A 57671-nucleotide genomic window follows, 5' to 3' on the forward strand; every position below is an offset into this window, starting at 1 on the left:
ACGCCGCCCCGGCCCCCCCACCCCGTCCCCGGTTAGGTCGCGGGGGGTTTGTGGGGGATAACACCCTTTTTATTTGTGGTGGGGGGACACGGGTGGGGGGGGGGGGGGGGCGGGGGGGCCCCCCCCCCCCACCCCCCACCCCCCACCGCTGTCCTCGGTCCTCGGTCCTCGGTCCTCGTGGAGATCACGCCCAGCGGTTCCGGTGACCCCTTACCCCGGTCGAGGTGTCCGCGTACGGACGACCGGCACCACCGGGTGGTCGGCTCACGCCACGGCCGACCTCTGACCGCTCCCCCAGCAAGACCACCCGTCCAGCGGCACCCCACCCGGCCCCCCACAAAAGGCGACACTCCGTCAGCGACTGCACGATGCGAGAGAGGACCGCCGCCCGGCGGAGCCCCACGGTCTGCGCTCTCGGGAGGATCTGCCATGACCGACAGTCTGGAGCAGTTGCGCCGCTGCCACTTCGCCGTCGATCTGGGCGCGGCGAGGACCCGTGTGTATGTGAAGGGCGCGGGGCTGGTCGTCGACCAGCCGAGTGTCGCCGCGATCAACACGAAGACGGGCGCGCTGATCGCGGTCGGCGAGTTCGCGGAGAAGATGACGGGACGTACGCCCGACTACATCCGTGTCGTACGGCCGGTGTCCGGCGGCACGGTCGTCGACATCGAGATGGCGCAGCGGATGCTGCGTCAGCTGCTCGGCGACAAGGTCCGCCGCACACTGCGCCGCAAGCCCCGGCTGCGGGCAGCGGCCTGCACCCCGCACGACGCGGACCCGCTGGCCCAGCGTGCCGCGATCGAGACGCTCGTGGGTCTGGGCGCGCGCCGGGTCGAGCTCGTCGACACGCTGATCGCCGCCGCTGTCGGCTGCGGGCTGCCCGTGGAGCGGCCCGAGGCCACCATGATCATGGTGTGCGGGGCCGCCGCGACCCAGCTCGCCGTGTTGTCACTGGGCTCGATCGTCACCGCCGAGCGCATCCCGGTGGGCGGTGAGGCCGTCGACCACGCGATCGTGCAGCACCTGCGCCACCAGCACGAGCTGATGCTGCCGAGTCAGGCCGTACGACCCCTACAGCTCGCCCTCTCCGGGAACGGGCTCACCCCGCACGGCCCGGCGTCGACGGAGATCCACGGGCGGGACGTGGCGACCGGCCTCGCGCGTTCCGTGCAGGTCGACACCGCCGCCGTACGCGATGCCATCCAGACCCCGCTGACCGCTGTACTCGACGGCATCGGCAAGGTGCTGCGCGCCTGCCCGCCCGATCTGGTGGCCGACCTCGCCGACCGCGGGATCATGATGGTCGGCGGCAGCGCCCTGCTCCCCGGGCTCGACCAGATGCTGCGGCAGGCGACGGGCATGCCGGTGCACATCGCGGAACGCCCCGACGTCTGTGCCGTCCAGGGCCTCGGCTACATGCTGGAGGGCAGGATCGAGCCCCTGGTCCTGGACCCGCTGGCGGACTGACGGCCCGGCGCCGGAGGGGCCTTCGCCGAAGGCCCTGCACGGCCGATCCGGCACGGCCGATCCCGTGCTGCCGATCCCGTACTACCCGATCCCGTGCCGCCCGATCCCGTGCCGCCGGCACCCAAGGGCCCCGCATGAGCGATCCCGCCCCCGCCGTCCAAGGCCCCAAGGCCCCGAGGCCCCGAGGCCCCCGTATGACCGCTCCCACCCCCCGCCTCCCACCCCTCCTGGAAGCCGTCCTGGGCGTCGGCACCGACCTCGAACTGCGGGTCACGCTGCAGCACATCGTGGACGGTGCCGCCGAGCTGACGGGCGCCCGGTACGCGGTCCTTGACATGGCCGGCCCGGGGCACGACGGACTCGTGGAGATCCGTGCGGCCGGCCGGTCCACCGGCGGGCCGGGGCGGTCCGACACCTCTCTCGGCGTACCCATCCGCGTCGACGACGAAGTGTTCGGGACTCTCCGTGTCGCCGACAAGGAGAGCGGGCCGTTCACCGCCGAGGACGAGCAACTGCTGCGTCTGCTGGCCACCCAGGCCGGCATCGCGATCGGCAACTCCCGGCTGTACGAGACGGCCCGGCAGCGCGAGCGCTGGATCGAGGGCGCGGCGGCCGTCACGACCGCGCTACTCACGGGGGAGAGTGCCGCCGAGGCGCTGATGACCGTCGCCGAGCGGGCCCGGGTCCTCGCCGACGCGGCCGCGGGTGTCATCCTCCAGGCCACACCGGAGGGCGGTATGGAGATCGTGACCGCGTCCACCCTCGACGACCCGGGGGACATCGTCGGTACGGTCATCGAGCCGGGCAGCCCCGTCCTCGTACAACTCCTCGGCGGGGAGCCGGTGTTCATCGACGACTCGGCGACCGACCCGAGGATGACCACGCATGTACGGTCCCGGTTCGGGCCGAGCATGATGCTCCCCCTCCAGGCCGACGGCCGCCTCATCGGCACGCTCGCCCTCCCCCGCCGGCGCGGCGACCGACCGTACACCCCGGTGGAACAACGGCTGGCCACGCAGTTCGCCTCGCAGGCCGCGCTGGCGCTGCTCCTCGCGGACGCCCAGCACCGCCGCGAGCGGCTCGCGGTCTACGAGGACCGCGACCGGATCGCCCGCGACCTGCACGACCTGGTCGTCCAGCGGCTCTTCGCCACCGGCATGATGCTGGAGTCCACCCAGCGCCGCAGCACCGGCGGCGCGGCCGACGAGGGCGCCGATGTGCACGCCATCCTCGGCCGCGCGGTGGACGAACTTCAGTCCACCATCCAGGAGGTCCGCACCGCGATCTTCGCCCTCCAGCAGCCGCCCGCCGACGCCCCCACCACCTTCCGCGGCAAGGTGCTGCGCGAGACGGCGGGCACGGCGGCCGCCCTGGGCTTCCAGCCGTCCGTCCACTTCACCGGCCCCGTGGAGAACCGCGTCACCGAGCCCGTCGCCGGTCACCTGCTCACCGCCCTGCACCGCAAGCTGACCGCCGCCGCACACCGCGCCGGGGTCTCCCGCATCGAGGTCACGGTGGACGCGACGGCCACCCTGCCGGACGGGCGCTCCGGCCTCCGCCTGACGGTGTACGACGACGGCACCAGGGATGACGGGGAGGGCACCGGTACGACAGTCACCTGGCGGTCACCGCTGTGAGCGAGTGGCACCCTGCGAACTCACGTCTCCCCGACCGGGCCGCCGTACGGGGCGTAAGAAGGCGCGGGAAGGCAAGGCGCAGGAAGGCGCGGGAAACGTATTCAGCCTGTTGGCGGCGCTCCGCTGGCGAATGCCCCGAAACAGGCCAAACCTGAATTCCAGGAAGTGGCAACCCCTGCATAGATCAACTGCTAGTCTCGGCTTCCTCTGAGCTTCCCCACCAACGAAAGCCATCAAATGAACCTCTCGGTGACGCCGGCGGCGCAGCACTCCGCCGCCCCTCGGTCCCTGCGCCGGTCGCACACTCCCCTGTCGGCCATCGACCCGCTGGGGACCGCCGCCGTGAGGTCTGCCGGACGAGTGACGGACATCCCCGGACGACGTCCGGTCGGGTCGAACACTTTCAACTCGGCGCTCTAGGGCACACAGAATTCGACACAGGCGCATCCGGCGGTTCACGAACCCGCCCGGTGCGCCTTTGTCACGCGCCGGAGCCTTCAACGACCTTGAGCTGTAGCGGAGTTCATGGTACGCACCACCCCGCTGCGCCACTATCGTTCCCCGGGTGAAGCTGCAGCAACTCGTCCTCAAGATCCATAGCAGATGCGACCTCGCCTGCGATCACTGCTATGTGTACGAGCATGCCGATCAGAGCTGGCAAGGGCGCCCCACCGTCATTTCCGAGGAAACGCTCGGGAAAGTCGCCCAGCGATTCGCGGCATATGCCGAATCACATGAACTGCCTTCTGTTTCCGTGATCCTTCACGGTGGTGAACCCCTTCTCGTGGGTCCCGTCCGTATGAGAAGCATCTGCGCGGAACTCACCCGCGTCATCACCCCGGTCACCCGGCTGAATCTTCATATCCACACCAATGCGGTACAGCTCAACACCCGCCATCTCGAAGTGTTCAAGGAATTCGGCGTCAAGGTCAGCGTCTCGCTCGACGGCGACCGCGTCGCCAACGACCGGCACCGACGCGACCGCAGGCGGCGCAGCAGCTACGACCGGGTGGTGCGCGGGGTCAACCTGTTGCGCACCCCCGAGTACCGGCACCTCTACAGCGGACTGCTGTGCACGGTGGACGTGGCCAACGATCCCGTCGCGGTGCACGACGCCCTCGTGTCCCTGCGTCCGCCTCGCATCGACTATCTGCTTCCGCACTCCACCTGGGACAGCCCACCACCGAGGCCCGCCGACTCACCCGCCGCGTACGCGGACTGGTTGCTCAAGATCTTCGACCGGTGGGACCGGCAGGGCCGTACCGTCTCGGTGCGGACCTTCGAGTCGGTCCTGAGCACCCTGCGGGGCGGACCGAGCCTGACGGAGGCGATGGGGCTCGCGCCGAGCGATCTCGCGGTCGTGGAGACCGACGGCACCTTCGAGCAGGCCGACTCGCTGAAGACGGCGTACGACGGAGCACCCGCGACCGGTTACGACGCCTTCCGGCACAGCTTCGAGGAGTTCGGGCAGCATCCCGGCGTACGCGCACGCCAGTTGGGCCTCGCGGGGGTCAGCGAGACCTGCCGCAGCTGCCCGGTGATCGAGTCGTGCGGTGGAGGGCTCTACGCGCACCGGTACAGCGGTGGCCACGGCTTCGACAATCCGTCCGTCTTCTGCTCGGACCTGCGGGCCTTCGTCGACGGCGTCGCCGAGCGGATCACCGAGCACGCGCTCAGCCCGGCCGTGCACAGTGACGAGGAACTCCGGTTCGCCCAGGGCGAGTCGGTCCGCCGCCTGCTCGTCCGCGTCGCGGCCCGGCATGCGGGCGAGCCGGACTGGGACGAGGTGTGGCGGGCCTTCCTGGACCTGGACGGCATGGCGGATGTCACGCCGTACGTCGACGAGATCCTCGCCCATCCCTACCTGTACACCACGCTGAAGAACTGTCTGCACGACCGCGTCACCACCCCGGCGCCGCTCGGCTCGGCGATCACCGCGGTCGCCGTCCGCGCGGGGGCCGACGTCAAGCTCGCCTGGGACCAGACCGACCCCGCACTGCACCTCCCGACCCTGGGGACCCTGACGCTTCCGAGGCCCGGCCGGGTCGAGGTAACGGTCAACTCGGGCCGTCTGCACGTGCGTACCGAGGACGGCACGGAGTACTCGCCCGAGGAGGCCCCGGCCACCTGGCGCCCGCTGCGATCCGTGCACCTCGGTGCCGACGCTCCCCTGCTCCTCGACGACGCCGACCCCCTCCGCGACTGCTACCCCGTCCCCGTCGCCGCTCCGCTGAGCCCCGGCGCTCTCGCCCGGTTCTGCGAACGACTGGGGACGGCACACGAGTTGATGGACGCGCGTCAGCCCGGCTGGCGCGATGACATCAACGCTCTTCTCATCACCACGGTCACCCCGCTCGCGGCAGGCTCGGGGGTGCGGCTCGGCGCCCATGGCCTGGGCGCACTGGGGGTCGCCGTCGACTTCGAGCCCGAGGAGTTCGTCCGTGAACTGCCGCGCACCGGGCGGCTGGCCAGGCTCACCGCGCTGCGCGAGACGGCCGATCTGAACGTGCCGGGCAACCAGGCCGGGCGGCTGCTCGACGAGGCGAGCCATGGGCTCGGCGACGCCACCTGTCACCAGGGCGAGCCGGCGGCGCGGGACGCCGCGCTGGCACGGGCGGGCCGCGCCCTGGATCGGCTGGCCACCCTCCCCGAGCGTGAACTCACCGAAACCGGCCGGGTGTTGGCGGACGAGCTGCGGGCCGAGTGGGCCGGGCAGGCCGTGCGCCGAAGCTGATCGGAGCCCCGCTGCCGCGTGATCTCACGACGGAACGGGAAATGGCGGGGAAAGCGGTGCTGCACTTCGGGACACGGGGGACACGGTCGACCGGGCAATGGTCCAGATGTCTGGATATCGCCAGGGATTGACGTGAAAGAGTCGACCCGTACAGGCCGACGGTCGGGAAGATTATGGGCTCCGGTCGGCCGACGTCCCGTAGAGCCGCCCGTCCACAGTCAGGGGGGCGCGTGGAGATACCTGATCGGGACCTGGGACGGGAACGGGTTTCGGACAACAGGCCCTATTTCTTCCTGAGTTACGCCCACACACCGCCCTGGGGACCGGGCGGCGGCGACCCCGATCACTGGGTGCAGGTGCTCTACACGGATCTCTGCGACCACATCATGGCGCTCACGGACCTTCCGGCCGGCGCGCCCGCCGGATTCATGGACCGGGAGATGCGCTCGGGGGACGGATGGCCGGAAAAACTCAGTGAGAATCTCGCGAACTGCCGGGTGTTCGTACCGCTGTTCTCGCCGCGCTACTTCACGAGCGAGAGTTGCGGACGGGAATGGTTCGCGTTCAACGAACGGATTCTGCGGGCGCGGGCCACCGGTTCCGGTGCCCTCCCCACCATCGTGCCCGCGCTGTGGACGTATATCGACTACGCCCAACTCCCGGATTCCGTACGGCATATACATGTGGATCACACCCAGTTCGGAGACCGGTACGCGGCCAACGGGATCTACGGGCTGATCAAGCTCAACCGGCTGCGCGACGAGTACGAGGAGACCGTGCTGGGGCTGGCCCAGCGGATCGTGCGGGTCGCCCACGAGTCCCCCTTGCCACCCAGCAGGCCCCGCCCCTACGAGCGGACGCCGAGCGCGTTCAAACCGCGCGGCGAGGGGCCCCGGCACATCCATCTGACCGTGGCGGCGCCCACCCGGCACAGCATCCCCGAGCACCGCGACACCCGCCCGTACGGCGAGGACGCCCAGGACTGGAACCCGTACCACTCGGAGTCGACCCGGCCGCTGCCCGCGCTCGCCGAGGAGCTGATCCGCTCGCTCGACTACCGGATCACGGTGTCGTCCTTCGACGACGAGGACCCCGGCGAGGACCCGGTGGCGAGCGACCCCGACAAGACGGCGCCGAGCCACCCCGGGATCCTGCTCATCGATCGCTGGGCGCTCAGCGACGAGGAACGGCGGCGCAGGCTCAAGGCGTTCGACGCGACCGCCCGCCCCTGGGTCAGCGTGATCGTCCCCTGGAACCGGGCCGACATCCAGTGCCACGGCGAGGAGGGCCGGCAGCTGGCGGAGGAGCTGGAGCGGACGCTGCCGGTGATCCTGGACCGGGGCCGGCGCACCGACTCCCGGATTGCCGTCAACGGCGTACCGACGCTCAAGTCCTTCACCGACGTGCTGCCGGCCGTCGTCGCGCACGCGACCCGGCAGTACCTCAAACACGCCGAGGCCCATCCGCCGCCGGGCCCGCCGCTCCGCAGGCCCCGCCTGACGGGCCCCACCCACCCGCTGCGGTTCGACAGCGGATCCGATCACGGAGGAGAAGCATGACGGCCGTGCAGGACGGACGCATCATCACCTTCTACTCGTACAAGGGGGGCACGGGCCGCACGATGGCCCTGGCCAACACCGCGTGGATCCTCGCCGCCAACGGCAAACGCGTCCTGACCGTCGACTGGGACCTGGAGGCTCCGGGGCTGCACCGCTTCTTCCACCCCTTCCTCCCCAACGCGCTCGCGGCGACCACCGGCGTCATCGACATCATCAGTGAGTACGCCTGGGCCGCGACCACCCGGACCCAGCGCACCGGCCCCTGGCACCTGGACTACGCACACGTGGAACAGCACGCCATCTCGCTGACCCCCGAGCGGCTCGGGCTGCGCTTCCCGGACGGCGGCTCGCTCGACTTCCTCTCCGCCGGACGCCAGGACCGCTCGTACTCCGCGACGGTGTCGTCCTTCGAGTGGGACAACTTCTACGAGCGCCTCGGCGGCGGACTTTTCTTCGACGCGCTGCGCGACGACATGAAGGCGTCGTACGACTATGTCCTGATCGACTCGCGTACCGGCCTTTCCGACAGCGCCGACATCTGCACCATCCAGATGCCGGACGTGCTCGTGGACTGCTTCACGCTCAGCGACCAGTCGCTGGACGGTGCGGCGGCCGTGGCCCGCAGCGTCGAGGCCGGCTACGGCAAGCGCAGGATCCGGGTGCTGCCCGTGCCGATGCGCATCGACGAGGGCGAGAAGGAGAAGGTCGACGCCGGACGGGCCCTCGCCCGGCTGAAGTTCGACGGCCTGCCCAAGGGACGCGGCGGCGACGAGCTCGACTCCGAGGACCTGACCGCGTACTGGGGCAACGTCGAGATCCCCTACCGCCCGTACTACGCGTACGAGGAGACCCTCGCCACCGTCGGCGACGAGAGCGGGCTCGCCAACTCGCTGCTGTCCGCCTTCGAACGGCTCACCGCGGTCATCTCGGACGGCGAGGTCACGTCACTGCCGCCGGTGCCGGAGCCGGTGCGGCTGCGCTGCCGTGACGCGTTCCTGCGGCGGCGGCCGCTGACGACGGCCACCGATGTCGTCATCGCGTACGCCGCGGAGAACCGTATGTGGGCCGACTGGGTCGAGTCGCTCCTGGTGCGCGCCGGCTGCCATGTCACCCCGCACGACATCGCCGCCGGGCCCGTCGAGCGCCTGGACACGGCCACGCGCACCCTCGTGCTGCTGTCGAACGCCTTCAGGAAGTCCCGGTACGCCGACACCGTCTGGCGCGCGCTCATAGAGTCCGGCGGAGGCGCCCCCGGGGTGCCGGGAGCCCAGCTGGTCCCGCTGCGGGTCGACGAGATCCGGCTGCCCGAGACCTACCTCGACCACAACCCGGTCGACCTGCACCGACTCGACGAGGCCCAGTGCGTCAGCGCGCTGCTGAGCGCCCTGGAACTGCCGGGTCTGCTCACCGACGACGGCGAGTCGGGACCCCGCTTCCCGGGTATCGCCCCGGCGATCTGGAACGCACCCCAGCGCAACAACACCTTCACCGGCCGCAACGCCATCCTGGACCGGGTCCGCGACCAGATCGGCGGCGGCATGTCCATCGTGCTGCCGCAGCCGCAGGCCCTGTTCGGGCTCGGCGGCGTCGGCAAGACGCAGGTGGCGCTGGAGTACGTCCACCGGTTCATGGCCGACTACGACCTGGTGTGGTGGATCTCCGCCGAGGACACCGGCAACGTCGTCGCCTCGCTCGCCGACCTCGGGGCCCGCATCGGCGCACCCAGCCGCGACGACATCAACCTGGCCGGCCAGGAAGCCGTCCAGATGCTGGCGCGCGGGGCTCCCACCAAGCGCTGGATCCTGGTCTTCGACAACGCCGACGACCCGTCGGAGCTCACCCGCTATTTCCCCAAGGGAGGCGGCGGCCACATCCTGGTCACCTCGCGCAACCAGGCCTGGGCGCAACAAGGGGTGTCGCTGCCCGTCGACGTGTTCCTGCGCGAGGAGAGCGTGGAGCACCTCACCGGACGCGCCTCGGGGCTCAGCGCCGAGGAGGCCGACCAGGTGGCGAGCGCGGTCGGCGATCTGCCGCTCGCGGTGGAGCAGGCGGCGGCGTGGCTGGCCGAGACGGCGACACCCATCAAGGACTATCTGCGGCAGCTCGCCGAGCAGACCACCGAGGTACTGGACCTCAACCAGCCCCCGGACTACCCCGAGACGGTGGCCGCGACCTGGAACATCTCCATAGCGCGGCTGAAGGAACGTTCCCCGGCCTCCGTACGACTGCTGCAGTTGTGCGCGTTCCTGGCCGCCGAGCCGATCTCCTCGACCCTGCTCTACAGCAAGGAGATGATCGACGCCCTCAGGCCGTACGACCCCGCCCTCCAGGAGAGTCTGCTGCTCGGCCGGGTGATCCGGGAGATCGGCCGGTTCGCGCTCGCCAAGGTCGACCAGGTCAGCAACAGCATCCAGGTCCACCGCCTGGTGCAGGCCGTGATCCGCTCGCAGCTGACCGAGGAGGAACAGCGGGAGGCCAGGCACGTGGTGCACACGGTGCTCGCGGGTTGCCGGCCGGACGGCGACGAGCCCATCGACGACCCGGAGAACTGGCCGAGGTTCGCGGTCATCTGGCCGCACCTGACGGCCTCCGACGCCCGCAACTGCACGGATGCCGGCACCCGGCGCCTCCTCATCGACCGCGTCCGCTACTTCTGGAAGCGCGGCGATTTCCCCGGTGCCCAGCAGCGCGCCGAGGCGCTCCTCGCGGACTGGAAGCCGATCCTCGGCGAGGACGACGTGCAGTACCTGTATCTGCGCTCCCAGCTCGGCAACGTCCTGCGCTCCCAGGGGCTTTACGTCGAGTCCCGCGAGATCAACACCGAACTCCTCGATCGCCAGCAGCGGGTGCTCGGACGCTCGCACCCGCACACCTACGTCACCATGTCCAGCCTCGCCAGCGACCTGGCGGCACTCGGCGTGTACGGGTCGGCCGTGGAGTTCGCCCGCGAGGCACACCAGGGTTTCAGTCAGATCTTCCACGAGTCCCATCGCCGAACGCTGAGCGCGGCCAACAACCTCGCGCTCGCGCTGCGCATGGTGGGCCGCTACAGCGAGGCACGCGTCCTCGACCAGGAGACCTTCGACCGGCGTACGGAGGTCCTGGGCAGCGACCATCCGTACACACTGTCCTCGGCGGGGCACCTGGGCCGCGACCTGCGGGAGGTCGGCCGGTACACGGAGTCCGTGTCACTCCTGTCACGCGCGTACGAGTCCCACAAGCGCATCCTCGGCAAGGAGTTTCCCGGCACGCTGAGCTGCGCCAAGTCCCTCGCGGTGTCGCTGCGCAGGGCGGGCCAGTTCGAGGACGCCCGTCGGCTCACGACGGCGACGCGCGCGCAGTACCGGGCCCAGTACGACGCGCACACACCCGACTCCCTCGCCTGCGACCTGAACATGGCCGCCGATCTGTTCGCCGCCGATGAGCGGGAGGCCGCTCGCGAGGTGGCCAAGGAGGCGCTCGCCGAGTACATGAAGGTCCCGGGCGAGGCCCACCCGTACACCCAGGCCGCGCTCAACAACCTCGGGATCTTCCACTGGGGCTGCGGAGACGCGGAGGAGGCGGAAGCGGTCTTCCGTCAGGTCCTGCGCCGCATGGGTGAGGTACTCGGCGAGCAGCACCCGCACACCCTCTTCACGGGCATCAACTACGCCAACGTCCTCGCCGACCAGGGGCGCTTCGAGGAGGCCCGGGAGCTGGAGCAGAAGGCGGTGGACATCCTCGGTTCCGTTCTCGGCACGCATCACCCCGAGACCCTGGCCATCGTCACCAACTCCGCCCTGACACTCGCCGCGCTGGGCCGCAAGGACGAGGCGCGCCGTCTGGGCGAGGAGGCACTCGGCGAACTGCGCACGCTTCTGGGCGACGAGAACGGGATGACGCGGATCGCGACCGCCGGACGACGCATCTACCGGGATCTGGAGCCGTTGGCGGTGTGACGGCGGAGCCACGTGCGGTGTGACGGCCGGTTCTCAGCCCCTCAGTGGGGGCTTGTCGGCTGAGGAGCTGTGCCTCCGGTGGCGGCTTCGCTCAGTCGGGCGGGTCCGCGAGCAGCCAGCGAAACACCTTCGGCAGGGCCCGCAGCGCGGCGAAGTGGGCGGCGGTCGGTTCGAGAACCGCCGTCGCCCGGGGAATCCGCGCGGCCAGCCAGGACGCGTGGGACGCCGGTGAGAAGACGTCCTTCGCCCCGTGCCACAGCATCACCGGCACCTCGATGTCCGCCGGATCGAACCCCCAGTCCCCGGTCAGCGCGAGCGCGTCGTCGATCCACCCGTACGGCGACTGTCGCAACGCCTCGATGTAGTTGCGCAGCAGCATCGACCGGATGGTGTTGTCCGAGACGATCCGCCGGTCGTCGTCGGTGAGCTCCCGCCGCAGCTCCTCAAGGAGCCACGCCGGATCATTCCGGATCGCCGCGGATCGCGGAATCAGCCGGGCCACGAACCGCTCGGGATCGGTGAACGCGGTCTTGAACTCGTTCACGTTCGACGGCGCCATCCCGGCGAACCAGTCCAGCCCCTCCGCGTCCCGCGGCGCCAGTCCGACCAGCGCGGCGGCCCGGGTCACCCGCTCCGGCATCAGAGCGGCGCAGGCCAAGGCGTGCGGAGCACCCCCGGAGCGGCCGGCCACCGCGAACCGGTCGAGGCCGAGCGCGTCGGCGACGGTGGCCACGTCCTGTGCGACATCGACGACGCGACGCCCCGGCTTGCGGTCGGAACCGCCGTATCCGGGACGGTCGTAGCTGATCAGCCGCGTGCCGCACTGGTAGAGGAACATGGACCGCGGCCGGGGTCCGACCCGGCTGCCGGGCATGCCATGCAGCAGGAACACCGGGCGCCCACGCGGATCGCCCGAGATCTCGACCCGCAGAAGCCGGCCGTCCGGCGTCCGCACATGGTCATGCACCGCGCTCCCCCCTCCCTCGGTCCTGACGGACCGGGACAAACGCTGCCCGAACCCTGCCCGCGCGCCCGCGGCACGAAACGATTCCGCAGGTCAACAGCGCCTCATATCAAGCCACTTGGAGCCCTCCCGCAACAGCCGCACCGCTTCGGGCTCACCCCTTCGGGCTCACCGGCGAGCGGGACCTCCACGGCGGAACCGGCGGCACCCGTTCCCACCCCGTGGGCCACGTCGGCCACGTCGGCCACATCGAGCGAATCCGCACCGGGCCGCTGGATCGCCCCGCTCTTCTCCGAGCCCGTCAGCTCCGGAACCGCCGCCCGGGACACGCGCCTCGCCGAGGTCAGGAAGTCCGTACCGGAAGCGGTCCACCTGCGCAGCGACGGCACTACGTCTCGCTGAACGCCGGCTACCGGGTGATCTGCGCGCCGGGCCCCTTCACCGACGGCGGGGCCGCCCTGTCGTACTGCGGCGAGCACGGCAGAACCGCCGCGAACACCTGCAACGGCCGCCACCTGAGCACGAGTTCGGCCGCCCACGACCTCCAGCGCCATCCACCGGCCGGCGCACCGACGGGCCGCTGCACCCGCTCCTGGGCAGCAGGCGGACCGGGTGGCAGGGTGGACCTGTCGCCACCTGGAAGAGGGCTGCTGCCACCACTGACCGGGCCGCGCCCGCCGCCTAGCTTCGAGGCATGGACACCTCACGACGTCAGTTCCTGACCCGTACGGCCGTCGGCGCCGCAGTGGTCGCCGGTGGCTCCTTCGCCGCCGGCCCGGCCTCCGCACTGGTCGATGCCCCGTCCGGGGCCGCCACCGGGACCACCCGGACCACCGCCCTCACCAACGTCACCGTGATCGATGTCGCGACCGGCCGCCGGAACAGCCGGCAGACGGTACTGATCAGCGGTGACCGGATCATCGCCGTCGGCCGGAACCTGCCGGTCCCCCGCGGCGCGACCACCATCGACCTGACCGGCAAGTTCGTCATCCCGGGCCTGGCCGACATGCATGTGCACGCCCTCGACACCGACGAGGTCGACCCGCCACTGCACCTGGCGAACGGCGTCACCACCGTCCGGGTCATGTCCGGCGACCCGATGACCTACGACTGGCGTGACCGGATCGACGCCGGCACCCTGCTCGGACCGCGGATGGTCGTCGCCAGTCAGATCATCGACGGCGACCCGACCCTGTGGGACCCGAACCTGCTGTCCGTCCTGGTGGTGCGGGACGAGGCCACCGCCCGGGCCGCCGTACGGCAGGTCAAGGCCGAGGGCGCCGACTTCGTGAAGGTCTACTCGCGCCTCGGCCCGACGGCGTACGAGGCGATCCTCGACGAGGCGCGGCGGCAGGGGCTGACGGTCGCCGGGCACGCGCCCGACCAGGTTTCGATCCCTGCCGTCGCCGCGGGCGGGCAGCGCAGTATCGAGCACGTCCATGCCGTCGCCCTGTCCGTGTCCAGCCAGGAGGCAGAGGTCCGCCGTCAGCTGCGGGCCATCAGCCTCAGGACGGGCGACTACAACGGCTGGCTCCGGCAACTGCATCCGATCGAATGGCTCGCGGCCGGCACCTTCAGCAGCGCCCGCGCGGCCGACGTCCTGGGTCGGCTGAGGCACCGGAACACCCGGGTCACGCCCACTCTGGCGATGCACCGCGTGCTGGACATGCCTGACTACACCGCGCCGGATCCGGCGACGCTGAAGTACCTCAGGGAGGACTCGCTCGACATCTACGACTACGTGGTGGAAAACCTCTGCAAGGCCAACCGTCCGGCGGAGGAGATCGCCCGCCAGCACCAGATGTGGGAGTACCGGCAGCGCTTCGTCCGTGAACTGTTCGCCCATGACGTGCCGATCCTGGCCGGAACCGACACCGGTACGCCGTACTCCGTGCAGGGGTTCGCCCTGCACGACGAGTTGGAGCTGCTCGTCGGAGCCGGCGCGACGCCCCAGCAGGCCCTGAAGGCGGCGACCGTGGAACCCGCACGATTCCTCGGCCTCGGCGAGGTCCTGGGCTCGGTCGAACCAGGCAGGATCGCCGATCTGGTGGTCCTGGACGCCGACCCGCTGAACGACATCCGCAACACCCGGCGGATCCATTCGGTCGTCACCCGCGGCCGGGTGATCTCCCCGCAGGCGCGGCAGAGGATGCTGGCGGACGTCGAGGCAGCGGTCAGGAACCCGGTCTCCGGGGCAGCTATTGCTTCCGGTGGATGCTGCGGAAGGGGAGTTTGAGAAACCTCCAGGACAGCTGTCACCCGCCGGTTGCCGCCCGTCCTCTCCAGAAAGCCGATGCCATGGCCGTCGATGTCACCGCTCTACGCGACCACTTCCCGTCTCTCACCCACGGTCTGGCCCACTTCGACGGCCCGGGCGGTACGCAGACGCCGCGCCCCGTCGCCGAGGCCATGGTCGCGACGCTGACCGGCCCGCTGTCCAACCGGGGCAGCAGCACGGTGTCCGAACTGAACGCCGAGAAGGCGGTCACGGACTTCCGCGCCGCCTACGCCGACCTGCTCAACGTGTCCGCGCGCGGCGTCGTCCACGGCCGCAGCGCCACGCAGCTCACCTACGACTTCTCACGTCACCTGGCCAAGACCTGGAGGGCGGGCGACGAGATCATCCTCAGCCGCCTGGATCACGACTCCAACGTCCGTCCCTGGATCCAGGCGGCCCGGCGCTGCGGAGTGACGGTCCGCTGGATCGACATCGACGACGAGACCTCGGAACTGGACCTCGGCTCGTTCGAGCGGGCCCTCTCGCCGCGGACGCGGCTGGTCGCGGTCACGGCCGCGTCGAACGTACTCGGCACCAGGCCGCCCGTCCGTCACCTCGCGGACCGGGCGCACCGCGTCGGCGCCCTGGTGTACGTGGACGGAGTGCACTACACCGCGCACTCCCTGGTGGACGTGCCCGCGCTGGGGGCGGACCTGTTCGTCTGCTCGCCGTACAAGTTCCTCGGACCGCACTGCGGCGTGCTCGCCGGAGCACCCGAGCTGCTCGAATCCCTCGATCCGGACAAGCTGCTGCCGTCTCCCGACACCGTCCCGGAGCGCTTCGAATTCGGAACGCTGCCCTACGAGATCCTGGCGGGCGCCACCGCCGCGGTGGACTTCCTCGCCGGGATCGACCCCGGGACAGGGGGCTCACGGAGGGAGCGGCTGACGCACTCGCTGCACTCCGTTCACGACCACGAGAGTGCCTTGCGCGGCAGGATGGAAGAGGGGCTGCGCGCACTGGGCGACGCCGTCACCGTCCACTCGAAAGCGAACGACCGGACCCCGACTCTGCTGTTGACCCTCGTCGGCCGGGACGCGCGCGAGGCGCAGACGCATCTGGCCGCCCTGGACGTCGTCGCCCCTGCGGGGTCGTTCTACGCCTACGAGGCCTTCGCCGCACTGAAGTTGGCCGAGCCCGCTCTTCGGGTCGGCCTCGCGCCCTACAACAACACCGACGACGTGGACAGACTTCTCAAGGGCCTCGCCACGTTCCTCTGACGGCCAACACGCCCATGGCTCACGCCACTTCACACGCCGGCAGTGCGAACTCGTGCGCGACAGCCACCGGACGCCTCCGTCCGACGGCCGTCGCGCACGAGTACGCGACGACCGGATGCGTACGCGTACGACCGGATGCGTCACGCCTTCGCGCCGCGCGCCTTGAGCAAGTCGGCCATGAGCTGTATCTCGGCCTGTTGGCCCGCCACCATGCTCCGGGCCAGTCGCCGCACCTCCGCGGTCCTCGCCCTCTCGACCGCCGCCTCGGACATCGCGATGCCGCCCTTGTGGTGCGCGGTGAGCAGTTGGAGGTAGCGGATCTCCGCGGCCCTGCCCTTAGCCTGGCGCAGTTGGTCCATCTGCCGGTCGGTGGCCATGCCGGGCATCAGGGAACCGTCATGCGCTTCGTAGTCCACGCCCTTCATACCGTCCATGCCCTCCATGCCGCTCATGTCGTGGTCCATCCAGGACATGTACGGCTGCTGCGAGGACTTCGGCAGCCCCCACACGTCCAGCCGACCCAGCAGCATCCCGCGCTGGTTGGCCTGGGTGTTGATGACGTCGTACCCGAGCCGCCGTACCTCCTCGTCATCGGTGCGGTCGCGCACGATGAACGACAGCTCCACCGCCTGCTGGTGATGCACCGCCATGTCCCGTGCGAAGCCCGCGTCCACCGAGTCGTTGCGTGGTACGGCCGCGGCGCTGCCGCTCGTCGGCCACGCCAGCACCGCGAACACCGTGACGGCCGCGAGCACGGCGGCGAGCGACCCGCCGGTCAACAGCCGCGACAGCCTCCTGACATGCCGGTCACCGGTGTCCTCCGCGTACTCCCGCGTCCCGTCGTCACTCACGAGGACTTCCCACCTGTGCAGGTGGCACCCGGCTCCGGGGTCTGCGCGCCCTGCACGTACTTCTCGAGGAACTCGGCGACCCGCGCGTCGGACTCCTTCGTCACGTTCAGCTGGTGGCCCCAGGCCGTCAGCGAGATCGGCGAGGACTGCGCCTTGTAGGGGCTCATCAGCGTGTACGGCGTTCTGTCCACCTTGGCGGCGAGCGCCTCGACGTCGGCGTCGGCGGCCTTGTCGTTGTAGGTGACCCAGACGGCGCCGTGCTCCAGGGAGTGCACGGCGTTCTCGTCGCGCAGTTCGCCGGTGTAGACGTCGCCGTTGCAGTTCTGCCAGACAGGGTCGTGGTCGCCGCCGACGGGCGGTGTCATGGGGTAGGTCACGTCCTTGTCGACGTGGTTGCGGGTCAGCTTCGACCAGGTCTTCTCGCCGGAGACTGGCGTGGCCTTGACCTGCTCCTTCTCGTTGGCGGCGTCGACCAGGTACCAGCCACCGCCCAGCAGGCCGACGAGGATGGCTGTGGAGGCGACGATCGTGATGATCCGGTTGCGGCGCTCGCGGGCTCTTTCGGCGCGGCGCTGTTCTTCTATTCGGGCGCGGCGGTCGGCAGCCTTGGTCCGGGAGTTGGCGGAACCCATGGTGAAGTCCTTTTCTTGCAGCGGAAGTTGACGGATGCCGGTGAATGGGGTGGAACGGGCATCCGGTCTAGGTCCGCAGGACTTGAAGGACGTGCAGGTTCGGCGGGCGCGGGGCGGCCCCGTACACCGTGGTCCGTGCCGGGACGCGGGCCGGCCCGACGCCCACCTGGACGGGCAGGCTTTGAGGCTGCGGGTGCGGGCCGGGGCCGGTCGTGGGGGTGTCCAGCATCCACTGGGCGCCGCACCGGTCCTGGGCAGGGGCTGCGCAGACGTGCTCGGGGTCGTCGTCGCCCGGCCCCTGGTACGCGGCCGACATGGCGGCGACGGGCTGCACGGCGGGCCCGTGCGTACACAGGCACGCCACACCCAACACCGTGGCCAGGGCCACCAACAGGCCCAGCACCACGGAGCCGGTACGGCGCCGCGCGGTCATCGTCAGTCGCCTGCTTCTTCCGGTCAGTTGAAGAAACGTCTGGGGTCACCGTCACCCTGCCCCGCACGTACGGCTCGGAGTCTACGAAGTGGTCGCCGGATGAGCGGAGGCGGCTCCGCCCCTCGGCGAACCAACGCCGTGCGGCACGGGAACGGGCGGGTTGGAGTCATCGTCGGTGGATGCACCAAAGATTGGGTGGATCGGCCGCCCATCACGGCGATAGCCTGCAGCCTCCAACTGGGTTGGGGAGTGAGAGGCGTGTCATGCCTGAACCATCCACAGGTCTCCAGCGCCCCCGCGCCGAAATTCGGTCGAGCGATCAGCCAGAGACGACCGATGCCAAAACTGCAGAGCGTGGCGGTGGCCCGGGCCAGCCACTCGGGACGGTGTTCCGGAGCGAGGACCTGCCAGTGGAAGACAGGTTCGATCACTGGCGCGAGCTGATCGGCCGGATGCACGCGCCCAGTGACATGACCAGTGCGTACGCCACCGAGTTCTGGGCCGAGCAGCGGTTACTTGAGCTGGGGCCGGTGACCGTGTGGCCGGCTTCGTTCCGGCCGGCACGGTTCCGGCGGAGCGCACGGATGGTGCGGCAATCCGACCCGGAGCTGTACCACTTGTCGCTGGTGCTCGGCGGCGGCTTGGGTGTCGACCACGCCGGGCAGAGCGCCATGCACGGCCCGCAGGATCTGTATGTGGTCGACACCTCGCTGCCCTACGACGCGCGGCCACCGGACGATCCGGACTGCCGCATGATCACGGGGGTAGGTGTGGACTTCCCCAAGGTACTGCTGCCCTTGCCGCCGAACCGGGTACGGGAACTGTTGGGAGTGCGGCTGTCGGGAAGGGAAGGAACGGGCGCCCTGCTGACCGGGTTCCTCACCGGCCTGGACCGGCAGTCCAACTCACTCCGGCCGTCCGACGGGCCACGCCTGGGCACGGTCCTACTGGACCTGCTGTCGGCCTGGTTCGCCCAGGTACTCGACGCCGAGGCCGCCCTGCCACCGGAGCCCCGCCACCGGGCCATGACCGAGCACATACGGGCGTTCATCCGCCAGAACCTGCACGACCCCGAGCTGACACCACCCACCATCGCCGCCGCGCACCACATCTCCCTCAGCTACCTGCACCGCCTCTTCCAGGAAGAGGTACGGGGCGAAACGGTCGCGGCCTGGATCCGCAGCCTGCGACTGGAGGGCGCCCGCCGCGACTTGACGAACCCCGCGCTGCACGCCACCCCGATCCAGACCATCGCCACCCGCTGGGGCCTCCGCCCCTCCGACTTCAGCCGCGCCTTCCGCGCCTCCTATGGGCTCCCGCCCAAGGACTTCCGGCTCCAGGCCCTGGCTGTACGGGAGTAGACGCAACGCCGAGTGTCTGTGGGCTCAGTGCGGATGACAGCCTCCGCCGTCACCTCGCATCCGGCGGGATGCGCCCGATAGCCGGTCAGCAGAAGCTGAAACTGGGCGAGTCGACCGTCAGCCAGGTCCACGGTGAGCCTGATCACCGTGGACAACGGAGGCTTCTCGTCTGAGCAGCGGCTGAACTCCTCGCCGGGGGTCATCGAGCCACCCGCGAGGAGGCCACCCGCGGCCGCATCGAGGCAGGCCCCAATGCGGCAACACGGCCGACTGTGGAACGCGCTATCCGCAGCAGCCCCCTTCGCGCAGCTGCCGGCTGACCTCCTGCCAGTGGTCCTGGTCCCGCGCGGCGAGTCGCGTACCGGCAGCCTCCCCGTCGAAGGCGTGGATCAGGTCGGACTGGTCGAAGGGCACGCCGCCGCGCAGGACGGAGTCGGTACGGACGAGGGTGTCGAAGTCGGTGAAGGGGTCGCCGTCCACGATCACCGCGTCCGCGAGCTTGCCCTCGGTGAGGGTGCCGAGGTCGTCGGCGCCGAAGACGCGGGCGGGCAGGACTGTTGCCAGGCGGAGGGTGTCGGCCACCGACAGGCCCGAGCGGTGGAGGGCGCGCAGGGCGATGTGGAGTTGGAGGCCGGTGACGGTGACCGGTTGGTCGGTGCCGAGGACGACCAGGCCGCCGGCGTCGAGGATGCGGCGGTAGACCGCCGTTTCCCGGTCCAGGGCGCCCAGTTGGTCGGCGGTGGGCGGCTTCGCGGCCAACTCCTGGACGGTGGCGATATCCCATGGAGGCATGAGGGTGGTGACGCGCGGATCGTCCGCGAGGGAGGGCTCCTCGCCGACGAGCGGCTCCGAGGTGAACGGGGTGGCGATCATGTGGAAGTCCGCCCCGGCGGCGGTGTAGAGCTCGACGACATCCTGGTAGGCGCGGCCGGTGGCCGAGGTCACGTGGCCGAACTCCAGGCGCTGGGTGGCCTGGAGATGGCTGGTCAGGTCCTGGCCGACGTGGATGCCCGGGACGCACAGATGACCACCGCTGCGGACGCCCAGGCGCTCCCGGGCGAAGGCCGCGGCCTCCCGCATGATCCAACTGGGGGCGCGGACGTAGGTCTTGACGAAGTCCCAGTCCAGCGCCTCGCCGCGAGCCAGCGAACGCCGCAGACCCTCCTGGGTGCTGTGGGTGCGGTTGGCGGTGTAATAGGCGCGGGAGCCGTCGAGGAGTTCCCCGGAGCTGAGGATGCGGGGGCCGGCGAGGTTGCCGGAGGCGATGGACTCGCGGACGCCCGCCTGTTCGTAGGCGAAGTTGCCCATGGACACGGCGGTGGTGATGCCGTAAGCGAGATAGAGGGCGCTCTGGCGTCCGCCGTACCTGGTGGTGAAGTGCGTGTGGCAGTCCCACAGCCCCGGAATCACGGTCTTGTCGGCGGCGTCGATACGGCGGGCGGCCGGGCGGCCCGCGCGGTGGGGTTCGACGGCGGTGACGCGGCCGTCGCGGATGAGGATGTCGACGTCGTCGCGGACGGTGTCACCGGTGCCGTCCCAGAGCTGCCCGGCGTGGAGCACGGTGTCCTGCGCGCGGGGGCGGCGGTAGCCGAGGGAGACCGGCACGGTGCGGGGCCGGCCGCCGTCGACCGCGATCGTACGGAGGGTGCCGGCGGAGAGGTAGAGGATCGTGCGGGAGTCGCCGGACCAGCTGGGGTGGTCGGCCGCTTCCGTGGTGAGTTGGCGCGCCTCGCCGGTGGGGGTGCCGTCGGCGGCGACCGGCAGGAGCCACAGGGCGGAGTCGGCGACGATGGCGAGCCATTGCCCGTCGGGGGACCAGACCGGGCCGGAGGCATAGCGGTCGGACAGGGAGCTCTGCGGGGCCGGCGGGTGGAGGGTGGCGGCGCCGGTGTCGGTGTTGACGATGCTGATGAGGTTGTAGCCCTCGCGGAAGCGCCAGTTGAGGCGGTTGGAGTCGCAGAAGGCGAGGTAGCGGCCGTCCGGTGACCAGCTCGGCGCGCCGGGCACGCCGGCGCCGTAGGGCTCGACGAGGGTGCGTTCCGCTCCGGTGGACAGGGTGGTGACCAGGAGGTTGCCCGACACGTCGAAGGTGGCGAGCCGTTCGCCGTCCGGTGACAGAGCGGGGCACATTCGGCCGCCCGTGGCCAGCAGCGACTCCAGGCCCGTGCTGAGGTCGTGGCGGTAGACCGCGAAGAGGCCGTCGCGGTCGTGGGCGTAGAGCAGGGCGCGGCCGTCGTGGGTCCAGGCGGGGGCGGTGAGGAGGCGGTGCGGGGCGGCCTGGACGATCTTGCGCGGGGCGGCGCCGCCGGAAACGGGCGCGGTCCACAGGGCGTTGAGCGCGAGGAACGCGACCTGACGGCCGTCCGGGGAGAGCGCCGGCTGCTGCACGCTGCGGATGTCGTGGTGCTCGCCGTCGGTCAGGTCGACGTCGTAGCGCTTGATGCGGTAGCTGGGGCGGTCGACAGTGAGCGTGGCGGTGAACGGGATGGCGGTGGCGTCACCGGGCGCCTCGGGGCGCAGCAGGCGGAACTGGCCGCCGGCGTTGATGAGGAGTTCGTCGGGGCCGGTCCAGCGCGGGGGGACGGGGGCCACGTCCTGCTGGACGTCCACCGGTGAGCCGTCCACGACCAGGGTGCAGGAGGAGGCGGGCGAAGCGGTGGTCCGCAGGTAGGCCAGGCGGCCGGTGGGTGAGACCGCCGGGGTCATGAGTTTGGCGGCGGCCGGGCCGTCGTCGGTGTGCTCGGTGACGACCGCGCCGGAGCCGTCGGCCGGTACGGCGGCGATGGTGCGGACCTGGAGGGAGCCGGTGCTGTTGGCGTTGAAGATGCCGCGGGCGAAGTACAGGCGCTGGCCGTCCGGGGACCAGGCGGGGTCGAAGTCCTCCCACGCGCCGCCCTGGAGCGGACCGTCCTGACCGGGCCGACCGGTGAGCTGGGTCAACTCCCCGGAGCCCACGTCCACCGTCCATATGCGGTACGGGCTGCCGGCGACCGCGGCGGTCGGGTCGCCGCCGCGTTCGGAGGCGAAGGCGATCCGGGTGCCGTCCGGCGACCAGGCCGGGCCGCGGTCGTCGAACGGCCCGTCGGTGAGCTGCCGCAGGCCCGAGCCGTCCGGGCGCAGGGTCCAGATGTGGAACCCGCCGTCGCGGTAGGCGCATACGGCCAGGGTGCGGCCGTCCGGGGAGAACACCGGGCGGGTGGGTTCCAGGTCGGGCGCCGTGAGCGCGGTGGCCTCGCCGCCCCCGCGGGGGATGGACCACAGGACGCTCTGCACCTCGGCGACCAGCACGTCCCCGGCCGGGGCCAGGGTGGCGGAGCCGTTGGTGGCGGCGGTGAAAGTGAGGGAGGCCGTGCGAGAGGCGGCATCTGTGGAGGCGGCGGCATCGGCCGAGGCGGACGCGGACGCGGGGAGTTCGATGGCGGCGGCCGCGGCCGTGGCTGCCGCGGCTTGGAGGAGCCTTCGGCGGGAGAGGTCGGTGGTCATGAGCGGTTTCTCCGGATCCGGACGGGGGTGTGGGGGCGTGTGGCGGGCAGATGGGGGCGGAACCGGCCGCAGGACACCGACTGCTCTGTTTCCCTACGGTGCCTGCCGTACCTACCTCAACTGAGTTCGTCGTATGCCTGGGGAAGCCAGGCGCCTTGGCTCAGCAGTTCGGCACGTACCGGGCCGGTGCCGGTGTCGCCGTCGCGGGCGGTGAGCGCGGCCGCGACTCCGGCGGCGTGACCGGTCGCGAGGGCCGTGCCCATGACGCGCAGGGAGCCGCCCGCGCCGCGGTCGCCGTCGACCGTGCGGCCCGCGGCGAACAGGTTCGCCGTGTCGCAGCTACGCAGCACGTCAAGGGGAATGCCGTAGTACCCGGGGCGGCCGATGAACTTCCATTCGGACGGGACGCCCGGGCCTGGGTGGTACTCGATCGGCCAGGCCCCAACCGCCACCGCGTCGCCGATCGGCCCTGGCGAGAGCACCTCCTTCTCGGTGAGTTGGTAGCGTCCGACGACATGCCGGGACTCACGCGTGCCCAGTTCGGGACCTGTGCTCACGATGTAGGCGTCACCGCAGCCCGGCAGCGTGCGGAACACCCGCAGGTGCTCCTGCGCCTGCCGGCGGGCGCCGGCCTCCGCGCGGCTGGTGTCGGCGGCGTCCCGCGCGTCGTAGCCCTCATCGGCGAGGTAGGTGATCAGGTCGCCGGAGATGGGCATCCGCGCGGTGAGTCCGGTCTCCGAGGTCAGGTGTTCCACCCCGGCCCGCTTGGCCGCCCGCACCGCGGACTTCAGATCCTTGCTGCTGATCTCCACTCCGGCGGGGATACCGCCCAGGCGGACGCCGAGTGTGCCGTTCTGTACCCAGCCGTCGTTCCCGTAGCGGACCTCGGAGCCGGCGTGGTGGGCGAGATCGGCCTCGCCGGTGGCGTCGACGAACGCCTTCGCGGTGACCTCGTGGATGCCGGAGTGGTCGGCGAGGCGGATGGTCGTCAGCCGGTCGTCGACGCGGGTCGCGCCGAGTACGGAGCTGTGCAACAGGACGTCCGCCCCGGCGCGGGCGCACATCTCGTCGGCGGCGCGCTTCACGCTCTCCGGGTCGAACACGACGGCGACGGCGGTGAACCGCGCGGGCTCGCTCACCGCGCCCATCCCCCGCAGCTCGGCGAGCAGTTCCTCAGCAACGCCGAACACCACCTGGGTGGCGTCGTCACGTGTGTAGAGGCCGTCGCAGATCGACGTCGCAGTGGACGAAAACGCGTTGACCGACGTGATCGTCTACCTGGGCAGTGGTTGCCACCTCGTGCAATACCCGCTGCGCCGAGGCGAGATGCTCAACACCGTCGCGGTGTTCGAGTCACCGGCCTACCACCGCGGCGAGGAGAACTGGGGTGGTCCGGAGGAACTGGAGGAGGTCTTCGCGGGCTGCTGCCCGGAGGTCCGGCGCGGTCTCGCCTCGCTGTGGCGTAACAGGCGCTGGCCGATGTACGACCGACTCCCGATCCCGAACTGGGTCAACGGCCGACTGGCCCTCACCGGCGATGCCGCTCATCCGATGCTGCAATACCTCGCCCAGGGCGCCTGCCAGGCGATCGAGGACGCCTATTGCCTCGCGGGCGAGGCGACCGCGCGGCCCCATCCCGGAGCGGCGGACTGGGAGACCGCACTCAAAGAGTACGAGAGGACCCGAACCGACCGCACCGCACGCGTACAGTCCTCCGCCCGGTTCTGGGGCGACCTCTGGCACGTGGACGGTCTCGCGCGACTCATCCGCAACGAACTGTTCCGAGACCGACAGCCAAACGACTTCAAACACCTCGACTGGCTCTACCAGGCCTGAATCCGCATCCCGCCGGGAAGCAGACGTGATCCCGGATGCCCGTACGACAACGCTGCACGACCCGGCGACGCCGCGCTGCGCGTTCAGTCCCTGCGAGCCGAGGCTGAGGATCCAGGAAGGAAGATCCTCAGCCTCGGGCCTGTCACCACACACCGGCACGGATTCTGGTCGGCTGCCTCGGCTGCCGCCGAAGGCGATACTCAGCCCGCCTGTCCCTGCTCCGTGCCGGTCGTCGGCGGAACCACTCGGAGGCTCGCCATGGGCTGCACCCAGGACAGGTCAACGCCCTCGAGTTCGACGACGGCGCTCCAGCCGGGGGTCAGTTCGGTGAACTCCCCGAAGGGCTGTCGGTGTATGCGAAGCACCCGGGCCGGATAAGTCCGGCCATCCGGTGAGCTGCTGTCCTCCGGGAGCACCGAATCGCCGGGGAAAACGCTCCTCTCCGCACTGATGCAGCGAGCGTGACAGACCACCTTGTGCGCCGAGGGCTGCTCGTACACGATCACCACTCGCAGGAGTCCCACAGGCTCGGTACCACTCATACTGAGGACGCCTCCGTCCACGGTCAGAACCAATCCATGAACTTGTCGGCCGCCTCGGACGCCACACCGCTCCCGATGATGCCCACGACGCTACCCGCTCCAGGAAGGGCCGAACGGATGGCCGCCTCGGCTCCCGTACCCACAAGCAGCGGATCCAGCCCGTCCAGGCAAAGTTGACGCCCCGACACCCAGAAAAAGAACTCTTCCGCAGGCTCAGAATCCTGCACAGGTGGGGCGGGTGGGACTCGAACCCACGGCCGACGGATTATGAGTCCGCTGCTCTAACCGGCTGAGCTACCGCCCCATCTACGGCGCGTCGCGCACATTTGTGCGCGCCGTCTGCCGCAGCATAGCCGCTCATACGATCTCCTGCTTCGGATGGTCGGCAACGCATGACCATGAGGACTTCGGCGCGCTGCGCGCGGTTCCGGCGGACATGAAAAAGGACCCCTGAGGGGTCCTTTTCCGCTGCTCTCCCGACTGGACTCGAACCAGTAACCTGCCGGTTAACAGCCGGCTGCTCTGCCAATTGAGCTACAGGAGATCGAGCTCCCCCGACTGGACTCGAACCAGTAACCTGCCGGTTAACAGCCGGCTGCTCTGCCAATTGAGCTACAGGGGATCGCTTCGTTGCATCGAACGCACCTACCTGGGTATTCGCCAGGCAGCGTGCGCTCGCTGCGACACATACATTAGCGCAAGCAGGGGGGTGCTCCGCCAATCGGTTCCGCCCCCACACCGATGCCGACGCAAGGGAAGGGTGGCCGTCATGCGCTACCGGCTCACATTCGTCGCCGGACTGGCTCTGGGTTACGTGCTGGGCACACGCGCCGGGCGCGAACGCTACGAGCAGTTGAAGAAGTCCGCCCGTCAGATCTCGCAGAACGCGGCGGTGCGCAACACCGCCGAGACCGCCGCCCAGCAGGGCCGCGTGTTCGCCGGCAAGGCGTACCACACGGTGAGCGAGAAGGTGGGCGACCGTGTCCCCACCTCCGTCACCGACCGTGTCCGCTCCCTGCGCGAGCGGAACACGAACGGCCGCGGCGAGGACGACTGGGGCAGCTCCAACACATAGCGATCGGGTACGGACGTAGCCGGTCCGGCGCGCTCTTCTCTCGTAGTACGGCAGAATTTGCGCCATGGGGATAGTCGCCGGGTTGGACAGTTCGCCCGATTTCACTCGTATCGTCGTCTGTGACGCGGATACGGGCACCGTGCTCAAACAGGGCTATGCGCCGCATCCGGTCGAGCCGGCCGAGGGTGGCGGGCGTCCTTCCGATGTCGATCCACAGGCCTGGCTGCTGTCCCTGGGAGAGGCGGCCGGCGGCGGGCTGCTCGAAGGTGTGCAGGCCATCGGCGTGTCCGCGCAGCAGAACGGACTCGTTCCGCTGGACGCACAGGGGAACACGGTGCGGCCGGCGCTCGTCGGCAGTGACAAGCGGGCGCAGGTCGCGGCCGCCGACATCGTCGACGCGCTCGGCGGGCGCGAGGCCTGGGCCCAGGCCGTGGGCTGTGTGCCGCAGGCCGGCCAGCCGGTGACCAAGCTCCGCTGGCTGAACAGGACCGAACCCGACGCCGCGCGCCGCACCGCGTTCCTGATGCAGGCGCACGACTGGCTGGTGTGGCAGCTGCTCGGGCGGCCGGCCCGCAGGACCACCGACCGGGGCGGCGCCTCCGGAACCGGGTACTGGTCGGCGGCTACCGGCGGCTACCGGCCGGATCTCGTCGAACTGGCGCTCGGGCACCAGGTCGGGCTGCCCGAGGTGCTCGGCCCGTCCGACGCGGCGGGTACCACCCCGGAGGGGCTCCTCATCTCCGCCGGGACCGGAGAGACCATGGCGGCGGCGTTCGGGCTCGGCGTCGGGCTCGGCGACGCGGTCGTGTCACTGGGAGCCTCCGGGTCCGTGATGGCCGTACACCGCGAGGCGCTGATCGACTCCTCCGGCATGATCACCTCGCTGGCCGACGCGACCGGGATGCATCTGCCGGTCGTCAGCACGCTCAATGCCGTACGGGCCCTGCGCGGCGCCGCCGAACTCCTCGGGCTGCCCGATCTGGAGAGCCTGTCCGACCTGGCGATGAAGTCGACGCCCGGTTCCCACGGGCTCGTGATGCTGCCCTATCTGGAGGGCGAGCGGACGCCGAACCTGCCGCACACGGCGGGGATGCTGGCCGGGCTGCGGCGGGAGTCGATGCGGCCCGAGCATCTGGCGCGGGCCGCGTTCGAGGGCATGCTGTGCGGGCTCGCGGACGCGCTCGACGTGCTGCGCGGCCGGGGTGTCGACGTACGCCGGATCTTCCTGCTGGGAAAGGCCGCCGAGCTGACCGCCGTACAGGCCGTGGCGCCCGCGCTGTTCGGCGTGCAGGTCGTGGTGCCGCAGCCCGCGGACTACGCGGCCTTCGGCGCGGCCCGGCAGGCGGCCTGGGCGCTCGGCGTCTCGCAGGGCACCCTCGACCCGCGCACTCCGCCCGCCTGGCAGGGCCCGGTCGCGCAGGTGCGGGAGCCCGGCGAGGAACTGGCCATGGGGCAGGCCGTACGACAGCAGTACGTGGCCGTACGGGAACAGGCGCATCCGGGGGCGTTCCGGGGCTAGGGCCTGTCTGACAACCGGCTGATGCGGCACGGACGTAGGTCCGGAGTCCGAGGCAGGGTCGGTTTTTGGCCTGCACTTGGGTTAATCGGTTGAGGTAACACGGGGGGAGTGTTCGACGATAGGGGGTGGGGCACCACCGCCCGTCCTTTTGGTCACCCACCGATCCTTTTGGTCACCCACCGACCGCGCACTGGTCACCCACCGACCGCCCAGCGGTAGCCCCACCAACCGCCCGCCGATCCTCCTGCCGCCGACGACCCGAGAGACCCGCGTGCTCATACGACTGCTTCGGACGTACCTCCGTCCGTACAAGAAACCCATCGCCCTGCTGGTGCTGCTGCAGTTCCTGCAGACCTGCGCCACGCTCTACCTGCCCACCCTCAACGCGCACATCATCGACAACGGTGTCGTGAAGGGCGACACGGGCTACATCCTGTCCCTCGGTGCCGTGATGATCGCCATCTCGCTGGCACAGGTCGTCTGCAACATCGGGGCCGTCTACTACGGAGCCCGTACGGCGTCCGCGGTCGGCCGGGACATCCGGGCCGCCGTCTTCGACCGCGTCCAGTCCTTCTCGGCGCGCGAGGTCGGCCACTTCGGGGCGCCCTCGCTGATCACCCGCACCACCAATGACGTCCAACAGGTGCAGATGCTCACCCTGATGACGTTCACCATGCTGGTGTCGGCGCCGATCATGTGTGTGGGCGGCATCATCCTGGCCCTCGGCCTGGACGTGCCGCTGTCCGGGGTGCTGGTCGCCGTGGTGCCGGTCCTCGGCATCTCCGTGACGCTGATCATCCGGCGGCTGCGGCCGCTGTTCCGCACCATGCAGGTCCGCCTGGACACCGTGAACCGGGTGCTGCGCGAGCAGATCACCGGCAACCGGGTGATCCGCGCCTTCGTACGGGACGACTACGAGAAGGAGCGCTTCCAGAAGGCGAACGCCGATCTGACCGAGGTGTCGCTGGGCACCGGACGGCTGCTGGCGCTGATGTTCCCGATCGTCATGACCGTGGTGAACCTGTCGTCGATCGCCGTGGTGTGGTTCGGCGCGCACCGGATCGACAGCGGCGGCATGCAGATCGGTGATCTGACCGCGTTCCTCGCCTACCTCATGCAGATCGTGATGTCCGTGATGATGGCCACCTTCATGTTCATGATGGTGCCGCGCGCGGAGGTCTGCGCCGAGCGCATCGAGGAGGTACTGGACACCGCGAGCAGTGTGGTGCCGCCGACCGCGCCCGTCGTGGAGCTGCGGCGCCACGGCCATCTGGAGATCCGTGGCGGCGGGTTCCACTACCCGGGTGCCGAGGAGCCGGTGTTGAGATCCGTCGACCTGGTGGCACAGCCGGGCGAGACGACCGCCGTGATCGGGTCGACGGGCAGCGGCAAGTCGACGCTTCTCGGTCTCGTCCCCCGGCTGTTCGACGCCACCGACGGCGAGGTCCTCGTCGACGGCGTGGACGTGGCGACCATCGAGCCGAAGCTGCTGGCCAAGACGGTCGGCCTCGTGCCGCAGAAGCCGTACCTCTTCGCGGGCACGGTGGCGACGAACCTGCGGTACGGCAATCCGGACGCGACCGACGAGGAGCTGTGGCACGCGCTGGAGGTGGCGCAGGCCAAGGGCTTCGTGGAGGGTCTGGAGAACGGGCTCGACTCCCCCATCGCGCAGGGCGGCACGAATGTGTCGGGTGGTCAGCGGCAGCGCCTGGCGATCGCCCGCACCCTCGTACAGCGGCCGGAGATCTACCTCTTCGACGACTCGTTCTCGGCGCTCGACTACAAGACCGACGCCATGCTGCGCGCGGCGCTCGCCCACGAGACCGCCGAGGCGACCGTGGTGATCGTCGCCCAACGGGTGTCGACCATCCGGGACGCCGACCGGATCGTGGTCCTCGACGAGGGCCGGGTCGTCGGCACCGGGCGGCATCATGAACTGATGGCAGGCAACGAGACCTACCGGGAGATCGTCCTCTCCCAGCTCACGGAAGCGGAGGCTGCCTGATGGCCGGGCCTATGGGGCGGATGATGGCCGGGGGCGGCCCCGATCAGCGCTCGATGGATTTCAAGGGGTCGGGCAAACGGCTCCTGGCACAGTTCAAGCCCGAGCGCACCACCATGTACGGGATGCTCGTCGCCGTGGTGCTGAGCGTGGGCTTCTCGGTGGTGGGCCCGAAGATCCTGGGCCGGGCCACCGACCTGGTCTTCTCCGGCATCATCGGGCGGGAGTTCCCGGCCGGCGAGACGAAGGCCGAGGTGCTCGCGGCCATGCGGGCGCGCGGCGACGGCGGTACGGCCGACATGCTCTCGGGGACCGATTTCACCCCCGGCAAGGGCATCGACTTCAACGCGGTCGGCGAGGTGCTCGGGCTCGCGCTCGCGGTGTTCCTGCTGGCGGGCGTGCTGATGGCGGTGGCGACGCGGCTGGTCAACCGGTCGGTCAACCGGACCGTGTACCGGATGCGCGAGGACCTTCAGGCGAAACTGTCGCGGCTTCCGCTGTCGTACTTCGACAAGCGGCAGCGCGGTGAGGTGCTCAGCCGGGCGACCAACGACCTCGACAACCTCGGGCAGACGCTCCAACAGTCGATGGGGCAGCTCATCAACTCGCTGCTGACCATCATCGGTGTGCTGGCGATGATGTTCTGGGTCTCGCCGCTGCTGGCCCTGGTGGCGCTGGTCACGGTGCCGCTGTCCTTCTTCATCGCCACGCGCGTCGGCAAGCGCTCGCAGCCGCACTTCGTCCAGCAGTGGCGGACCACCGGCAAGCTCAACGCGCACGTCGAGGAGATGTACACCGGGCACAACCTGGTGAAGGTGTTCGGTCGGCAGGAGGAGTCGGCGGCGCAGTTCGCCGAGCAGAACGAGAAGCTGTACGAGGCCGGGTTCAAGGCGCAGTTCAACAGCGGGATCATGCAGCCGCTGATGATGTTCGTGTCGAACCTGAACTATGTGCTGGTGGCCGTGGTCGGCGGTCTGCGGGTCGCTTCCGGCTCGCTGTCCATCGGTGACGTGCAGGCCTTCATCCAGTACTCGCGGCAGTTCTCGATGCCGCTGACCCAGGTCGCCTCGATGGCCAACCTGGTGCAGTCCGGCGTCGCCTCCGCCGAGCGGATCTTCGAACTGCTCGACGCGGAGGAGCAGGAGGCCGATCCGGTACCCGCGATCCGTCCCGACGAGCTGCGGGGCCGGGTGGCGCTGGAGAACGTGTCCTTCCGGTACGACCCCGAGAAGCCGCTCATCGAGGATCTGTCGCTGAAGGTGGAGCCCGGTCACACGGTCGCGATCGTGGGACCGACGGGCGCCGGCAAGACCACGCTGGTCAACCTGCTCATGCGGTTCTACGAGGTCACCGGGGGGCGGATCACCCTCGACGGGGTCGACATCGCCGCCATGTCCCGGGACGAACTCCGGGCCGGGATCGGCATGGTGCTCCAGGACACCTGGCTGTTCGGGGGGACCATCGCGGAGAACATCGCGTACGGGGCCTCGCGGGCCGTCACTCGCGGGGAGATCGAGGAGGCCGCGCGGGCCGCGCACGCCGACCGGTTCATCCGTACGCTGCCCGACGGGTACGACACCGTCATCGACGACGAGGGGACGGGGGTGAGCGCGGGTGAGAAGCAGCTCATCACCATCGCCCGGGCGTTCCTGTCGGATCCGGTGATCCTGGTGCTTGACGAGGCGACGTCGTCGGTCGACACCCGGACCGAGGTTCTGATCCAGAAGGCGATGGCGAAGCTCGCGCATGGGCGTACGTCGTTCGTGATCGCGCACCGGCTGTCGACGATCCGGGACGCGGACACCATTCTGGTGATGGAGAACGGGGCCATCGTCGAGCAGGGCGCTCATGCGGAGCTGCTCGCGTCCGACGGGGCGTATGCGCGGCTGTACAAGGCACAGTTCGCGCAGGCGGTGGCCGAGGTCGACTGAGGGGGCGGGGGTGGGGGTGGGGGTGGGGTGGGAGTGGCCCGCGGCGGAGCCGCTCAAGGGTGGAGTCGCTCCCTCCGCCCCTGCCCGTCCCGTTTCCGGGGGCTGCCGCCCCCGGACCCCCGCCGTCGGCCTGAACGGCCTCGTCCTCAAACGCCGGACGGGCTGGAGATCCCCCTCAGTCCAAGTAACCCCGCAACTGGTCCGCGAACGCGTGGTCCCGAAGCTTGTTCAGCGTCTTGGACTCGATCTGGCGGATCCGCTCGCGCGTGACGCCGAAGATGCGGCCGATCTCCTCCAGGGTGCGGGGACGCCCGTCGGCCAGCCCGTACCGGAGCTGGACGACCTTCCGCTCCCGCTCCCCGAGCGTGGACAGGACCGCCTCCAGATGCTCACGGAGCAACAGGAACGCGGCGGACTCCACGGGAGACGTCGCGTCGCCGTCCTCGATCAGGTCGCCGAGCGCGACATCGTCCTCCTCGCCCACGGGCGCGTGCAGGGACACCGGTTCCTGGGCCAGCCGCAGGACTTCGCTGACCCGCTCGCTCGGCAGGTCGAGGTGCGCGGCGACCTCCTCGGGAGTCGGCTCGTAGCCGCGCTCCTGGAGCATGCGCCGCTGCACCCGCACCACCCGGTTGATCAACTCCACGACATGGACCGGGACTCGGATGGTCCGGGCCTGGTCGGCGAGGGCCCGGGACATGGCCTGACGGATCCACCAGGTCGCGTACGTCGAGAACTTGTACCCGCGTGCGTAGTCGAACTTCTCAACGGCCCTGATCAGGCCGAGGTTTCCCTCCTGGACCAGGTCGAGCATGGTCAGGCCCCGGCCGACGTACCGCTTGGCGACGGAGACGACGAGCCGCAGATTCGCCTCGATGAGGCGGCGCTTGGCCATGCGGCCCATGACGACCAGTTTGTCCAGGTCGAGGGCGAGCTGGCTGTCCAGATCGGAGGCGAGCCGGAGCTTCTCCTCGGCGAAGAGGCCGGCCTCGACACGGCGGGCCAGATCGACCTCCTCGGCCGCGGTGAGCAGGGAGATCCGGCCGATCTCGCGCAGGTACTGGCGGAACAGGTCGGAGGAGGGGCCACCGGTGTCGGCGGCGCGGCTTCGGGGCAGTTCGACGGGCTCGGGAGCCTCGGACTCGGCTTCCACCTCGATGGTCTCGGCGGCGCCCGTGGACGGCTCATCCAGCTCGGGCGGGCTCTCCGGCTCCGCTTCGGGGTGGTGCGCGGCACGGCTCTGCGGGGGGACCGTCCCGACGGCGTCGGTCTCGGCGTCCGCGTCCGTATCCGTATCCGTGGTGTTCTCGGTCTGTGCGAGGGTCTGGGTCTGCACGGGGGCGACCTCCAGGAATGTCGCTGCGTAGGCATGCGGCAGCGTTACGTCGGGGATGGGGTCGACGGCCTCGCCGTTGTCCATCCCGTAGTCGTTTAGCGGAACTGCGGGGATCGGGGACCCGTCGCGTTCGGGTCGGCCGCGCTCCGAGGACTCAGGCACCGCAACCCAGTGTGGAGTACGACACATCGCTGCCACGAGGGGCGTGCGGTGACTTTTTGCGTCCGGTCCGTGACCGCGCGGATACTTTCATGCACGAGTGCGCGTTTTAGGGGGCTCCAAACGGGCGAGCGCCCGGCGTAGAACAGTGGGCGAGGGGCGCGAGGCGTCAGAGCGCCTCCGCGCCCCGCTCCCGCAGCGCCTGCTCGTACTGCTGGAGCACCCACAACTCGTTCTGTACGGCGGCCAGCTGGGCCGGGTCGCCGTGGGCACTCTGGCGCGCAAGGCTGCCCTGGACGTCACGGATGCGGCGGTCGACGGCGCGGCGGCGGACCATGACGAGCTGGTCGCCCGCATAGGTCTCGTCGACCGTCTTGCGCATGATCGCCTCGACGGCCAGCTCGGTGACCATGGCGCGGGCCGCGTCGTCCGGGGCGGCTTCACGGACCCTCACCAGGTACTCCTGGGGGTCCTGGACGCCGTGCTCCGCGCCGCCCGCCTCCATGATCACCTGGCGTACGGCGGCGTACGGCGGGGCGGTGAACTCGTCGATCCCGTACGCGTCGAAGGCCGGGGAGACCAGTTCCGGGCGCTGGAGGGCGAGTTTGAGGAGCTCGCGCTCGGTGGCGAAGACCGGGTTGCGCAGGGTCAGGGCGGGGCCGCCGGTGGGCGCCTGGGCGGCCCCGGCGGCGTACGTCTGCTGGGGGCGCTGCCGGTCCGGCGCGGGGCCCTTGCCGCCGCGGTCGCGGGACCAACGGGCCAGCTGGGCCACCCGCTTGACGACGAACTGGGTGTCGAGGATGCCGAGCATGCCCGCGAGCTGCACGGCGACCTCGTGCTGGGCGCCGGTGTTCTTGATGCGGGCGACGATGGGCGCCGCCTCGTCCAGCGCCCCGGCGCGGCCCGCGGGCGTTTCGAGGTCGTAGCGCAGGACGATCTGGCGCAGCGCGAACTCGAAGAGCGGGGTGCGGGGTTCGGCGAGGTCGGCGACCGCCGCGTCGCCCTTGGCGAGGCGCAGCTCGCAGGGGTCCATGCCGTCCGGGGCGATCGCGATGTACGTCTCGGCGGCGAACTTCTGGTCGTCCTCGAAGGCGCGCAGGGCGGCCTTCTGGCCCGCCGCGTCGCCGTCGAAGGTGAAGATCACGCGGGCCGAGCCGTTGTCCATCAGCAAGCGGCGGAGGATCTTGATGTGGTCGGTGCCGAACGCGGTGCCGCAGGTCGCGATCGCCGTGGTGACGCCGGCCAGGTGGCAGGCCATGACGTCCGTGTAGCCCTCGACGACGACCGCCCGGCTGGCCTTGGCGATGTCCTTCTTGGCGAGGTCGATGCCGTACAGGACCTGGGACTTGCGGTAGATCGCGGTGTCGGGCGTGTTCAGGTACTTCGGGCCGTTGTCCGACTCGTACAGCTTCCTCGCGCCGAAGCCGACGACCTCGCCGCCGATGTCGCGGATCGGCCACATCAGGCGGCCGCGGAAGCGGTCGATGGGGCCGCGGCGGCCTTCCTGGGAGAGGCCGGAGAGGAGCAGTTCCTTGTCGGTGAAGCCCTTGCCTCGGAGGTAGCGGGTGAGGTGGTCCCAGCCCTGGGGGCTGTAGCCGACGCCGAAGTGGGCGGCGGCCGACTGGTCGAAGCCGCGCTCGGCGAGGAACTTGCGGCCCGTGTCGGCCTCGGAGCTGGTGTCGAGCTGCTCGATGTAGAACTGCGCGGCGGCCTTGTGGGCCTCGACCAGGCGGATGCGCTCGCCGCGCTGGTGGGCGGGGTTGTACCCGCCCTCCTCGTACCGCAGCGTGATGCCGGCCTGGGCGGCGAGGCGCTCGACCACCTCGGAGAAGGTGAGGTGGTCGACCTTCATCACGAACGCGATGGTGTCGCCGCCCTCCTGGCAGCCGAAGCAGTGGAAGAGCCCCTTGCTCGGGCTGACCTGGAAGGACGGTGACTTCTCGTCGTGGAAGGGGCAGAGACCTTTCAGGTTTCCGCCGCCCGCGTTGCGCAGCTGGAGGTACTCGGACACCACGGCGTCGATCGGGACCGCGTCCCGAACCGCCTTCACGTCCTCGTCGTTGATCCTTCCGGCCACGGATGGATTCTACGGTGAGGGTGTGACAGTCGAGCGCCGTCGTCGGTCACGGGACGAGACTGTCCAGCGGAACGTGCGGGTCGGCGAGCGCCTCGGTGTCCACCTGGGCCCGGGATCGGATCAGCTGCTGGATGGGCTCCGTGACGTCCCACACATTCACGTTCATCCCGGCCAGCACCCGTCCCTCCTTCACCCAGAAGGCGATGAACTCCCGCTTGCCGGCGTCTCCACGGATCACCACGTGGTCGTACGTCCCCGGGGGCGCCCAGCCCGAGTACTCGAGCCCGATGTCGTACTGGTCGGAGAAGAAATAGGGCACGCGGTCGTACGTCAGCTCGCGGCCCAGCATCGCGCGGGCCGCCGCCGGGCCGCCGTTGAGGGCGTTGGCCCAGTGTTCGACGCGCAGCCGGGTGTCGAAGAGCGTGTGGTGGAAGGAGGCGACGTCGCCGGCCGCGTGGATGTCGGGGTCGGAGGTGCGCAACCGCTCGTCGACCGCGATGCCGCCGCCGTGCGCACGGTCGGCCATCTCCAGGCCGGCGGCCTCGGCCAGGGCGGTACGCGGGGCGGCACCGATCGCGGCGAGCACGTCGTGCGCGGGGTGTTCCTCGCCGTCGTCGGTGCGGGCGGCGAGTACCAGGCCGTCCTGGCCGACGATCTCGGTGAGGCGGGCGCCGAAGTGGAAGCGGACGCCGTGCTCGCGGTGCAGTTCGGCGAAGATCTGGCCGAGCTCGGGGCCGAGGACCGAGTGCAGCGGGGTCGCCTCCGGTTCGACGACGGTGACCTCGGCGCCGTACTCCCGGGCCGCCGCGGCGACCTCCAGGCCGATCCAGCCGGCGCCCGCGATCACGATGTGCCCGTTGTCCCGGCCCAGCGCGGTGAGGACGCCCTTGAGGCGTTCGGCGTGGGCGAGGCGGCGCAGGTGGTGGACGCCGGTGAGATCCGTGCCCGGGACGTCCAGGCGGCGGGGCTCGGCGCCGGTCGCGATGAGGAGCTTGTCGTAGCGCACGAGGGTGCCGTCGTCGCCGAAGCGGACCGTCTTCGCGCTCCGGTCGATCGCGTCGACGGTCTGGCCGAGGTGCAGCTCGATGTCGTTGCGCGCGTACCAGGCGGGTTCGTGGACGAAGACGCTGTCACGCTCCTCCTTGCCGAGGAGGTAGCCCTTGGAGAGCGGCGGGCGTTCGTAGGGGTGGTCGCGCTCGTCGCAGATCAGTATCACCCGCCCGGTGAACCCTTCGGCTCGGAGCGTCTCGGCCGCTTTCGCTCCGGCCAGTCCGCCTCCGACGATGACGAATGTCTGATCCGCGTCGACCACTTGATGCCTCCTCGTAAGGATGTCGCCCTAGGCGAGCGTCCCGCACGCAGCGTGATGCGGGAAGGGGGAGAGGCCCGATCAGGCCACGCAGGGTCACCCTTTTCGGGCCCCCTGGGGCCGCGTGGTGAGCCTGAGGTGCAGGGAACGCGCCGAGGCGTCGGTGAGTGAGGAGATGTGGTCGACGATCACGCGCTTGCGTGCCCTGTCGTCCGGGGCCTCGTCGAACAGGGCACGGAACTGCGGGTCCAGGCCGTCCGGGGCGCGGTCGGTGAGCGCCTGGGCCAGCTCGGCGACGACGATCCGCTGATCGGCACGGAGCCGCTCCTGCTCGGCGCGCTGCATGACGTACCGGTCGGCGACCGCCTTGAGAACGGCGCACTCCAGGCGCGCGGCGCGTGGGACGACCAGCTCCGCCGCGTACCGCGTGAGCCGTCCGGTGCCGTACCTCGCGCGCGTGGCGCCCTCCGCCGCCAGGCAGAAACGCCCGATGAGCTGGCTGGTCGCGTCCTTCAGCCGGGCCTGTGCGACGGCTGATCCGTCGTACCCGTGCGGCCACCACTCCTGTTCGAGGAGCCGGTCGAGGGCTTCGGCGAGCTCTTCGGGGTCGGTGTCCGCGGGCACGTACCGCCCGATGGCCACCGCGAAGACCGCCTGCCGTTCCGGCTCGGCGTGCAGGCAGTTGGGGTCGATGTGGCCCGCGTGCAGACCGTCCTCGACGTCGTGCACCGAGTACGCCACGTCGTCCGCCCAGTCCATGACCTGGGCCTCGAAGCACGTACGGGTGCCGGGGGCGCCCTTGCGGATCCAGTCGAAGACCGGCCGGTCGTCCTCGTAGACCCCGAACTTCCGCGACTTCGGGTCGGCCGGGTGGGCGCCGCGCGGCCAGGGGTACTTGGTGGCGGCGTCGAGGGCGGCGCGGGTGAGGTTGAGGCCGACGCTGACGAGTTCGCCGGTCGTCCTGGAGCGTACGAAGTGCTTCGGCTCGATGCGGGTGAGCAGGCGCAGTGACTGGGCGTTGCCCTCGAAGCCGCCGCAGTCCGCGGCGAATTCGTTGAGTGCCTGTTCGCCGTTGTGCCCGAAGGGCGGGTGACCCAGGTCGTGGGAGAGGCAGCACGCCTCGACGAGGTCGGGGTCGCAGCCGAGAGCCGCACCCAGCTCGCGGCCGACCTGGGCGCACTCCAGGGAGTGGGTCAGCCGGGTGCGGGGGCTGGCGTCCCAGATCTGGCTGCTGGTGCCGGGCGTGACGACCTGGGTCTTACCCGCGAGGCGGCGCAGGGAGGCCGAGTGCAGTACGCGTGCGCGGTCGCGCTGGAAGGCGGTGCGGCCGGGACGCTTGTCGGGCTCGACGGCCCAGCGCTCGGTGGAGGTGTCGTCGTACCCACTCCACGTCGCGCTGTCTTCGTATGCCTCGTGCTCGGTGCTTTCGGTCTTCGGTGCGGTGCCTTCCATGCCCCGACAGTAAACGCAGCCAGTGACAAACGGGGCATGGCCGTCCGCTCGGGGCTGTGCTTCAGGCCGTGGCCAGCGTGCGTTCCGGGGTGGGCTCGGGGGTCGCGAGGGCCTGGTCGTAGCGGTGCAGGACCAGGCGGGCCATCGCCGGGTGGTCACCCAGGGGCTCGGCCGCGATCCCGGGGGCGGCCGCGGCGCACTCGGTGGCGAAGCGGCCGGGGGCGGTGAAGTACGAGGCGACGGCGATACGGTGACGGCCGCGGGCGGCCATGGCGCGCACGGCGGCGGGGACGGTGGGCGCGGCGGCGGACGCGTACGCCGGGACGACGGGAACGCCCAGGCGCTCGGCGAGCAGGTGGGCGGTGCGGCGGGTGTCGAGTCCCGCGTCGGGGTCGCGGGACCCGGCGGCGGCGAGGACGACGCCGCTCGACCGGCGCGCCGAGTCGCTCATGCCCGTCCGCCAGCCGGCCTCGACGAGCCGCGCGTACAGCGTCTCCACGAGCAGGGGGTGCGGGCCGAGCGGGGCGGCGACGCGGGTGCGGAGCGGCGCGGGGGCGGCGGTCGCGGCCTCGGGGATGTCCCGCTTGACGTGGTAGCCGCGGCTGAGCAGCAGCGGCACGAGGACGGCCTCACTGCCTTCGCCGCCCTCGCTGCCTTTGAGTGACGCGAGCGTGTCGGGCAGCAGGGGCTCGTTCAGTTCGATGTGTCCGAGGTGGACGGGCAGGTGGGGGCGGAGCTCTCGGACCCGCTCGATCAGGGTGCGTACGGTGTGCAGCGCGCGCGGGTCGCGGCTGCCGTGCGCGACGAGGACGAGCGCGGGGGGTGCGGGGCGGCGTGCGCCGTTGAGCGAGACAAGGCTGAGCTGACTGCCGAGCCGGCTGGTGATCGCGTTCATGAGTTGCGCCGTACTGTCGAGGTGGGCGCCGGCGAGCGGCCGTGGGCCACCGGGGCCGGGCGAGGACTCGTCGTGTGCGGGGTTCGACGCCGTCATGGCGCCGATCCTGACGGTACGAGGTTGCCGCGCCGTTGCGCGGGTATGACGGGTGTTTTCCGGGGGTTCACGGTCGGGCGCGGCGCTGTGTGAGCGGCCGTGACCTGCGCCTGCGGCGCACCGAGTGAAGCTGATCACTCCATGGAAGCGAACCGGATCACTGTTCGACGCGTCCTCCATGGTCGAGGCCACCTGGGGAGGGGACCGCCCGATGCGCCACCTGAAGCTGCCGAAGCCACGCCTGCCGCGTCTACCACGCCTGCCCCGCACGCGTGCCGGGCAACGACGCGCCGTACAGGGGTTCGTACTGCTCTGCGTGCTGGCGCTGCTTCCCTCGACATGGATGTACGTCGTGACGGGCGACCGGCTGCGTACGACGGCGGACGCCCCGCGTACCGAGGTGGCCGTGGTCTTCGGCGCCGGGCTGTGGAACGGCGAGCCGTCCCCGTACCTCGCCAACCGCCTCGACGCGGCGGCCCAGTTGTACCGCACGGGGCGTGTCGAGGTCGTCCTCGTCACCGGCGACAACAGCCGCGAGGACTACGACGAACCGGACGCGATGCGCACGTATCTGAGCGAGCACGGCGTGCCCGACGGACACATCGTCAGCGACTACGCGGGCTTCGACACCTGGGACTCCTGTGTGCGGGCCAAGAAGATCTTCGGCGTCGACCGGGCCGTGCTGATCAGCCAGGCCTTCCACATCCGCCGCGCCGTCACCCTGTGCCAGGAGGCAGGCATCGAGTCGTACGGCGTCGGAGTCGACGCCAAGCATGACCTGACCTGGTACTACGGGGGCGCCCGGGAGATCCTGGCGGCGGGGAAGGCCGCGCTGGACGCGGTGTTGCAGCCGGATCCGCGGTTCCTTGGGCCCAAGGAACCCGGGGTGGGACAGGCCCTGGCGGCGGCGGGCGAATGATGGCGGTCACCGACCTCACCCCCGCGGAACGCCGGGTCTGGGAGGCCTTCCCGCTCGGCGAGGGGATCGACTTCCGCGAGAGCGCCGACGAGGACTCCTCGGCCGGCTCGTCGTGGGGTCCCGAGCGGACCGTACGCGCCGAGGTGCTGCGGGCGCTGCTGATCGACGGACCGGCCCACGACGGTGAGATCGCCGGCCTGAAGCTGACGGGCGCGCGCATCACGGGACAGCTGGATCTCACGTACGGGACGGTCCAGCACGCCGTGCGGCTGCGGTCCTGTCACTTCGAGCAGACCCTGACGCTCTACGGGGCGGAGGTACGCGCCCTGGTGCTGAGCGACTCGGTGCTGCCCGGGCTCACCGCGGGAAACCTGCGCGTCGACGGGGCGCTGCGGCTCAGCTGCTCCCGTATCACCGGCCCGGTGCGGCTCCAGGGGGCGAAGATCTCCGGCGCCGTGTTCGTGAACGGGGCCCGTCTGGGCCTCCCGACGACATTGGACACCCCGGACTCCGACACCCCCGAGGAAGCGGCACTCCAGCTGAACCACGCGGACATCGGCACCGACCTGTGGGCCGTCGGCCTCGTCGCCCACGGCCAGGTCCGGCTGAACGGGGCCACGGTCGGCGGCCAGGTGAACCTCGACGACGCCGAGCTGCACGCGCCCGGCGGCACCTCCCTGCACGCCGAGACCCTCTCCGTCGGCACCGACCTGCGGGCCATGCGGCTGCGCGCCCATGGCCGGGTCAACCTCCGTGGCGCCCGGATTCCGCACCAGCTCAACCTCGCCTACGCCCGGCTGTCCCACCCCGAGGGGCAGGCCCTGCGCGCCAGCAGCTGTGTCATCGGCGAGCTGTGGCTGCGCGACGCCGCCCCGATCGAGGGCGCCGTGAACCTGCGCCGCTCCCAACTGGACCTTCTGCACGTCCCTCCGGAAGTGTGGCCCGCTCGCGTCAGGATCGACGGCCTCAGCTACCGCACCCTCGCCCCGCATCTCCCCGCGAGGGAGCGACTGCCGCTGCTGGAAAGGGAGGAGGGCGGCTATCTCCCGTACGCCTACGAGCAGTTGGCCACCGCGTACCGCACCGCGGGTGACGACGCCGCGGCACGCAGCGTCCAGCTGGCCAAACTCCGCCGACACCGCAGTACCCTGCCCCGCTACGCCCGGTTCTGGGGCCACTTGCAGGACGCGACCGTCGGTTACGGCTTCCGCCCGATGCGCGCGGCCGGCTGGTTGCTGTTGCTGCTGTGCACCGGCGCCGTGGCTTTCGCGGCGCACCATCCGCACGCCCTGAAGCCCGCCGAGGCGCCGGTGTTCAACCCGGTCTTCTACACCCTCGATCTGCTGCTGCCCATCATCGACTTCGGTCAGGAAGGGGCCTTCGCACCGCGCGGCGGGTACCAGTGGCTCGCCTATCTGCTGATCGCCACCGGCTGGATCCTGGCGACGACGATCGCGGCGGGTGTGACGCGCTCTCTGAGCCGCCAGTGAACCTCCGGAAGCCGAGCGCCGGGGCGGCACCCGGGGCCGCCCTCGCGGCGCCCTCCGTCCCGCGGGGAGGCTCGTCCGAGGAGCGCAGGGCGAGCCCGATACTCAGGGCCGCTCCGGTGGCCGCAGCGCTCAACGCGAGGGCGCGTCGCCTGGAGATGTCGCCGTCGGACATGGCCGGACCCCAGGCGCGGGCGCGGGGCAGGGGCAGCGGCAGCGGCAGCGGCAGCGGCAGGGACACAAGGCGGCCACCCGCACAGGTGCAAACACCTTCAGGCGTGCCAGTCCCCACCCTCGATGAGCTTGCCGTGGTCCCGCAGCCGGGCGGCGACCGCGGGTGCGGCCACGTACACCCAGGCCCGCACGGCCGCCCCGTCCGCACACGTCACCTCACGCGCGACGCGCTCGTACAGGTTGCGGGGGTCGCCGGGCGCGTACTCCTCCAACTCGTCGAGCACGGCGAGCAGTTCGTCGTAGGCCTCGGGCAGTGCGGTGACCAGTTCCCCGCTCACCACTCCCCCCGCTCCCCCGAGTTCCTCGACGGCGTACGGATAGCCGGGTCCTTCGTACAGCAAAGCCCCCCGCAGCCGTCCCGGCGCCTCGGACTCCGTACGCCCGCGCAGGAAGAGGTCGTGGTTGCGCTCGCCGGGGCGCAGAGTGCCGTAGACGAAGAAGGGGTACCTCACGCGTCCTTTCCTCCTCCCCACCAGGTGGCTGCGCCTCCGGTCGGCGCTTCACCACGCTCAGAGTGGCTGGACGAGGCTGACACGGCGACCGTCAGCACAGCCCAGGAGACGTAGTACGAAAGGATGGCACCCCGGACCGTCGCCTCGCGCCGGTCCCGGTCACCCCTCACCGCAGTCGATCCACATCCGTACGGAACTCGGCCGATCGTGCCCGCCGTCGGCACTCCTGACCGCCTCGGCGTTCCGCATCTTGGCCAAGTGGCCATCCGCGGGCGGAGCGTAGGCGATGCGGTAGCTCATGCGACACCCCTCCTCTCCGTCTCGTCCGCCGCCGACCGCTCCGCGAGCGCGTCGGCCTCCGAGTCGGGCACGTCCTCCGGCATCCAGTGCCGCATCTCCGCGTGGATCTCATCCGCCCCGGCCTCGTTGACTGCCCCCCGCCGCCATCGCCATACGCGACTCCAGGCACCCCACCGGTCCTTCCCTCCACGTCACCCCCACCGTCTGGACAGCCTTCCGCGTCGCTCTCACCACCCCTCAGTGGGGAGTTCCGTCGGGTTTGATCCGGCCGAAGGACAGAGGCCCCGGCTCGTCCCGACCCGACAACCACCGAGCCGGAGACACGGGACCACGGAGGTCACGTCTGTGTTGGACGTGGCTCCCTGACGATCAACGCCTACGTGCCGCTCCGGTGGAGGAAGTCCAGGACGGCCTGTTCGGCCTCGGAAAGGCGCAACGTCCCGGCGGCGATGTTCGCGGCCAGGTGGTCCGGGTTGCCGGTACCGGGGATGGCCAGCACATGCGGCCCGCGGTGCAGCGTCCAGGCCAGCCGGATCTGTGCGGGGCTCGCCCCATGGTCGCGCGCGACGGCAAGCACTTCGTCGCTGTCGGTGCCGCGCGCGCCCGCGTCGCGCCCGGCGGCGGCGATCGCGTAGAACGGCACGAACGCGATGCCCCGCTCGCCGCAGGTACGCAGGAACTCATCGTGGTCGGGCCGTACACCAATGCCGTACGGGTTCTGTACGCAGACCACCGGCGCGATGGCCTGGGCCTCGTCGAGGTGTTCGGGACGGACGTTGGAGAGGCCCAGGTGGCGGATGAGCCCGGCGTCGCGCAGTTCGGCCAACGCGCCGAATCGTTCGGCGATCGAACCGGTGCCGACGACGCGCAGGTTCACCACGTCGAGGTGGTCACGGCCGAGCTGGCGCAGGTTCTCCTCGACCTGGCCTCGCAGTTGCTCCGGGGTGGCATGGGGCAGCCAGGCACCCGACGGGTCGCGGCCCGGCCCGACCTTGGTGGTGATGACGAGGTCGTCCGGGTAGGGGGCCAGCGCCTGGTTAATCAGTTCGTTGGCGGAGCGCAGCGGTGAGAAGTAGAACGCGGCGGTGTCGATGTGGTTCACGCCGAGCTCAACGGCGTCTCGCAGCACGCCGATTGCCCGGTCACGGTCGCTCGGAGCGGCGTCGGCCGCGAACGCCTCGCCGCGCTGTGTCAGGCGCATCGCACCGAAACCGATCCGGTTGATCTCCAGGTCGCCACCGAGCTTCCAGGATCCCGATTCAGCAGCGTTGATCGTCTTTGGGGAGGTCATGCCAGGGATGATCTCCCCTCGGTAAACTGGCCGCCATTGATTCAGTCAGGTGTGAATCCTTAGGGTGGCCATGCAGGATGAACTGGTGTTCTCGGCGAGTGATCTGGCTCAGATGCGGTTCGCCGTCTCGCCGATGTGGGAGATCGGAACCAGCTTCAAGCTGCTGAACTCCGGCTCCGCACATCCCGTACACCGGCCCTGGGCCGAGCAGGTACGGCCTCGGGTCGCGTCCGCGGGGCTCGACCGGGGCTGGCTCGCCGAGCTGATCCCGCCCTCGGGATACGTGCCCGACTTCCTCAACCCGGCGCCCGCCGGACCGGCCCCGACCCTGGCAGTGGAGTTGGCCGGGATCCTGGCCAGTCCCGCCGTCCGGGTACGCCGGGAACTCGACCGTCTGGGGCAGGAGCAAGGGCGGCTGGGACCGAGGTCGCGGACCCTGTACGCCGAGCCGCGATCCCTCTTGGTCCGGGTTGCGGAAGAGATCAAGACTTACTGGGAGTTGGCGCTCGCCCCCTACTGGGCACGGATCCGGACCGTACTTGACGCCGACATCTTCCACCGCGCCCGGCAGGTCGCCGAGCACGGCACGGGCCACCTCTTCAACGATCTTCACCCGTCGTTGAGTTGGGACGACGACGCGCTACGGCTCGCCCGCCGACAGGGGACCCTGTCCCGGCAGACTGCGGGCGCGGGGCTGTTGCTGATCCCCTCGGCCTTCACCGGACCGAGCCCGCTCACCCGGGTGACACCACCGGAGCCGCCTCAACTGGCATACCCGGCGCGTGGAGTCGGCGCACTGTGGGAACCCCGGCCCTTCACCGGGACCGACGCCGTCGCCGCCGTACTCGGCCGCTCGCGGACCATGCTGCTGAGCGAACTGGAAACTCCGGCCTCCACCACCGAGTTGGCCCGCCGTACGGGGCTCTCGCCGGCCGGGGTCTCCCAGAACCTCACCGCGCTGCGCGACGCCGGCCTGGTCAGCGCCCATCGCGCCGGCCGCTCCGTCCTCTACGCCCGCACCGCCGCCGCCGAATCCGTCCTCGCCGCCGGCGAGTGTCCCGGCAACAGCTCACACAACCAGGTTGTTATTGCGAGTAATATGCAACAAGCTTGAGTGGCCCTTACCGCCTGCCCTGGACGCGGAGCCATTTCATGCCCAACTTGCTGCCTGATGCCGGACCTCAGCGTGTTCTCGCCGCCTCGAACTTCGTCTACACCATCGGCAGCGGTCTTTACCTGACCGCCGGGGTCCTGTACTTCACCCAGGCGGTTCACCTTCCGGCGGCCCAGGTGGGGCTTGGACTGGGCATCGCCGGTTTCGTCTCGCTCGCGCTGGGCGTCGGCGCGGGGCACCTCGCGGACAGGTACGGGGCACGCGGCGTGTACGCGGTCACGCTCGTCGTCCGGGCGGTGGCGACGGCCTGCTTCGTGCTGGCGGACAGTTTCTGGCCGTTCGTGCTGGCGGTGTGCGCGGCCACCGGGGCGCAGGCCGCCGGAGTGGCCGCGCGCAGTCCGCTCGTCAGGCGCTACGGAGGGGACCGGCCGCAGGCGTTCCGGGCCTACCTCCGTTCCGTGACCAACGTAGGGATCTCCCTCGGCGCGCTGCTGGCGGGCTGGGCGGTCCAGGTCGGCACGCACAGCGCCTACCAGCTTCTCGTCCTCGGTATCGCGGTCTCCACCGCGGCCTCGGCGGTCGTCCTGGTCCGCCTGCCCCCGGTCACGCCCGCCCCCGCAACCGGTGGCGGCCCACGCTGGATCGCCCTGCGGGACCACCCCTACCTCCTACTCACCGTCCTCGACGGCGTCATGGCCATCCAGTTCAAGGTGATCACCGTGGCCCTGCCGCTCTGGCTGGTCACGGCCACCACCGCGCCGCGCTGGCTCATCTCGGGCACCATGCTCGTCAACACCCTGATCATCATCGCGTTCCAGGTGCGAGCCAGCCGCGGCATCGACTCCCCCACGGCCGGCGGAAGCGCCTACCGCCGGTCGGGCGTGGCCTTCCTCGCCTCCTGCTCCCTGATCTCCCTGTCCGCGGGGATCCCGGCATGGGCTGCCGCCGCGCTGCTGATGTCCGCGGTGGTGGTCCACGCGATCGGCGAACTGTGGCACTCCGCCGCGGGCTTCGAGGTCTCCTTCGCCCTCGCCCCCGAGCGCGCCACCGGCCAGTACCTCGGCGTGTTCGGCCTGGGCGCCGGCCTGGCCGAAGCCCTCGGACCGGTCCTGCTCATCTCGCTCTGCATCACCTGGGGCCGCCCCGGCTGGTACGTCGTCGGAGCACTGTTCGCCCTCACCGGCCTGGCGGCACCACTCGCCGTCCGGTGGGCAGAGCGTCAACAGCACACCGAGCGGGCTCAGTCCGAGGCCCTGACAAAGGTGCCTCAATAAGGTGGTGAACCCTGATCGCCCGAGCGGCAGACTGACCGCATGATCGGATCAGACCCCAAGCAAGACCTTCGTGTCGTTCTTCAGGATGCTCGCGACGCTCTGCTCGGGAAACTTGAAGGGCTGTCGGAGTACGACATCCGCCGGCCGATGACTCCGACCGGCACCAACCTGCTGGGGCTGGTCAAGCACCTGACCGGTGCAGAGGCCGTGTACCTCGGTGACACGTACGGCAGGCCGTTCGGTGGGCCGCCCCCGCCCTGGGTCCCCGGCAGCGATGCCGAGCCGGACTCGGACCTCTGGGCGACCGCCGACGAGACCCGGGAAGAGATGGTCGGGCAGTACCGCCGTGCATGCGCCCACGCGGACGCAACGATCGAGGCGCTGGATCTCGACGTGGTCGGCCACCTGCCCGGGGGTGAGGGGAAACCGATAACGCTCCACCGGACACTCGTCCATATGATCGCCGAGACCTGCCGGCACGCCGGGCACGCCGACATCGTCCGGGAACTCATCGACGGGACCGTGGGACAGCGGACCGGGAACGACAACAGGGCACCCGGCGACGCGGCATCGTGGGAGAAGCGTCGACGTCGGCTGGAGAGTGCGGCTCAGGAAGCAGCAACTCGCCACGCCCGCCCGGAAACTGCCGGGTGACGACCGGCCACGACAGGGACCGCAGCCGAGGTGCCTCCCCACTCTGTGCAGCGGGCTGAGCGTGGCGGCGAACCCCGCGCGTCAGCGCGCAACCGAGCGCGCGACGCGGAACCCCACGTCGTCGACCTGGAAGGTCGGGTGGCTGCGTCGTCGTACGGAGGAACGGCAGCTCCAGTGTTCGTCGAACCAGCCGCCGCCGCGCAGCACACGGTAGGTGCCGTAGACCTCGGGGTCGTAGGTGTCCCAGCACCACTCCCAGACGTTGCCGAGCATGTCGTGGAGGTCCCATGGGTTGGGGTGCTTGCCGCCCACCTGGTGGATTCGGTCGTGGGAGTTGGCGCGGTACCAGGCGATCTCGTCGAGCGGGCCGTAGCGCGGTCCGGTCGTACCGGCACGGCAGGCGTGTTCCCACTCGGCCTCGGTCGGCAGTCGGTAGCCGTCGGCGGAGGTGTCCCATTCGATGTCCTCGGCGTCGAGGTCGTAGGCGGGCGCCAGACCGTCGCGCCGGGACAGGGCGTTGCAGAACCGGACGGCGTCCCACCAGGAGATGTCCGCGACGGGGAAGCGGTCCTCATCGGCGGCGCTCGGCCGCAGGCCGGTCACCTGTGCGTACAGCATCCGCGTCACCGGAAACGCCCCGAGCCGATAGGGCGCGAGCTCGACCGACCAGGCGCGCTGCGTGCGCCGGTCCGACAGCCTGACCTCACCCGGCGGGATGGCGATCATCTCGTGCCCTGCACTCGTGTCCATGGGGAGGTGATCCTAGCTATCCGCGCAGCCAGATCCGCAGCGGACCGACCGGTTCGAAGCCCTGGCGGACGGCTGCCGCCAGGTCTTCTCCGTGCTCGTAGCCGACCACCGGCAGGGTGGGGAACAGCCGGTGCACCGCGTCCAGTACGGCCGGCCAGGCCGCGTCGGGGCCGTCGTCCAGGGCGAAGACATTGGAGATCCCGACCACTTGGTCGCTCCTGCTCGCCACCGCTCCGGCGGTCAATCCGCCTTCGGCGGACCTTACGGCGAGTACGAAGGTGTCCGGGTCGTCGAGCAGTTCGGGGCGGAAGAGGTCCGCGTTCCCGCCCCCGTCGTCCCAGGCGAGCGCCCAGTCGCCAAGTGTGTCCGGGTCACCCACCACGTCCCAGGCGAGATGCGGGGCGGCGGCGGGCGCGCCCGCCGGACGGTGGATCCACTGCGCCTCGAACAGCACCTGGAAGCCGGACCCCGTCAGGTCGAGGTCGGCGAAGCTGTCCTTGACGGACGCGCCGGGCGTGGCGGTGTCGATGCGGGCGGTCAGCGCGGCCGGGTCGGCGCCCGGCGCCAGCGTCACCGCGTCGGGGTGGTACGGGGGCGTACGGGCCGGGGCGGCCCAGACCTGCGCCCCGAACTCGCCCGCCACGTCGTGCGATCGGCTCATCACCGCGCACCACTCGGCGTTGTTGCGGGCGGCCCTCTCGACCAGAAGCCCCTTCGGCATCATCACGGACGGATCATGACCTGCGCCGACCGGGCACACCAGCCGTAGGACGGACACTCGACGTCACGGACGGGCAGCGCTCGCGCCTCGCCGACCGAACCAATGCGACCGAGCGCTTCCGTTGGTTGCCACCGCGCTTCCGTGACGAGCACGACAGGTGAAGTAGTCGTGCCGGGTTTCGGAACTGCGCGGAGCGATGTCGAAGCGTGCGGAGACGCCGCCCTCGCGGAACCCTCGGACGGCAGGAACAGCATGTCGGACGGGGCCAGCCCCTGGCTACGGCTGCGTGTATCGGCCGTACATCGTCCCCAGGACCCACAGGGTCAGCCCCCTTCTCGCGCCGGGCACACGCTGCCGAGACGCGACAGTCGCCAGCCGTCTCCGAGGACTCCGCCCCGGGGGTCGAGCAGCGCCACCGAACACGCCCGTACCGCCTCCCTCAGTGCCTCCCCCCGCAGCGCGGGGTCCGCGTCGAGGGCGCCGACGAGGGCAGTCACCGCGGTCCTTGCCCGGCGTACCGCGCACATCTGCGGGTGTACGGCCCACACCTCGCGGCCGTCCGCCATCCCGGCCAGCACACCGAACGAGCCCAGGCCGCAGTCCACCGGGATGAGCACCGGGCCGGCACCACCCCGTACGAACCGCTCGAACCGTTCCTGCGGCGCCAGCACGGCCAGTACGCCCCCCGGCCGCAGTGCGAGTTCCGCCGCCGCAGCCGCCGCCCCCACCCCGTGCGCCAGTGCCGCCCAGGCGGGGCCCTCGTCATGCGCCACCGAGAGCGCCTTCGCGCCCAGCGCCACTGCTCCCTCGACGATCGTGCGGGCCAGTGCGTCCTCGTCGGGTGCCCAGCTCAGCGCGGGGGCCCCGGCGCGTACGAACGGCAGAAAGCAGGGCAGTCCGGCAGCTTGGTACACGGGCAGGGCGTTGCGAGCGCCGACCGCATGGCTGTGGCCGACCACCGCTGTGCAACCGGCGCCGACGACGGCCTCAGCGACCCCCGGGATCTCGTCGTACACATGCCACTCGGCAAGGTCCGGGCATGCGGACCGAGCCCGGTCGACCCGGCCGAGGAGGACCGTACCCCAGACCGTGCGCGGCCCGGTCAACGGGGCGACGACGGCGATCCTCGGCCGGAGCACCGGATCAGCCCCAGATGAGAGAGTCGCTGGCGGCCGAGGTCACAGCCTGCGGTTCGGCGCCGGCGATCGTGGCGACCCCGCTGAGGACGAGCACCGGGGCGAGCACCGCGACTACTCCGCAGAGCAGGCGTGTACGACGCGAGGACGCGGAAAAGGACGGGACGGAAGAGACGGACGCAGGCATGAGAATTCCCCCTGTAGGTGTTCGTTCTGTGTGACCAGCATGTTCCGGCGAGCTCATCAGCGGCTACGGGCAGGGGAGTTCCGGGACCGGACATGGCCAGGGGAGGACGCCTGCCACGCACCCTGGTCCGCATTACGGACAGATCCGTCCATGGAACGGGATCATTCCTAAGATCATTTACGTGCTGGCAGCGGGGAGCGCGGCTCACGGAATGGGGGACGGACGGGGTGGACGCACGTGCAAGGGCGCAAGAGCTTTATCGCATTGCCCTCGACGATGCCTCGTGGAGCCCCGAGCTGCTCACAGAGGACCGCGGCTGGAGCGGTACGGAGTTCGCCGAGGCGCTCCAACTGCTTGGCCGGCTCGGCTTGTTCGTACCGTCGCCCGAATCCCGGAACGGCTGGACAGCGCTCGCTCCCGACACCGCCCTGCGGAATCTGCTCCTTGAGGAGGAGCAGCAGACGGGCACGCTGCTCAGCGCCGTCCAGCAGACCCGGTCCGCGCTCGCGCAGGTCGTCGCGGACTTCCAGCCCGTACACGCCCGTGAGCTCTCCTCCGCGCAGATGGAGGCGGTGACAGGCGCGGCCAATGTGTCGGCGGCCCTGGAGGACGCCTCACAGCGCGTCGAGGTGGAGGTCCTGTCGCTGCATCCGGGCCGTGCACTGCCCCCCGGCATGATCGAGGCGGGCTTCGAACGGGACCAGCTCGCATTGGGCCGCGGCGTAGGCATCCGTACCATCCATCTCGGCTCCGCGGCCGCCGTACCGCATATGGCCGCCTATCTGCGCCGCCTCGGCAGCGCGGGCGCCCAGGTGCGCACGGCACACACGCTTCCGCTGCGTCTGATCGTGGTGGACCACTCGCTGGCGATCGTGCCGGCTCCGCGGGCCGCTGACGGGGAGATCGCCGCTGTCGTGTTGCGCAGCGAGACCCTGGTCGACGTGTTCAGAGGCATCTTCGAGCACTACTGGGCGGGCGCGAGCGTACTGACCGACACGGCTGCCGGAGCCGAACCCGGCGATGGTGACTGGCGGCCGACCGGCCGCCACCGCGAGCTTGTACGGATGCTCGCCGGCGGACTGACTGACGAGGCGATGGGCCGCAAGCTCGGAGTCTCCGAACGCACGGTCCGCCGTTTCGTCTCCGAGCTGACCGAAAGGCTAGGCGCGTCCAGTCGTTTCCAGGCCGGTGTCTGCGCCGCCCGTCTGGGCTGGCTCGATGACTGATCCGGCCGGCTCCGTCCCGTCCACGGCCGCCGCCCGCTGCTGCGGTACGGCCGCGGTCCGCCCCCACGCCGTCCCCGCGAGCACCAGCAGCGCGCCCACGAGGCCGATCCACCCAGGCCGGTCGCCCGCCAGGGAGATGCCGACCACCGCAGCCCACACCGGCTCCGTCCCGAGCAACAGACTGACCCGGGAGGGAGACGTCTTGCGTACCGCCCACATCTGGACGAAGAACGCGAACAGCGTGCAGAACACCGACAGGTAGAGCAGCCCCAGCCAGTCCCCGGTCCCGAAGTCCGCCGCGGCCGCCCACGGCGTGCTCCCGGTCCCCGGTATCGCCGAGAGCAGCGCGAACACCACGACGGCGCTGCCCAGTTGGACCGTGGTCATCGACAGCGCATCCGCGCCCTGCACCGACTCCATGCGCGACATCGCGAGAACGTGGACGGTACGGGCGACGGCCGCACCCAGCATCAACAAGTCCCCGAGCGACGGATCGCTGAAGCCGGAGCCCTGTGTCAGGAGCAGCACGCCGAGCACCGAGAGCCCCGCCGCGGCAACGAAGGACCGCGGCAGCCTCGTCCCGCGCATCCGACTCTCCGCGATCGGCGTGAAGATCATTGTGAGGCTGATGATGAGCCCGGCGTTGGTCGCCGAGGTGTGCACGACGCCGTACGTCTCAAGCAGGAAGATTCCGGCCAGGATCAGCCCAAGGACGCCGGCCCCGCCCAGCTGCGCACCTCTCAGCGCCCGCAGCTTCCGCCACCCGGCGACGACCAGCACGGGCAGCACCACGGCGAACCGCAACACGAGCACCGCCAGCACGGTCTGCGTCGTGGTGACGCCCTTGGCAGCGAGATAGCTGGAGCCCCACACCACTGCGACCAGCAGGACGGGCAGATCGGTCAGCCAGGCACGGCGGGCCGCGGTGACGCTCACAGGGACTCCTCAAGGGCTCTGTCGGGACGGCTGCGGCTCAGCGCGCAGTGTAGGCGATCACCAATACGTCGCGGTGGGCCGCGCGTTCGGGGTCCACCGGCTGCACCGGGGTCACCGAGTGCAGTGTGCGTCGGTCGTCGCCGAGCAGCAGGTCACCCGCCTCGGACAGCGTAGTGGTGAGCAGGTGTTCGCCCTCGTCGGTGTAGACGCCGCTCTCGCCGCCGGTGACGTTGACACGGCCGATCATCAGCGAGGTGATGAACGTGACCCCGTCGCGGTGCCTGCCTTCCGGTGCGGGCCGGCCCTTCTGGTCGGCGGAGGCGTGGATGCGGTACGGGTGAAGTTTTACGTTCCACGCCGTAGTGGCGTCGACGGCGCTGAAGATCCGGCCGAGTTCGACGAGTACTGAGCGCAACAGCGGGTCACCGACGAAGGAGTCGGTCAGCGGATCAAAGGCGCGTTCGACACCGCCGTTGAGCGGGTTGATGTCAGATTCCTGAAGGTAGGGGGCGTGCTCCAGGAGCGTGAGCTCACCGGCGGCCGGGTCGAGCTCGAACTGGCCGTACCGGCGGAAGCGGTAGGTGCCGCCGTCGGCCATGTACCTGTCGAGGGTGAGTTCGTCCCAGTGCGCTGCGAACCGCGCCCAGTCGGCACTGTCGGCGCCGGCCAGGGCGGAGAGCGCGGCCGCGGGCATCAGATGGCCACCGGGCCCGGCGAGGGCGGCGGCAGCATCGGCGGCGACAGGGTGGACAACGGCAGTGGTCATGGAAAGGCTCCGTACGTATCGGTGGATCGGCGTTCTGCGCCGGGAGCGATCGGTGGTCCGGGACTGCGTCGACGGATCAAGCCGCGGCGAGCAGCGCCCCTGCGCGGGCGAACGGTGCCGACTCCGCGTCGATGGCGCGCTCTTCCCAGATCTCCCGATCCCGCAGATAGAGCGGCCGTCCCGCCCTGATGGAGCGCGTGTCGGCGCCGCCGGTGCGCAGCCGCCAGGTCACGGACCCGGTGGTGCGGGACGCGCAGACGTCCATGAACGCCTGGACGGTCAACCGCAGTTCACCGAACCAGCGGCCCTCAAGGGCCTCGCGGGTCCACACCTGCTCCAAGTGGCGCTTCTCCCGGATGAGTTCGGCGTCCAGGCAGGCGCTCTCGACGTGCCGGTAGCTGCTGAGCAGGAGCCAGGCAGCGGGCATCTCGCGGATCTCGAGCACCTTCTCGCCGTGGTCGAGGTGCTCGAGTCCGGAGTAACGGCCCAGCCCGTACGCGCCGACCCGCCTGTTGAGTCGGCCGACCAGTTCGGTCAGTGTCAGCGGCTCGCCGTCGAGGGCGACGGGCAGCCCGTTCTCGAAGGTGACCGTGAGGTCGTCGGTCTCGCCGGGTGCGGCGGTCGGCCGGCTCCAGGCATACATCTCCTCAGGGACCTCGTGCAGTTCGGGGTCGTCGAGGATGCCCGACTCGAACTCGCGGCACCACAGATTGGAGTCACCGCTGACGATCCTCCCGGCGAGCAGGTCGACACCCGCGGCCCGCAGTTCGACGAGCTTGTCGTCCCGGGTGACCGGCTCCAGGTCGTACGGGCTGCCGTACGCGCCCTCGTAACCGAGCAGCCGCAGCGCCCCGTTGAGCCGGCGCAGGGTGTTCTGCGAGCGGTTGGCGGTGTGCAGCACGGCCTGGGAGCCGAGAGTGCGGGCCAGCTCGACGGCACTGTGGGCTATCAGCGGGCGGCTCAGCGTGGAGCTGACCGGGTGGATGCCGAGATAGACGGCCTGGGCCGCGATCGCCGGCGCGACATACCGCCCGGCGAACTCCTCCCTGCGATCAAGAATGTGGATCGTCGCCCCGAGCGCCTCGGCGACCTGGCGCTTGTACGAGCTGGACTCGTCCTCGCCGATGTCCACGCTCACCGCGTGCACGTCCCGCACCCCCATCCGGCGCAACCGCAGCAGGAGATACGAGCTGTCCAAACCCCCACTGAACAGGGTCACGACCGGACGGTCAGGGTCGAGCTCTTCGAGCTGAGAAAAGGAACGTATGAGCGGGGGCCGCATGGCTTTTCCAACCTCTGTACTGGTCACAGACGTCGAGACTTCCGTGCACGACGGCCCTCGACAATGGCTTCCGGGCTTCCGGGCCCGGCCATGGCCGGGCCCGGAAGCCCCGCTGAGCACCCAGGTCGGGCCATCAGGACGGGGCCGAGCGGCGGACTGCGGCGGGGCAGAGGGCATGGGCAATCTCGGGTCGGGCCGGGGCCAGGGCCGGGGCCGGTAGCGATGGACTCGACTGTGGCTGTCTTCATGGCAGCCAGCCACGTACCTCGACTTCCATCGAGGTCACGTGGACACAACGAGCGGCACGGGCGGGCCGGCCGGCAAAGGCGCCACCTCACGGCCGACGCCCCCACTCCCTCCAGTCACCCGTTCACACCCCCGCCCCGCCTTCTTCGGGTTCTTTTCCGCAGCGCCCCACCCATACCCCGGTGACCTGCCTGAATGTCATCGATCCCACCCATCCGGGCCACGCGCCTGACACCCGTTCACATCATTTCTGACGCTTCATCAGGAAGCGCGTCCGGCCATGTGCCACTTACCTCGTAAGGGCAGGGGCACGACCGACGCAGCGGCACTTGGGGGTGTCGCCGGCCGCGCCCCCTCGGAGGAGCAAGCAACGATGCGACGCACAGTCCGTCTGGTGACCGGTACCGCACTCGCCGTCGCCGCCGCGGGCCTCGCCGCCGCGCCCGCGTACGGCGGGGACTCGGGCAGCCTGGAGATCTATCCGTCCACCGTCGTCCCCGGCGGTGACGTCACGGTGAACACGGCGGCGTGCGGCGCGGACGGCACGGCGGCGGGCGACGCCAGCGCGGTGGGCGCGGGCTTGTTCTCGCTGGCGCCCAGCGCGCACGAGCAGGACGCGATCGGGCAGTTCCGGGTGCCGCCGAGCGCGCAGCCGGGGACGTACGAGATCGTCGCGAAGTGCCCCGGCGGCCGGCAGGTCACCGGCGACCTGATGGTGACCCTGACGTCCACGCGCCAACAGATCAATCCGCGCGGACATGTGAAGACGGGGGTCGGCGGCGCACTCGGCCCCGACCCCGTGCAGACCTCGGCGGGAGTGGCGGCCCTGGCCGTCGCCGCCGCGGGCGGTACCTGGCTCCTGCATCGCCGGGCGAGAGGCGACGGGATCTGACGGACACCCTCCGCTGTCCGTCGACCGGTACCGCAGTCTCCCTCCCCCTCCGTGGCCCGACACCCCTCGCGGCCCGGAGGGGAGGGGGACCAATCCCAACCCCGGACCCCCGGCCCCTGGAGAGGCCGGGCCCCCGAGAGAGGAGCTCACGTGCGCCGCCGGGTCAGCAACATCGCGATAGCCTCCGTCACCGCGGTCGCCCTCTGCTCCGGCGCCTGGCTGCTGCGCAGCGGCGCCGAGACGCACGCGCCGCCCCAGCCGTCGGCCGCGCAGGCGGGTGCCAAGGAGCCGGCCGGGAGATCACCGGCGGCGCGCGCGCTGCCCCACTCCCCGCCCGACCGCATCCGCATCCCCTCGATCCACGTGAACGCCCCCCTGATGGGCCTCGGCCTCACCCCGCAGGGCAGCCTGGACGTCCCGCCCGCCGCGAAGAAGAACCTCGCCGGCTGGTACGAGGCGGGCACCACCCCCGGCGAGACGGGCACCGCCATCGTCGCCGGACATGTCGACAACGCCGAGGGTCCCGCCGTCTTCTACGACCTCGGCGCCCTCAAGAAGGGCAGCCGCATCGACGTGGAGCGCCGCGACAGCCGTACGGCCGTCTTCACCGTCGACGCCGTCGAGGTGTACGACGCCGACGACTTCCCCGACGAGAAGGTCTACGGCGCCGCACACCGCCCCGAGCTCCGCGTCATCACCTGCGGCGGCGGGTATGCGAAGTCGACGGGATACCAGGGGAACGTGGTCGTCTTCGCCCATCTGACCGGCAGCCGCTGAGCCGACTCACGCTCACGCGATCCACTGCTCGTACGCCATGTTGGCCACCAGTGCGAACACCACCGTCAGCAGCACGACCCGTACGAACCCGCTTCCCTTCTTGAGCGCGGTGTGCGCCCCGACCATCCCGCCCACCAGGTTGAAGACGGCCATCAGCGCGGCCAGTTGCCAGAACACCGTGCCCTTCCAGGCGAAGGTCGCGAGGGCGCCCGCGTTGGTACAGCAGTTGACGATCTTGGCGGTGGCCGAGGCGGTCACCAGGTCGAGGTGGAGGAGCGCGGTGAGGGCGAGCACGAGGAAAGTACCCGTGCCGGGGCCGATGAGCCCGTCGTAGAAGCCGATGCCCAGGCCCGCGAGTCCGATCGCGGCGACGACGCGGCGCGGCGGGACCGGGGCGGTCGAGGGCGCCCTACCGAAGGTGGGCCTGAAGATGACGAAGGCACCGACGCCGACCAGGACGACCATGACGACGGGCTTCAGTACGTCGGTGCTCATGCCCGCCGCGACGAAAGCCCCCGCCGTCGAACCCGCCAGCGCCGCGAGCCCGATCCGTACGGCCGTGCCCACGTCCACGGGCGCCTTGCGCGCGTACGTCACCGCCGCGCCCGTCGTCCCGACGATCGCGACCGCCTTGTTCGTCCCCAGCGCGTACGCGGCCGAGGTGCCGCCCGGCAGCCCGAGCAGCATCGCCGGGAGCAGCAGCAGCCCGCCGCCGCCCACCACCGCGTCGATCCAGCCGGCCGCGAGCGAGGCGAGGCAGAGGGCAACGACCGTGGTCAGCGATATGTCGGGCATGATCGCGACCCTATGGACGGGATAGATGTGCCGTCCATGGGTCTCGGCAAGCTTGAGGGACTTCTGAGCTTCGGCACCCGGGAGGCATGAGGGACCTCGGAGCTTCGACACCGGGAAGCACGGGGTCTCCTCAGCCTCGGCCCGCGGGCCCCCGAGTCCTCACAACCGGGTCCGGCCCTCGCTGAGCGCAGCGTTCCCCCCGGGAAACAGCCGGGATGCGGCCGGGTAACACCGGCCCCGCACGCTGCGGTCATGACCTCGAATACGCGTGTGGTGGTGATCGGCGCCGGACCCGCGGGCGTACGGCTCGCTCGGCGGCCGGTCGAGCTCGGCACCGACGACGGAGGCTCCTGATGCACACGGACACGACGAAGGCGGCGAAGGCGGCGAAGGCGATCGACGGGAACGGGTCCACCTCCGGACACGCCCTCGCGACCGACGGGAACGGGCCCGCGTCCGCCGTCGCGACCGACGGAAACGGCCCCGCGCCCGCCTCCACGCCCGCGCACACCATCGTGCTAGTCGGTCACGGCATGGTCGGTCAGCGTTTCCTCGAAGCGTTGGCCGAGCGCGGTGTGACGGCCACGCACCGTGTGGTCGTGCTGTGCGAGGAGCCCCGCCCGGCGTACGACCGGGTCCAGCTCACCTCGTACTTCTCGGGCCGGACTCCGGACGAACTCTCGCTCACGGACCGCGAGTTCCTCACCGAGCACGGGATCGAGCTGCACCTCGGCGACCCGGCCGAGACGATCGACCGGGCGACGCGGACGGTAACGGCCCGCTCCGGCCGGGTGGTTGCGTACGACACCCTCGTCCTCGCCACCGGCTCCTACCCCTTCGTCCCGCCCGTCCCGGGCAAGGACGCCGAGGGCTGCTTCGTCTACCGCACGATCGAGGACCTGCTCGCCATCGAGGAGTACGCGAAGGCGCGCGCCACCACGGGCGCCGTCGTGGGCGGCGGGCTGCTTGGCCTCGAGGCCGCCGGTGCGCTGAAGGGGCTCGGACTGGCCACGCACATCGTGGAGTTCGCGCCGCGCCTGATGCCGGTGCAGGTCGACGACGGCGGCGGCGCGGCGCTGCTGCGCACCATCGAGGACATGGGCCTGACCGTGCACACGGGCACCGGTACGCAGGAGATCGTCGTCGGCGACGACGGCGCGGTCACCGGCATGAAGCTGTCCGACGGTTCCCAACTCGCCGCGGATCTGGTGGTGTTCTCGGCCGGTGTGCGCCCGCGCGACCAATTGGCCCGCGACACCGGGCTCACGGTCGGTGCGCGCGGCGGCATCGCGGTCGACGAGCAGTGCCGCACCTCGGACCCGCGGGTGTTCGCGATCGGCGAGTGCGCGCTGGCGTCGGACGGCCGGGTGTACGGGCTGGTCGCGCCGGGCTACGAGATGGCCGCGACGGCCGCGGCCACCATCGCCGCGGACGAGTCGAGCTTCA

General features: G+C 70.7%; 44 protein-coding genes, 3 tRNA genes and 2 pseudogenes (1 of these 49 only partly in view). 23 read left to right on the top strand and 26 right to left on the bottom strand.

Features of this window, described 5'->3' with window-relative positions; genetic code table 11:
- Nucleotides 1-429 precede the first annotated feature (429 nt).
- The 5 genes from ACIPC1_RS03165 (at nt 430) to fxsT (ending at nt 11335) form a co-directional block, all read left to right on the top strand.
- Entirely contained in the window at nt 430-1467 is a 1038-nt protein-coding gene (locus ACIPC1_RS03165) for a rod shape-determining protein (protein WP_365438814.1), read from the top strand.
- A gap of 194 nt (nt 1468-1661) precedes the next feature.
- Nucleotides 1662-3104, top strand: coding sequence for a GAF domain-containing sensor histidine kinase (locus tag ACIPC1_RS03170; RefSeq protein WP_402512773.1), 1443 nt, complete (start codon nt 1662-1664; stop codon nt 3102-3104).
- Between the two features lie 565 nt (nt 3105-3669).
- On the top strand, nt 3670-5838 hold the full coding sequence (gene fxsBH / locus ACIPC1_RS03175; protein WP_402512774.1) for a radical SAM/SPASM protein FxsBH, inactivated beta-hydroxylase extension form: 2169 nt from the start codon (nt 3670-3672) through the stop codon (nt 5836-5838).
- Between the two features lie 230 nt (nt 5839-6068).
- Complete coding sequence (locus ACIPC1_RS03180) at nt 6069-7397, top strand: TIR-like protein FxsC (protein WP_402512776.1); 1329 nt, start codon at nt 6069-6071, stop codon at nt 7395-7397.
- Nucleotides 7394-11335 (top strand): FxSxx-COOH system tetratricopeptide repeat protein, encoded by a 3942-nt coding sequence (fxsT, locus tag ACIPC1_RS03185; protein ID WP_402512778.1) that lies wholly within the window; start codon nt 7394-7396, stop codon nt 11333-11335. The genes ACIPC1_RS03180 and fxsT overlap by 4 nt, the downstream gene beginning before the upstream one ends.
- Nucleotides 11336-11426: 91 nt before the next feature.
- On the opposite strand, the gene ACIPC1_RS03190 is transcribed toward fxsT, so the two are convergent.
- Nucleotides 11427-12302, bottom strand: a complete 876-nt coding sequence (locus ACIPC1_RS03190; RefSeq protein ID WP_402512779.1) for an alpha/beta fold hydrolase — start codon at nt 12300-12302, stop codon at nt 11427-11429.
- Between the two features lie 691 nt (nt 12303-12993).
- On the opposite strand from ACIPC1_RS03190, the gene ACIPC1_RS03195 reads away from it, so the two are divergent.
- On the top strand, nt 12994-14535 hold the full coding sequence (locus ACIPC1_RS03195; RefSeq protein ID WP_402512781.1) for an amidohydrolase family protein: 1542 nt from the start codon (nt 12994-12996) through the stop codon (nt 14533-14535).
- Nucleotides 14536-14597: 62 nt separating this feature from the next.
- Nucleotides 14598-15797 carry a cysteine desulfurase-like protein gene (locus tag ACIPC1_RS03200; protein ID WP_402512783.1) on the top strand — a complete coding sequence of 400 codons (1200 nt, stop codon included), beginning with the start codon at nt 14598-14600 and terminating at the stop codon, nt 15795-15797.
- 140 nt (nt 15798-15937) lie between these two features.
- On the opposite strand, the gene ACIPC1_RS03205 is transcribed toward ACIPC1_RS03200, so the two are convergent.
- The 3 genes from ACIPC1_RS03205 to ACIPC1_RS03215 all read right to left on the bottom strand — a co-directional run bounded on the left by ACIPC1_RS03205 (nt 15938) and on the right by ACIPC1_RS03215 (nt 17713).
- Nucleotides 15938-16648 (bottom strand): DUF305 domain-containing protein, encoded by a 711-nt coding sequence (locus ACIPC1_RS03205; protein ID WP_402512785.1) that lies wholly within the window; start codon nt 16646-16648, stop codon nt 15938-15940.
- Nucleotides 16645-17280: a DUF3105 domain-containing protein gene (locus ACIPC1_RS03210; protein WP_402512787.1), complete on the bottom strand. Its 636-nt coding sequence runs from the start codon at nt 17278-17280 to the stop codon at nt 16645-16647. Before ACIPC1_RS03210 ends, ACIPC1_RS03205 begins: the two co-directional genes overlap by 4 nt.
- A 67-nt stretch (nt 17281-17347) precedes the next feature.
- Complete coding sequence (locus ACIPC1_RS03215; protein ID WP_402512788.1) at nt 17348-17713, bottom strand: hypothetical protein; 366 nt, start codon at nt 17711-17713, stop codon at nt 17348-17350.
- A gap of 404 nt (nt 17714-18117) precedes the next feature.
- Here ACIPC1_RS03215 and ACIPC1_RS03220 point away from each other — a divergent pair, with 404 nt between their 5' ends.
- The gene (locus ACIPC1_RS03220) at nt 18118-19074 is read left to right on the top strand and encodes an AraC family transcriptional regulator (protein WP_402513383.1); all 957 of its coding nucleotides are present in this window, start codon (nt 18118-18120) and stop codon (nt 19072-19074) included.
- Nucleotides 19075-19356: 282 nt separating this feature from the next.
- Here ACIPC1_RS03220 and ACIPC1_RS03225 read toward each other — a convergent pair whose 3' ends face one another.
- Nucleotides 19357-22557: an amidohydrolase family protein gene (locus ACIPC1_RS03225; RefSeq protein WP_402512790.1), complete on the bottom strand. Its 3201-nt coding sequence runs from the start codon at nt 22555-22557 to the stop codon at nt 19357-19359.
- Between the two features lie 116 nt (nt 22558-22673).
- Nucleotides 22674-23828, bottom strand: coding sequence for an FAD-dependent oxidoreductase (locus ACIPC1_RS03230; RefSeq protein ID WP_402513384.1), 1155 nt, complete (start codon nt 23826-23828; stop codon nt 22674-22676).
- Between ACIPC1_RS03230 and ACIPC1_RS03235 the strand changes: the two genes are divergently transcribed.
- Entirely contained in the window at nt 23824-24393 is a 570-nt protein-coding gene (locus ACIPC1_RS03235; RefSeq protein WP_402513386.1) for an FAD-dependent monooxygenase, read from the top strand. The genes ACIPC1_RS03230 and ACIPC1_RS03235 overlap by 5 nt on opposite strands.
- 200 nt (nt 24394-24593) lie before the next feature.
- Here ACIPC1_RS03235 and ACIPC1_RS03240 read toward each other — a convergent pair whose 3' ends face one another.
- The 4 genes from ACIPC1_RS03240 to ACIPC1_RS03255 form a co-directional block, all read right to left on the bottom strand.
- The gene (locus ACIPC1_RS03240; protein ID WP_402512792.1) at nt 24594-24758 is read right to left on the bottom strand and encodes a hypothetical protein; all 165 of its coding nucleotides are present in this window, start codon (nt 24756-24758) and stop codon (nt 24594-24596) included.
- A 407-nt stretch (nt 24759-25165) separates the two neighbouring features.
- Nucleotides 25166-25239: transfer RNA gene (locus ACIPC1_RS03245), tRNA-Ile, on the bottom strand.
- Between the two features lie 167 nt (nt 25240-25406).
- A tRNA-Asn gene (locus ACIPC1_RS03250) sits at nt 25407-25479 on the bottom strand.
- Nucleotides 25480-25484: 5 nt separating this feature from the next.
- A tRNA-Asn gene (locus tag ACIPC1_RS03255) sits at nt 25485-25557 on the bottom strand.
- A 147-nt stretch (nt 25558-25704) separates the two neighbouring features.
- Here ACIPC1_RS03255 and ACIPC1_RS03260 point away from each other — a divergent pair.
- The 4 genes from ACIPC1_RS03260 (at nt 25705) to ACIPC1_RS03275 (ending at nt 31462) form a co-directional block, all read left to right on the top strand.
- Nucleotides 25705-26010, top strand: coding sequence for a YtxH domain-containing protein (locus ACIPC1_RS03260; protein WP_384390737.1), 306 nt, complete (start codon nt 25705-25707; stop codon nt 26008-26010).
- A gap of 64 nt (nt 26011-26074) precedes the next feature.
- A complete protein-coding gene (locus ACIPC1_RS03265; RefSeq protein ID WP_402512795.1) occupies nt 26075-27529 on the top strand; it encodes an FGGY family carbohydrate kinase in 1455 nt (484 codons plus the stop codon).
- A gap of 271 nt (nt 27530-27800) precedes the next feature.
- Nucleotides 27801-29534, top strand: coding sequence for an ABC transporter ATP-binding protein (locus ACIPC1_RS03270; protein ID WP_402512797.1), 1734 nt, complete (start codon nt 27801-27803; stop codon nt 29532-29534).
- Nucleotides 29534-31462, top strand: a complete 1929-nt coding sequence (locus ACIPC1_RS03275; RefSeq protein ID WP_402512799.1) for an ABC transporter ATP-binding protein — start codon at nt 29534-29536, stop codon at nt 31460-31462. Before ACIPC1_RS03270 ends, ACIPC1_RS03275 begins: the two co-directional genes overlap by 1 nt.
- A gap of 175 nt (nt 31463-31637) precedes the next feature.
- Here the strand turns inward: ACIPC1_RS03275 and ACIPC1_RS03280 are convergent, their stop codons facing one another.
- From ACIPC1_RS03280 to ACIPC1_RS03300, 5 genes are all read right to left on the bottom strand, one after another.
- The gene (locus tag ACIPC1_RS03280) at nt 31638-32960 is read right to left on the bottom strand and encodes an RNA polymerase sigma factor (protein ID WP_402512801.1); all 1323 of its coding nucleotides are present in this window, start codon (nt 32958-32960) and stop codon (nt 31638-31640) included.
- A gap of 166 nt (nt 32961-33126) precedes the next feature.
- Complete coding sequence (gene dnaG, locus ACIPC1_RS03285) at nt 33127-35034, bottom strand: DNA primase (protein WP_402512803.1); 1908 nt, start codon at nt 35032-35034, stop codon at nt 33127-33129.
- A 46-nt stretch (nt 35035-35080) separates the two neighbouring features.
- Nucleotides 35081-36346: an NAD(P)/FAD-dependent oxidoreductase gene (locus tag ACIPC1_RS03290; protein ID WP_402512805.1), complete on the bottom strand. Its 1266-nt coding sequence runs from the start codon at nt 36344-36346 to the stop codon at nt 35081-35083.
- 93 nt (nt 36347-36439) lie between these two features.
- Nucleotides 36440-37795, bottom strand: coding sequence for a deoxyguanosinetriphosphate triphosphohydrolase (locus ACIPC1_RS03295; RefSeq protein WP_402512807.1), 1356 nt, complete (start codon nt 37793-37795; stop codon nt 36440-36442).
- A 61-nt stretch (nt 37796-37856) separates the two neighbouring features.
- A complete protein-coding gene (locus tag ACIPC1_RS03300) occupies nt 37857-38786 on the bottom strand; it encodes a sirohydrochlorin chelatase (RefSeq protein WP_402512809.1) in 930 nt (309 codons plus the stop codon).
- A 211-nt stretch (nt 38787-38997) separates the two neighbouring features.
- Here ACIPC1_RS03300 and ACIPC1_RS03305 point away from each other — a divergent pair, with 211 nt between their 5' ends.
- Together ACIPC1_RS03305 and ACIPC1_RS03310 are read left to right on the top strand one after the other, a co-directional pair.
- Entirely contained in the window at nt 38998-39705 is a 708-nt protein-coding gene (locus tag ACIPC1_RS03305) for a vancomycin high temperature exclusion protein (RefSeq protein ID WP_402512811.1), read from the top strand.
- On the top strand, nt 39705-41195 hold the full coding sequence (locus tag ACIPC1_RS03310) for a membrane-associated oxidoreductase (protein WP_402513388.1): 1491 nt from the start codon (nt 39705-39707) through the stop codon (nt 41193-41195). The genes ACIPC1_RS03305 and ACIPC1_RS03310 overlap by 1 nt, the downstream gene beginning before the upstream one ends.
- Before the next feature lie 269 nt (nt 41196-41464).
- On the opposite strand, the gene ACIPC1_RS03315 is transcribed toward ACIPC1_RS03310, so the two are convergent.
- Nucleotides 41465-41878: a gamma-glutamylcyclotransferase family protein gene (locus tag ACIPC1_RS03315; protein ID WP_402512813.1), complete on the bottom strand. Its 414-nt coding sequence runs from the start codon at nt 41876-41878 to the stop codon at nt 41465-41467.
- Nucleotides 41875-42178: pseudogene (locus ACIPC1_RS03320) on the bottom strand (hypothetical protein). Before ACIPC1_RS03320 ends, ACIPC1_RS03315 begins: the two are co-directional and overlap by 4 nt.
- Nucleotides 42179-42329: 151 nt before the next feature.
- Between ACIPC1_RS03320 and ACIPC1_RS03325 the strand changes: the two are divergent.
- Nucleotides 42330-42386: pseudogene (locus tag ACIPC1_RS03325) on the top strand (DUF397 domain-containing protein); the annotation flags it as partial.
- A gap of 168 nt (nt 42387-42554) precedes the next feature.
- On the opposite strand, the gene ACIPC1_RS03330 reads toward ACIPC1_RS03325, so the two are convergent.
- The gene (locus ACIPC1_RS03330) at nt 42555-43469 is read right to left on the bottom strand and encodes an aldo/keto reductase (RefSeq protein ID WP_402512814.1); all 915 of its coding nucleotides are present in this window, start codon (nt 43467-43469) and stop codon (nt 42555-42557) included.
- A 70-nt stretch (nt 43470-43539) separates the two neighbouring features.
- Between ACIPC1_RS03330 and ACIPC1_RS03335 the strand changes: the two genes are divergently transcribed.
- Genes ACIPC1_RS03335 through ACIPC1_RS03345 form a run of 3 tightly spaced genes read left to right on the top strand, consistent with a single transcriptional unit; the run spans nt 43540 to nt 46511 of the window.
- Nucleotides 43540-44583: a helix-turn-helix domain-containing protein gene (locus ACIPC1_RS03335; RefSeq protein ID WP_402512816.1), complete on the top strand. Its 1044-nt coding sequence runs from the start codon at nt 43540-43542 to the stop codon at nt 44581-44583.
- A 38-nt stretch (nt 44584-44621) separates the two neighbouring features.
- Complete coding sequence (locus ACIPC1_RS03340) at nt 44622-45857, top strand: MFS transporter (RefSeq protein WP_402512817.1); 1236 nt, start codon at nt 44622-44624, stop codon at nt 45855-45857.
- A gap of 39 nt (nt 45858-45896) precedes the next feature.
- Entirely contained in the window at nt 45897-46511 is a 615-nt protein-coding gene (locus ACIPC1_RS03345; RefSeq protein ID WP_402512819.1) for a DinB family protein, read from the top strand.
- Between the two features lie 81 nt (nt 46512-46592).
- On the opposite strand, the gene ACIPC1_RS03350 is transcribed toward ACIPC1_RS03345, so the two are convergent.
- From ACIPC1_RS03350 to ACIPC1_RS03365, 4 genes are all read right to left on the bottom strand, one after another.
- The gene (locus tag ACIPC1_RS03350) at nt 46593-47261 is read right to left on the bottom strand and encodes a formylglycine-generating enzyme family protein (protein ID WP_402512821.1); all 669 of its coding nucleotides are present in this window, start codon (nt 47259-47261) and stop codon (nt 46593-46595) included.
- Between the two features lie 16 nt (nt 47262-47277).
- Nucleotides 47278-47982 carry a hypothetical protein gene (locus tag ACIPC1_RS03355; protein WP_402513390.1) on the bottom strand — a complete coding sequence of 235 codons (705 nt, stop codon included), beginning with the start codon at nt 47980-47982 and terminating at the stop codon, nt 47278-47280.
- 323 nt (nt 47983-48305) lie between these two features.
- The gene (locus ACIPC1_RS03360) at nt 48306-49121 is read right to left on the bottom strand and encodes a hypothetical protein (protein ID WP_402512822.1); all 816 of its coding nucleotides are present in this window, start codon (nt 49119-49121) and stop codon (nt 48306-48308) included.
- 4 nt (nt 49122-49125) lie between these two features.
- The gene (locus tag ACIPC1_RS03365) at nt 49126-49305 is read right to left on the bottom strand and encodes a hypothetical protein (protein ID WP_402512824.1); all 180 of its coding nucleotides are present in this window, start codon (nt 49303-49305) and stop codon (nt 49126-49128) included.
- A 227-nt stretch (nt 49306-49532) separates the two neighbouring features.
- Between ACIPC1_RS03365 and ACIPC1_RS03370 the strand changes: the two genes are divergently transcribed.
- A complete protein-coding gene (locus tag ACIPC1_RS03370; RefSeq protein ID WP_402512825.1) occupies nt 49533-50531 on the top strand; it encodes a LuxR C-terminal-related transcriptional regulator in 999 nt (332 codons plus the stop codon).
- Here ACIPC1_RS03370 and ACIPC1_RS03375 read toward each other — a convergent pair.
- From ACIPC1_RS03375 to ACIPC1_RS03385, 3 genes are all read right to left on the bottom strand, one after another.
- Nucleotides 50466-51467, bottom strand: a complete 1002-nt coding sequence (locus ACIPC1_RS03375) for a DMT family transporter (protein ID WP_402512827.1) — start codon at nt 51465-51467, stop codon at nt 50466-50468. The genes ACIPC1_RS03370 and ACIPC1_RS03375 overlap by 66 nt on opposite strands.
- 37 nt (nt 51468-51504) lie before the next feature.
- Entirely contained in the window at nt 51505-52233 is a 729-nt protein-coding gene (locus tag ACIPC1_RS03380; RefSeq protein WP_402512829.1) for a 2OG-Fe dioxygenase family protein, read from the bottom strand.
- Nucleotides 52234-52309: 76 nt separating this feature from the next.
- The gene (locus ACIPC1_RS03385) at nt 52310-53515 is read right to left on the bottom strand and encodes an argininosuccinate synthase-related protein (RefSeq protein ID WP_402512830.1); all 1206 of its coding nucleotides are present in this window, start codon (nt 53513-53515) and stop codon (nt 52310-52312) included.
- A 619-nt stretch (nt 53516-54134) separates the two neighbouring features.
- Here ACIPC1_RS03385 and ACIPC1_RS03390 point away from each other — a divergent pair.
- Together ACIPC1_RS03390 and ACIPC1_RS03395 are read left to right on the top strand one after the other, a co-directional pair.
- Nucleotides 54135-54653: a hypothetical protein gene (locus ACIPC1_RS03390; RefSeq protein ID WP_402512831.1), complete on the top strand. Its 519-nt coding sequence runs from the start codon at nt 54135-54137 to the stop codon at nt 54651-54653.
- 150 nt (nt 54654-54803) lie between these two features.
- On the top strand, nt 54804-55430 hold the full coding sequence (locus tag ACIPC1_RS03395) for a class F sortase (protein WP_402512832.1): 627 nt from the start codon (nt 54804-54806) through the stop codon (nt 55428-55430).
- Between the two features lie 12 nt (nt 55431-55442).
- On the opposite strand, the gene ACIPC1_RS03400 is transcribed toward ACIPC1_RS03395, so the two are convergent.
- Nucleotides 55443-56225 (bottom strand): sulfite exporter TauE/SafE family protein, encoded by a 783-nt coding sequence (locus ACIPC1_RS03400; RefSeq protein WP_402512833.1) that lies wholly within the window; start codon nt 56223-56225, stop codon nt 55443-55445.
- A 533-nt stretch (nt 56226-56758) separates the two neighbouring features.
- Between ACIPC1_RS03400 and nirB the strand changes: the two genes are divergently transcribed.
- Nucleotides 56759-57671 carry the beginning of a nitrite reductase large subunit NirB gene (gene nirB / locus ACIPC1_RS03405; RefSeq protein WP_402513392.1) on the top strand. It continues 1631 nt past the right edge of the window, so only the first 913 of its 2544 coding nucleotides appear in the window; it begins with the start codon at nt 56759-56761; the stop codon falls past the right edge of the window.

It is taken from the genome of Streptomyces sp. NPDC087263, from assembly GCF_044744645.1.
In the GTDB taxonomy this organism is placed as follows: Bacteria; Actinomycetota; Actinomycetes; order Streptomycetales; family Streptomycetaceae; genus Streptomyces.

Excerpts from the sequence above, each read along its gene's own strand:
- ACIPC1_RS03210 (WP_402512787.1), bottom strand. The coding sequence starts at position 17,280 with ATGGGTTCCGCCAACTCCCGGACCAAGGCTGCCGACCGCCGCGCCCGA.
- fxsT (WP_402512778.1), top strand. The coding sequence starts at position 7,394 with ATGACGGCCGTGCAGGACGGACGCATCATCACCTTCTACTCGTACAAG.
- ACIPC1_RS03165 (WP_365438814.1), top strand. The coding sequence starts at position 430 with ATGACCGACAGTCTGGAGCAGTTGCGCCGCTGCCACTTCGCCGTCGAT.
- ACIPC1_RS03365 (WP_402512824.1), bottom strand. The coding sequence starts at position 49,305 with ATGCCTGCGTCCGTCTCTTCCGTCCCGTCCTTTTCCGCGTCCTCGCGT.
- ACIPC1_RS03390 (WP_402512831.1), top strand. The coding sequence starts at position 54,135 with ATGCGACGCACAGTCCGTCTGGTGACCGGTACCGCACTCGCCGTCGCC.
- ACIPC1_RS03200 (WP_402512783.1), top strand. The coding sequence starts at position 14,598 with ATGGCCGTCGATGTCACCGCTCTACGCGACCACTTCCCGTCTCTCACC.
- ACIPC1_RS03170 (WP_402512773.1), top strand. The coding sequence starts at position 1,662 with ATGACCGCTCCCACCCCCCGCCTCCCACCCCTCCTGGAAGCCGTCCTG.
- ACIPC1_RS03340 (WP_402512817.1), top strand. The coding sequence starts at position 44,622 with ATGCCCAACTTGCTGCCTGATGCCGGACCTCAGCGTGTTCTCGCCGCC.
- ACIPC1_RS03335 (WP_402512816.1), top strand. The coding sequence starts at position 43,540 with ATGCAGGATGAACTGGTGTTCTCGGCGAGTGATCTGGCTCAGATGCGG.
- ACIPC1_RS03345 (WP_402512819.1), top strand. The coding sequence starts at position 45,897 with ATGATCGGATCAGACCCCAAGCAAGACCTTCGTGTCGTTCTTCAGGAT.
- ACIPC1_RS03275 (WP_402512799.1), top strand. The coding sequence starts at position 29,534 with ATGGCCGGGCCTATGGGGCGGATGATGGCCGGGGGCGGCCCCGATCAG.
- ACIPC1_RS03385 (WP_402512830.1), bottom strand. The coding sequence starts at position 53,515 with ATGCGGCCCCCGCTCATACGTTCCTTTTCTCAGCTCGAAGAGCTCGAC.
- ACIPC1_RS03400 (WP_402512833.1), bottom strand. The coding sequence starts at position 56,225 with ATGCCCGACATATCGCTGACCACGGTCGTTGCCCTCTGCCTCGCCTCG.
- ACIPC1_RS03305 (WP_402512811.1), top strand. The coding sequence starts at position 38,998 with ATGCGCCACCTGAAGCTGCCGAAGCCACGCCTGCCGCGTCTACCACGC.
- ACIPC1_RS03225 (WP_402512790.1), bottom strand. The coding sequence starts at position 22,557 with ATGACCACCGACCTCTCCCGCCGAAGGCTCCTCCAAGCCGCGGCAGCC.
- ACIPC1_RS03215 (WP_402512788.1), bottom strand. The coding sequence starts at position 17,713 with ATGACCGCGCGGCGCCGTACCGGCTCCGTGGTGCTGGGCCTGTTGGTG.
- ACIPC1_RS03350 (WP_402512821.1), bottom strand. The coding sequence starts at position 47,261 with ATGGACACGAGTGCAGGGCACGAGATGATCGCCATCCCGCCGGGTGAG.
- ACIPC1_RS03265 (WP_402512795.1), top strand. The coding sequence starts at position 26,075 with ATGGGGATAGTCGCCGGGTTGGACAGTTCGCCCGATTTCACTCGTATC.
- ACIPC1_RS03300 (WP_402512809.1), bottom strand. The coding sequence starts at position 38,786 with ATGACGGCGTCGAACCCCGCACACGACGAGTCCTCGCCCGGCCCCGGT.
- ACIPC1_RS03380 (WP_402512829.1), bottom strand. The coding sequence starts at position 52,233 with ATGACCACTGCCGTTGTCCACCCTGTCGCCGCCGATGCTGCCGCCGCC.
- ACIPC1_RS03355 (WP_402513390.1), bottom strand. The coding sequence starts at position 47,982 with ATGCCGAAGGGGCTTCTGGTCGAGAGGGCCGCCCGCAACAACGCCGAG.
- ACIPC1_RS03310 (WP_402513388.1), top strand. The coding sequence starts at position 39,705 with ATGGCGGTCACCGACCTCACCCCCGCGGAACGCCGGGTCTGGGAGGCC.
- ACIPC1_RS03295 (WP_402512807.1), bottom strand. The coding sequence starts at position 37,795 with ATGGAAGGCACCGCACCGAAGACCGAAAGCACCGAGCACGAGGCATAC.
- ACIPC1_RS03195 (WP_402512781.1), top strand. The coding sequence starts at position 12,994 with ATGGACACCTCACGACGTCAGTTCCTGACCCGTACGGCCGTCGGCGCC.
- ACIPC1_RS03330 (WP_402512814.1), bottom strand. The coding sequence starts at position 43,469 with ATGACCTCCCCAAAGACGATCAACGCTGCTGAATCGGGATCCTGGAAG.
- ACIPC1_RS03260 (WP_384390737.1), top strand. The coding sequence starts at position 25,705 with ATGCGCTACCGGCTCACATTCGTCGCCGGACTGGCTCTGGGTTACGTG.